The organism is Paramesorhizobium salinisoli (assembly GCF_003335045.1).
Taxonomy (GTDB): domain Bacteria; phylum Pseudomonadota; class Alphaproteobacteria; order Rhizobiales; family Rhizobiaceae; genus Paramesorhizobium; species Paramesorhizobium salinisoli.
This window is the reverse complement of record NZ_QOZG01000013.1, coordinates 1-57159: the sequence shown is the minus strand read 5'-3', so window position 1 is coordinate 57159 and position 57159 is coordinate 1. Positions and strand designations below refer to the sequence as shown.

Genomic DNA, 57159 nt, shown 5'->3' with positions numbered 1-57159 from the left:
ATGCTTCGGGAAACCTGCTTTCGGACCGATGTGCCAATCATTTGTGTGTACAGCCTGAAATCCGCTATGCTTCCCTATCTCTGTCTATTCGAGGAGTAAGCGCGATGGTTGGCGGAACGTCCAAGCCAATGAAACCAGCAGCCGGGCAGGCCTCCGAAGAGCCGGTCCTTCTGTCCGGCGGCAATCCTCAGATCGCGAAGGGATATGGCGACACGCCGGTACAGGCCTATATCGCGGCCATGCCGGGTTGGAAGCGCGACATAGGACGCCGCCTTGACGAGATTATCGTGCGCACCATCCCCGGTGTGCGCAAGGCCGTCAAATGGAACTCGCCCTTCTATGGCATTGAGGACAAGGTCTGGTTCGTCAGCTTTCATTGCTTCACAAAATACGTCAAGGTGGCCTTCTTCCGTGGCGCAGCGCTACGTCCTGTCCCTCCAGGCACGTCGAAGCAGAAGGACGTGCGCTATCTCGACATCTATGAGGAGAACCAGTTGGACGAAGCTCAATTCGCCGATTGGGTTAGGCAGGCGAGTCTTTTGCCCGGCGAGTGCATGTGAGCGGCATGAAGACCGGGCAAATGGCATTGAAGGAAAGGCACATCCATTCATGACGAACGGCGTTTTGGACGAGGGAGAAATTCCTCCCGCTCAACTGATCGATGCGAGGATCAGGGAACTGGGTGATTGGCGTGGCCAGATGCTGGCCCGGCTCAGGACTCTTATCCTGGAAGCGGACTCCGAAGTGGTTGAGGAGGTCAAATGGAAAAAGCCGTCAAACGCGATGCGGGGCGTTCCAGTATGGTCGCACGCGGGAATTATCTGTACCGGTGAAACCTATAAAAATACCGTGAAATTGACTTTCGCCAAAGGCGCCTCACTGGAGGACCCTTCGGGCCTTTTCAATTCCAGCCTCAAGGGCAACACAAGGCGAGCCGTCGATTTCCATGAAGGCGACATGATCGATGAAGAGGCGTTGACGGCGCTTATTCGTGCGGCCGCGGCGTTCAACATTTCAGCGCAAGCCGCCCGTCCTGGCGGTTCGCGAAAAAAACCGGAGAGCATCTGACTCTGGAAGCCGGTGGAGTGGCGGGCTCTGGCGGTGCGATCTGTCATTTGCGATTGCAGCGTCCGCGTGCCGCATGGCCTTGCCGACACATATAAACAGCGCAATACCGAATTGCTGGTTTTCACGAGGTCGTAAAAACCGCCGGATCGGCTTGAGCCCGGTCCAGCAATCCCCGACCTGGTTTCTTATCGCCCCGGCCGGTTGGCCGTGACAGCTTTTTCCCCGAACAGGGACGGATGCTGTTTGACCAACTGATCGATGGAACTGAAGACCTGCCTCAGATGCGTCTTCATGTGGAGGGTGGCCAGATCGGGATTGTTCGCCTGCACCGCCGCAACGATATCGGCATGCTGGACATATAGCTGCTCGATATGGCCAGGCTGAGGCAGGCTCAGGTAACGCACCCGGTCAAGTTGGCCTTTCACTGACTGGATCACCTTCCAGCTTCGCGGCAATGCGGCGATGTCGGAGAAGGCGTGGTGAAACTGGTCGTCGAGTAGCATGAAATCATCGAGGCGCCTCGCGTCGACCGCCTGCTTCTGCATCCGAAGCTGTTCGTCAAGACGGGTGGCGAAGGCCGTGTCGGCGTCGCGCGCGACCCTGCGCACAACGGCGATCTCCAGGGCTTCCCGGATGAACCGGGCTTCCATTACCTCGGCTACACGGATGGGAGCGACATAGGTGCCGCGTTGCGGAAAGATATCGACCAGCCCTTCGTCGGCCAGCTTGATCAGCGCCTCGCGCACCGGGGTACGGCTGACGCCGAGTTTCAGCGATAGTTCCTTTTCGCTCAAGGCTTCATTCGGCGCCAGTTCGAGCGTCAGGATCGCCCGTTTGATCTGGCTGTGAACCTGCGCCCCGATCGGCGATTTCGGATCGATGGGCCCGGTCCAGCCTGCTGCCTGACGAACTGACAAATATTCTGCTCCCTGCCGCTAATCCAGCGCCGAAACGGCTGCCATCACGCCGCGCAGTTCGGCCAGCCCGCGCAGGCGGCCGATGATCGGGTAGCCCGGATGGGTCTTGCGCGTGTGATCGTCGATGAGTTCATGGCCATGGTCGGGGCGCATGGGGATGCGCCAGTCCGCGCGGCCTTCCGCCTTGCGGCGGCGGCATTCGGCAAGAAGAATGCGCACGAGTTTGACCATGTCGGTATCGCCACCGAGGTGATCAGCCTCCATGAACGAGCCGTCCGGGTCCTTCTTCACATTGCGCAGATGCGCAAAATGGATCTTGTCGGCGAAGCGCCCGGCGATGGCCGGAACATCATTCGCAGGGTTTGCGCCAAGCGATCCGGAGCACAGCGTCAGGCCGTTGGACGGCGAGGGGACAGCCGAGAGAATGAAATCGATATCCTCGGCGGAAGAGACGATTCTATCGAGCCCGAACAGCGGGCGCGGCGGATCATCGGGATGTACGCAAAGCCTGATTCCAACTTCTTCCGCGGTAGGCACGACTTCACGCAGGAAACGGGCGAAATTCTCACGCAGCTCATAGCGCGAAACGTCGCTGTAGCGCTCCAGCATGGCACGCAGGCCGGGGACGTCGTAGCGCGCATAGGCGCCGGGCAGACCCGCCATGATATTGCCGAGCAGCCGGTCGCGGTCGCTCTGCGAAGACGCGGCCATCCATGCGCGGGCCTTGTCGAGCGTGGCGCTGTCCTGCTCGTCTTCGGCGCCGGGCCGGTTCAGGATATAGCAGTCGAAGGCGGCATATTCATGCAGATTGAATCGCAGCGCCGTGCCACCTCCGGGCAGGGGCTGGCCAAGCTCCGTGCGGGTCCAGTCGAGGATCGGCATGAAATTATAGCAGATGATTTTCAGGCCGCATGCGGCGAGATTGCGCAATGATTGCCGGTATTGATCGAATAGCGGCGTCAGATTGCCGGCGCCTAGCTTGATATCTTCGTGGATCGGGAGACTCTCGACCACACGCCATTCCAGCCCAAGCGAGGGATCGGCGCCGATGATGGCCTGACGGCGCCTGATCTCGTCCGTTGTCCAGATTTCACCATAGGGAACGTGGTGGAGTGCGGTGACGATGCCGCGCGCGCCGGTCTGCCGGATGTGCTTTAGCTCGCAGGCATCGTCCGGCCCGAACCAGCGCCAGGTTTCTTCCATGGTGATTGCGTCGATCTCGTCTGTCATTTTGCTCTTATTCCGCCGTCTGATTAGTTGCGCTGACCGCCGCGTGGGCTCCGTGGGTCAAGAGCGTGCGATAGGCTGCCTCGACCGTCTTGATGAACCGCTCGTCCCGCCCGAGGTCGGCGCCGAATATGCTTCCGATGGAGATCACGTGGCGTACATGCGTTGCCGGACTGGCCTGTCCGTCCGCTTTCAGCTGGTTCGCGAGCGGATCCTTGACATCGATGGCTTGGCCTTTTTCGTCTGTACCGCCGGCATAGGTGATGAAGGCAGCGATGATCAGCGCAAGCCTTTCCCATGGCTGGCCAGCCTTAAGTCGGTCACGGACGGTGCCAAGGATGCGTTGCGGCAGCTTCTGCGATCCGTCCATGGCAATCTGCGCGGTGCGATGGCTGATGGCGGGATTTGAGTAGCGCTCCAGCAACTGGTCCGCATAAGCGGCAAGATCGGTTCCATCGGGCGCGGGCACGGTCGGGATGATTTCGTTGCGCCACAGGCCGGCAAGGAAATCCCTAAAGACGGGATCGGCCACGGTCTGCGATATGGTCTGAATGCCAGAGAGAAATCCCAGATAGGCAAGTGCAGAATGCGTACCGTTGAGCATGCGCAGCTTCATCAACTCGAACGGTTCGACATCGCCGACGAACTGGGCTCCCGCACGTTCCCAGGCGGGCCGTCCTGCTGCGCCGAAAATATCCTCGATGACCCATTGGCGGAAAGGCTCGTGAATGACCGGCGCGAGGTCTCGAAGACCGGTCAGATCGCGGGCCAGCAGCAGATCATTGTCGGTTGCCGCCGGAACGATGCGATCGACCATGGTGCTTGGAAAAGGGGCATTGCTTTCGATCCATGCGGCGAGGCTATCGTCGCTGAGCGCCGCGAAATCACAAACGAGGCCGCGCAGAAGCTTGCCGTTGGAGGGAAGATTGTCACAGCTTACAATCGTAAACGGCGCAATCCCGCGATCCCGGCGCAACTTCAGCGCTGCGACGAGAAACCCGGGAAGGGAGACAGGCCGTTCGCGATGTTCTACATCATGGACGATATCGGGATGCGCCGGGTTGAGCCGTCCCGTCGCCGGATCATGGCAATAGCCCTTTTCCGTTACCGTGATGGTCACGATGCGGATGCCGGAATCAGCCAGAATGCCGATAAGTCTTTCGGGGACTTCAGGCGCCACGATCGATTGCAGAAGCGAACCCATGATGCGCGGCCGGTCGCCCGAAGCAGAACGCTCGATCGTGGTGTAGAGGCCGTCCTGCGGCTCGAGCCTGTCGCGTTGCGAGGGGCTGCGCAGGCTGACGCCGATAATGCCCCAGCCATCGTGTGTCGCCGGATCAGTCTCGATGGCATCGTCATTATAGATGACGCCATGGGCGCGGAAGAATGCGCCGAGCCCGATATGGACGATGCCCGGCCGCAGTTCTGTCCTGTCGAAGGCGGGCAAGCGCACCTTCGCGTTTTGCAGCGTCTTGCTGTCAAGTCTCTCGCTCATCATCACGCTCAATCAAAGAAAATGGAGGGCAGCCACAGGGACAGCGCCGGGATGAAGGTCACCAGCATCAGCACGATGAGATTGCTGAGGATGAAGGGCAGGACCTCGCGGCTGATGACGCTGAGAGGCACCTTGCCGATATTGCCGGCGACGAACAGACAGATGCCGACGGGTGGTGTCGTCAGGCCGATCATCAGATTGATGATAACAATGATGGCGAATTGCACCGGATCGATGCCGACCTGCAGCGCAACGGCGAGCAACGGCGGAAACAAAATGATGAGCGCGGCGATTGTCTCCATGAACGTGCCGACGAAAAGAAGCAGCACGTTGATCATCAGCAGGATCAGATATTTGTTGTCCGTCACCGACAGCATCGCGCCGGCGATCATCTGGGGGATCTGTTCGCTGGTGAGAATCCAGCCGAACACATTGGCAAGGCCGACCAGAAGGATCAGCGCGCCCGATCCGACAGCGGATTCGAGCATGATGCGGGGCAGGTCGCGGAGCTTGAAACCCTTATAGATGAAAAGACCGACGGCGAAGGCATAAAGCGATGCGACAATGGACGCCTCGGTGGGCGTAAAGATACCGCCGACAATGCCGAACAGGATGATCAGGGTCATTAGCACGGCCCAGAAGGCGGCCTTGCCGGAGATGAAGACCTCGCGGAATCCGACCCATTCGCCCTTGGGATAATTGCGCATCCGCGCAATGATATAGACCGTCAGCATCATGCCGAGTCCCATCATGATACCAGGGATGGCGCCGGCGAGGAACATGCGGCCGACGGACAGGCCGGTCAGCGTGCCGACGATGATCATCGGCACTGAGGGCGGAATGATCGGGCCAACTGTCGAGGCCGCGGCGGTGAGCGCCGAGGCGAAGCCTGCACCATAGCCGGATTTCTTCATGGCCGGGATCATCACCGCGCCGATAGAAGCGGTTTCAGAAACAGCCGTTCCGGAGATGCCGGCGAAGATCATCGATCCGGTGACATTGGCAAGGCCGAGGCCGCCCCTGATATGGCCGACAAGGGCATTGCCGAAGCGGACGATCTGGTCGGTGATGCCGCCATTGTTCATCAGATTGCCGGCCAGCACGAAACCGGGAATGCAGAGCAGCACAAAACTGTCCATGCCCGAATACATGAATTGCGGGACGACCGCCAGATCGATGTCGGCGAGGAACAGATAGACGACGGAGGATATGCCAAGCGTGATGGCGACAGGAACGCCGAGCGCTAGGCAGACGACGAAAGTCCCGAAAAGAGCTGCGACCAGCATTACAGCGTCTCCTGATGTTGCATCGGTTTGCCGAAGCCGAAAAGCCGGGCGAGATAGAAGAAGGCAAGTGAAACGGGGATGATGAGGATGGTGATATAGACGATGACCATAGGCGCGTCGAATGACCGGGCGCGTTCGCCAAAGCTGTTCAGTACATAGGCATAGGCGCCGGGGATAATCGCCAGCGAAAAGACGATGACTGCAAGGTCGACGAGCTTTTCAATTGCCCCTTGTGCTTTGGCGGGCAGCGTCGAGGTGAGCAGATCGACATCGACCAGTTCCCCGTCCAGCGCGGCCAGACCACAGGAGAACGCCACCAGATAGAGCAGGGCGAAGCGCGACACTTCTTCCGTCCAGATCGGCGCCGGAAATCCGGGGATGCGTCCCAGGACCTGCAGGGTGACCATGACGATCAGCACGGCAAAGGCCACGACCGTACCGACCCTGCATAGGACCGTTGCGCCGTCGATGATTTTACCGAACAAGCTTTTCATGGCATCAATCCTTGAAGAATGTGGCCGCCCGATAAGAGGGCGGCCCGCTTTTCGAAACAGCCTGGCGCTTATTTGACGGCCAGTATTTCTTCATAGAGCGGCACGACGCTCGGATCGAGTGACTTGACCACCGCCGCTTTTGCCTTTTCGGCGAAAGCGGCCTTGTCGACTTCGACGAACTCCATGCCCTTGCTCTGCAGTTCGCTTTTGAAGCGTTCTTCATCCGCGAGGAAAAGCTCGCGCTCATAGGCTTGCGCCACCTTGGCGGCTTCTGTCACGGCCTTGCGCTGTTCATCCGTCAGGCGGCCCATCATGCGCTGGCTGGCGACGAGATAGATCCAGCTGCGCACATGATCGGTCATGTTCACATAGCGCTGGACCTCGTAGAAGCTCGCCGAACGGATCAATGCAAGGGGATTTTCCTGGGCATCGATGACGTGGCTCTGCAGGCCGGTGAAGACTTCCGAAAAAGCCATCGGTGTCGGTTTGGCGCCCATCGCCTCCCAGACCGAGACGAACAGCGGAACGTTCGGCACGCGCAGCTTCAGCCCGTTGAGATCATCGGGTGACTTGATCGGCCTGTTGGAAGTCAGTTCGCGCGGGCCACGCTCGAACCAGGTGAGCGGCACCAGCTTGGCCTTGGCTTCGATTTCGGCGGCGATCTTCTCGCCGATCGGCCCCTCGACCACCTTGCGCATATGCTCGCTGTCGCGCAGCGCATAGGGCACGGCGAGCAGTGAGGCGTAGGGCGTCCAGTTCTGCAGGGATTCACCGGTGATGGTGAAATCGACAGTTCCGAGCTGCAGCCCCTTGATCAGATCGGTTTCCTTGCCGAGCTGCTCGTTCGGGAAAACCTGCACCTCGAGTTCGCCATTGGTGCGAGCCTTCACCTCTTCGGCGAATTTCATCGCAGCCTTGTGCCAGGAATTATCTTCGTTGCCGAGATGGCCGAGCTTCAGCGTCTTGGCTTCCGCGAGGCCCGGCGTAAGAGCCGTCAGGGCAACACAGGTGGCGAGCATGGCGGCTAGCACACTGCGTCTTTTCAGGTTCGCCTTGATCATATCATCCTCCCTTGTTAGCGGCGCATGCCGCACTCAAATCAACTAAAATCCAGCTGCACTTTTACCGTTTGCTCAGGAGCCCGCTCGATCAGCACGAAAGCGTCCTTCGCGTCGCTGCCACTGAACGTCTGGGTGATCATCGCTTCCGGCTTCAACTGCCCGCTTTCGAGCCACTCCACCACCTCCGGCAAGAGCCGCCGGCTGAGCCGCGAGCCGACAAGCGTCAGTTCCTTCTTGACGATCTCCTGCTGCGATATGTTGCAGGGTGCGGGCGAAAAACCAAGTACTCCGATCCGCCCGGCCGGGCTTGCGACGCGGCAGGCCTCTTCGAGGAGCGCGGGAACGCCAGCGCCGTCGATCACCAAGGTCGGGCCTAACCCGTCATTTTCTCCGGCGACGCTTGCCGGTATGTTATCCTTGCCTGACTGCAAAAGCCGGTCGGCGCCAAACTGCGCGGCGCGATCGAGACGCCGCCTGTCCGGATCGGCGAGGATGACCCGTGCGCCTTTCAACTTGGCGACCTGCAGAACGGTCAACCCAACTGTGCCGGAACCATAGATGAGAACCGTGTCACGCTCGTTGCATCCGGTGCGAGAAAGGACGTTGGCGGCAATCGAGAACGGTTCGGCAAGTGCAGCCACGGGGATGGGCAGGCTCCTGGAGACTTTCACCGCGTTGGACGCCGGCACGACGACTTCCGAACGGAAACCGCCGTCGCGGTGGACGCCCAGCACCTCGAGATTGGCGCAGACATTGGACCGTCCGACACGGCAGGCATAGCAATGGCCGCAGGATATGACAGGATCGACCACGACATGGTCGCCCACCGAAAGCGCCGTCACGGCAGCACCCGTCGCGGCGATGGTGCCGGCGAACTCATGGCCGATGATGCGCGGATATTTGGCAAAGGGATTGGAGCCGTGCAGGATATGAATGTCGGAACCGCAGATTCCGGCGCTCGCTACCTTGATCCGCACTTCGTCCGGGCCGGGTTCGGCGCGTTCGGCCGCGATGATCTCAAGCGAATGGGGCGCACGCACGCGAACTGCTATCAACTCATCCTCCTCGCATGCATTGCTATTTTTCGGTCAAGTCTCATTTTTGCAATACTTTAATACTACCATGGTAGTATGTCAATACGAGGCGCCTGGCGCGGGGCGAGATACTCAGGCAGCGGAGACAGGAGCGGCGGCGGCTTCAAAAAGATATATATCCGGAGGCTCCAGCGTCAGGGTTGACGCTCTCGATGGAGCGCCTTCTCCACGCTGTTCTGTTGACCGCCATCGTCAGTTCGGTTCAGGGTGACGGTACAGCGGATCAAGGAATTCCAGTCGGGTCCGTGCTCGATGATGAGATGCAGGTCCGATATTTCCTCGAAATAGTGCTCGACACTCTTCGCTCCCTGAACGGAGCTATATTCGATCGTGGCTTTCCAGCGTTTATCGCCGTGCAAAGTAACGACGTTGCTCATCCAGGCATCCCATAGCTTAGGCTGCTCAAAAGGTGATGCTCGTCAAGATGACGTACAACAGCGAGCCGCCCGCGCCGGCAATGATCAAAAAGAGCAGCGAAAGGGCGGGGTCGGCGGTCAGTCGGGCAAAATATCTCAACGGGTGCATCCTTGCCTTGGCGATGAATGATCAACGGGGACCGCTGCGCCGCGGGGCTTGCCAGGCCATGCGCGCGGTCCACATCGGTAGATGTCAGGTGCTTCTGTGAGGTGGAAGACATGACGTCCTCCTTTTTATCGTCGGGCAGGGGTTCCATGGCCCACAGGCGGCGGCATCCCGATGGGTGAAAACTGCCGATGTTTGAACCCTATCAGCATGCGGACCCGGAAGCGAGAATAATCGCCGCGCGGTAGGTTCGGGAACGAATAGTTCCTGACGTGCCTGTTATTTGGCAGCCAAAGAGCCTATATAGGGATATGGCCCCCTATGCCCGGCCGCTGAAAGAACATCCGATGAAAACTCCAGTCTTTTACGACCGCGCCGCTCTTGCGGCCTGACGGGCGTTTGCGCGCGAGGAAAATCGGCGCCGGGGATTCAGGGGACTATCACAACAATGCGCCACGGCCCATACGGCTATAGGTTTTGAGAAGGAAAGATCAGGTGAAGAGTATGACAGCCCACCGTTATGTCCTGGGACAAGTCGTCCGCATGAACAACAAGTTTGGTCTTTCGCCCGAAACGGCGGAAACCTATCGCATTACTGCGATTCTGCCGGCCAGAGAGGACAAACTGCCTCAATATCGCATCCGCAATGACGAGGAACGTTACGAGCGCGTGACGACCGAAGACAGCCTGGAAGCAATTATGGATCAATGATGGCGATGCCATCACACCAGCCGGGATTGCAGCCGCAGCAATGACGAGGCGGCACATCGTGTCCGCTCCCTCGATACCGATGCGCGTCCAGCCATCGCAGTCGACGAGGCCCATAATCTCACCAAATCCATGCAACACGCAAATTGCGGCGGGGCTCGCAGGTCGGGATATGCTGACGGCCGCCGGCCTTCCGCTAGAAGCAAGCCGATACGGGAAAGCCGCTTCACACCTATCCGGGCTTGCTCTAAGGAAATATGATCATGAGATATCTCGGCAGAATTCGCGGCGCGGGTTTTATAAAAAGCAACGGCGACACAATGGCATCCGTGCACTATGATCTTGACGGCTATCTGATGAAGCCGGGACATGTGACCGGCAGCGGCGAAATCCGCATGGCGCCAGAGGCGCTGCGCCAGGCGCTCGGTCGCAACGATCTGTCTCTTTTGACAGAAGACGGACGGCTTCTCAGCCTTCGCTTCTCCGAAAAGCTCCTGCCGGAAGCCAGCGAGACCGCTCATGTGGATGTCTCGGGCGAACTGCCCGCGCAGGCCGAGTGGCGCAACTGACGCATGAAGCAGCGTCCAGTCCTTTGATCCCATAATCGTGTAGTGGTGTTTACTTGATGCCGGAATCCCCACGCGTATATTAATACTTGCCGGACAGAAGGCTACTGCATAGTTCCTTATCTCGGGACAAAATCATGCAGCATTTCTAGGTGTTAGAGCCTCCATGCACGTCCGTTTCGACGAGCGCCGCACTGACTGGCGAGGAGGAGAAAAGCCATGTCGGCATTATCGGATCTGCGATCGCTGACTGCGCAACAACGCAATGTCGTGATCGCCAGTTTCCTCGGTTGGATGCTCGACGCCTTTGATTTCTTCATTCTCGTCTTTGTCATGAAATATGTGGCTGAAGAGTTCGGCACAGACATTGCGAGCGTCACAATCGCCATCACGCTGACCCTCGCCATGCGCCCGGTAGGCGCCGTCATCTTTGGCTATCTGGCGGAGAAATTCGGCCGGCGACCGACTCTCATGATTAACATCATGCTCTATGCAGGGATCGAGTTTGCGTCGGGTTTCGCGCCAACCCTGACGGTGCTGATCATCCTGCGCGCCCTTTACGGGGTCGCGATGGGGGGTGAATGGGGTGTTGGCGCTTCGCTCACCATGGAGAGCATTCCGCCAAAGATGCGCGGGCTCGTCTCGGGTCTGCTGCAGGCTGGCTATCCGGCGGGATATCTTATCGCCTCGCTGGTCTTCTTCCTGTTATTTCCCGTGATCGGCTGGCGCGGCATGTTCATGCTGGGCGCGCTGCCGGCACTTCTCGTACTCTATATCCGCTCGAATGTGGAGGAATCCCCTGTCTTCATGGAACGCAAGAGCAGGACAGAACGTATCAGCACATGGTCCGTTTTGAAGCAGCACGCCAGGCTGTTCGTCTATGCCGTACTCCTGATGACCGCCTTCAATTTCTTCAGCCATGGTACGCAGGATCTCTACCCGACCTTCCTCGAAGTACAGAAGAACCTGTCGACCACCACCGTCGGGACGATCGCGGTTATATACAATATCGGCGCGATCCTGGGCGGCATTACCTTCGGCATGTTCTCCGAAAAAATCGGGCGGCGGCGCGGAATCGTTATTGCCGCATTGCTCGCGCTGCCCGTCATCCCGCTGTGGGTCTATTCGTCGAGCCCTGCGCTGCTGGCAACCGGCGCTTTTTTGATGCAGTTCGCCGTGCAAGGTGCCTGGGGAATTGTCCCCGCCCACCTCAATGAGCTCTCGCCTGATGAATTGCGCAGCACTTTTCCCGGGCTGGTCTATCAACTGGGCAATCTGATCGCCGCCGCCAACGCCACCATGCAGGCCGGGCTCGCCGAACATTATAACAATGACTATGCCTTTTCGCTTGCACTCTTCGTCGCTGTGGTCGCCATCATTGTCGCGCTCCTGGCCGGTTTCGGGACAGAAGCCAAAGGGGTGCTATTCGGGAAAGCCGCGCCGATCCGTCGGTGAGGCTTGGGAAGCATTCTACGCACGTCCGGTTTTTCTGTTGATCGATGGGGGAAGAGTCTGGGCATCGTCCCGGTGCGCTGCCTGATGAGGTCATAGAACCGGCTGATTGAACCAAACCGCATTCATGGGCGATCGCGAGATTGGGTCATCGGCGTCGGCGACGCGCTGCATCGCTTGGCCGACCGGTTTGCCGATGAATTGCATCAGGCGCCCGTCACCTTCCGCGATAGCGCCCCCGCCGACCGGTTAACGCTAAATGCCGAGATCATGCTGAGCGGGTCCACGTAAACACCAGATTGCCAGCTTTTGCATTCTGTTGTACCCGGCAGTACCAGGGAGGGACGGAGATGCCTTTTTCACTTTTCAATTTTGAGAGCAGGCTTGCCGTTGTCACGGGATCAAGCCAGGGGATAGGCTTGGCGCTGAACATCGACATGATGGCAAGCTTATGAGGTCAGTGATGCGGGTTATTGTCATGGGCGTTTCCGGCTCGGGCAAGTCCACGGTCGGCGAAGTGCTTGCAGAAAAGCTCGGTCTGCCGTTTCTGGAAGGCGACACGCTCCATCCGAAAGGCAATGTCGAGAAAATGTCGGCGGGTATCCCGCTGAGTGATGAGGATCGGTGGCCATGGCTCGACCTGATCGGCGCCCGTCTGGCTGAGGCGTCTGACGGCGTCGTCATTTCCTGCTCGGCGCTGAAAAAGACCTATCGTGACCGCTTGCGGCAGAAGGCCGCAGCACCGCTCTTCTTCGTCTTCCTCGACGGAAGCCTTGCCGTCCTGCGTGAACATATGGCGCATAGGACGGGACATTTCATGCCACTTTCCATGCTCGACAGCCAGCTTGCGACGCTTGAACCGCCCATCGGCGAACCCCTCGTGCTGCGACAGGATATCGCCGTGCCTATCGATCATATTGTCGAAACCAGCGCGACCTGGCTACTGGGCAGCGAGGTATGAGCCATCGGTGTCCCGGCTATGCTCCTTTGGTCGCCTTGATGGCATAGCGATGCTGCACAATGCGCGCCATGCCTTTCCAGAGTCCCATATGTCTAGCCTGGGCCCGATGGATCTGGCGCATATCCTTATCGATCGTCACGTTCTGAAATCCTGCTTTTCTCAGGAGATCGGCAACCGCTTCTGCCCGGGCGCCGCCGGAAAAATGAACCCGTGAGAGAATGCTTCGATGGACCTCCGCCATTTGCTGCGAGAATTGTCCAGGTTGAGGGTGGGCAAACCCCAATCGTTGCGAAAGGCTCGCGAGTTTCTGGATAAGCTTTTCGAAGAATGTGACGTTAACGAAATCACCATCGACGATCAGAACAGAGCCGCCGGGCTTGAGAACGCGCAGCCATTCGGCAAATGCGGCTTCCGGGTTCACCAGGGTCCAGACCAGATGGCGGTTTGTGATGACATCATAATGATTGTCCGGCTCCATGGTGTTTTCCGCGTCACCCAGCCGGAACGCAATCTTGCGGTTTTCAGCCTTTGCCTTGGCGCGGGCGCGCTCGAGCATCGGCTCGGCCCAGTCCATTCCAGTGACATCAAAACCGATATCGTCCATCAGCATTGATATGACGCCGGTGCCGCTGGCGAGGTCGAGCGCGGTTCGTCCCTTGCCATCGCCCAGATGCCTGGTGATCAGGCGATACCAGGCAGATCGTTCCTCCTCGGAGAATATTGCGTGACCTGGAGACAGGTCGAATGTCGCCGCACGTTGCGACCAGTACGCCTTGATCTCGTCGCGGAGACCGAAGTTCGATCCGTTTGAGGATCCGTCCATCACCATATCCACCTGCTGCATGTTTGGAAGTCTTCTAAAAAATATATGTTGACGGTGAAAGTCATGAAATAATAGAAGGCACGAGTTTTCCACGGAGTTACGCACGATGCGGTTATTTAGCAAGGCGGCGATTGTCGCCATGGGTTGGCTTGTCACTCTGTCCAGCGGAGCGCTTGCAGACAAGGTCAAGATCAGGGACATAGCCGGTCGCGAGGTCGAGGTAAACGTTCCGGTCAAACATGTCATTCTCGGAGAAGGCCGCCAGGTTTATTTCACCGCCATTCTCGATCGTGACAATCCGTTCAAGCGCGTCGTCGGATGGCGCGACGATCTGCCGAAGGCCGATCCCGAGAGTTATGCCGCATATCTGGACATGTACCCGTCGATTGCTGATCTGCCGACCTTCGGCGGGATGAAAGACGGAACATTCGACATTGAACAGGCGGTGGCTCTCAAGCCCGATGTCATCATCATGAACATCGATGCCAAGATCGCGACAGAAGAGGCTGGGTTCGTCGAAAAGCTCGGCAAGGTCGGGATTCCGGTCGTTTATATAGACTTCCGCGAGAAGCCGATGGAAAACACCGAAGCGAGTATCCGCATCATCGGAGAGCTTTTCAGAAAGCAGGACAAGGCGGAGGAATTCGTCAAGTTCCGCTCTGAGAATATCGCGAAAGTCACCGACGCCCTGGCGAAGTCCAGCGCGCCGAAGCCATTGGTCTTCATGGAGCGCGCCGGCGGCTATTCCGATGATTGCTGCATGTCGTTCGGCGACGAGAATTTCGGCAAGATGGTCGAGATCGCGGGCGGCATAAACCTGGCGAAGGATATCATCCCCGGGACATTCGGCAATGTTAACCCCGAGCAGATCATCGCCTCCAATCCGGACCAGATCATCATTACTGGAGGCAACTGGCAGGGCTATGTGCCGGGTGGCAACTGGGTCGGGGTGGGCTATGGCGCTGATCAAAAGGAAGCACGGCGCAAGCTTGAGGCGCTGACCAAGCGTCCCGCCTTCACGGGGGTGAAAGCCGTCAAGGATAGAAATGTTCACGCCATCTGGCACCAGTTCTACAACAATCCCTATCAATTCGTGGCCATTCAAGAGATCGCGAAATGGCTGCATCCGGATCTGTTCGCAGATCTCGATCCGGTGGCGACTTTCAAGGAACTGCACGAACGGTTTCTGCCCCTTGATTATAAACCGGGCTATTTCGTCTCGCTCAAAGAGGGAGACGGGGAATAATGGCCGTCGTCTCCGAGGATAGCGGATTGCCCGCAGCGCGCGATACATATCGCGCGCTGGTGTTCCGTCGCTCGGTGCTTATTGCGTTGCTTGTTGCGGGGCTGCTTGTAAGCGTATCCGTCGATATGGCGCTCGGACCTGCCAATTATGCGCTTGTCGATGTGCTGGATGCGCTTTTCAACCCCGGTGCGGTGAGCGATCAGCTGCGGGTCGTGATCTGGGATATCCGCATGCCGATCGCGCTGATGGCGGTCACTGTCGGGGCCTCCCTTTCGGTTGCGGGCGCACAGATGCAGACGATCCTCGCCAACCCGCTCGCCAGTCCCTTCACTTTGGGGATTTCAGCCGCCGCAGGTTTTGGCGCAGCGCTCGCTCTCGTGGGCGGCGTTGCGATCTTTCCGTTTGCCATACATTTCATGGTGCCGGCCAATGCCTTCCTGATGGCAATGCTGGCGGCCCTGTTCATCCATTTTGCCTCGACCATGCGTGGCGTGACTGTCGAGACGATCGTGCTTCTCGGAATCGCGCTCGTCTTCACCTTCAACGCGCTCCTGTCACTGCTCCAATATCTCGCTTCGGAGCAGGCCCTGGCAGCCGTTGTTTTCTGGACCATGGGCAGCCTTACTAAGGCGACATGGCCGAAAGTCGCGATAACGGCGGCAACCTTGTTCCTTACCCTTCCGCTTTTCGCGCGGCGCGCATGGGCGCTGACCGCCTTGCGGCTGGGCGAGGACAAGGCGGCCAGCCTCGGCGTCAAGGTGCGTTACCTCCGTTTAGAGACGATGCTGGTCGTCAGCCTTCTGGCAGCCATTCCGGTGTCGTTTGTCGGCACGATCGGGTTTGTCGGCCTCGTGGGACCCCACATCGCGCGCATGCTGGTCGGCGAGGATCAACGATTCTTCCTGCCGGCGTCGGTCCTTTGCGGCGCGCTGCTCCTGTCCGCTACTTCGGTTGCAAGCAAGACGCTCATACCGGGCGCGGTGCTTCCCATAGGCGTGATGACGGCGCTTGTCGGTGTGCCCTTCTTCTTCGTGCTCATTTTCACCCATCGGAAACGCTCATGGTAAGCATAGCGGTTGAACAGCTTGGCGCGAAATATGGCAAGCAGACCGTGCTTGCCAATGTCACCACCGGTATGTTGAAGGGCGGGAGCATGACCGCGGTCATCGGCCCGAACGCGGCGGGCAAGTCCACCTTGTTCAAGCGCATCGCCGGTCTCATATCCGGACCCGGTCTGGTCCATCTGTCGGACACGGTGAAAGGCTCTGAAACCATCTGCTACATGCCGCAGGACACAGGAGCAAACGCAGTTCTGACTGTTTATGAATCCGTGCTGCTCGCGGCCAAGCAGGGGTCGAGCCTGAAGGTTCACGACAGCGAGCTGCGCGAGATCGACCGTATCCTCGCAGCGCTCAGGATCCAGGCGCTTGCCTTCAAGAGCCTCGGCGAACTGTCGGGAGGTCAACGGCAGCTCGTGTCAATCGCTCAGGCGCTGGTCCGCAATCCGGAAGTCCTGCTAATGGACGAGCCGACATCTGCCCTGGACTTGTTCAGGCAGGTCGAGGTTCTCGGCTTCATGAAGGAACTATCCTCGCGATCGGGCATGGCAGTTCTGATAGCGCTGCACGACCTCAATCACGCCTTGCGCTATTGCGAGCAGACAATCGTCATTGCGGATGGCGCCATGATCGTCAGCGGGCCGACTGAAGACGTGATATCGGAGGATCTTCTGCGCGATGTCTACCGCGTCAATGCGCGCATCGAGGCCTGCTCGAAAGGACGCCCGATCGTCATCATCGACGATTCGATTCTTTAATCAGGCTATCCATCGCGAGGCCGCTGCTCCGGCAGATTTGCCAATTATCTGACCCTGGCCGGGGTTGATAAGTTTCATTGCAGACGAAGGGCAATACAGATAATCAGCGGTCGTGCAAAGGAGCACTCCCCCCCAGTTTCAAAATAACCAGCCCCGATCTGTAAATGGCATCAAGCCGTCTTTCAACGAGATTGTACAGCCCTCCGGTTGCTGCTTCAATTTCATTTTTGGTGAAGCCAAGTGTCGTTAACGCGGTCAAAAATTGAAGATATGTGTTCTGCACAATATCTCGACGGTGCTTTTGAAACCCCGTCGGGAAAGGTAGATTATCACTCCATTGATCGACGATATTGCTGATCTGCTTGTATGATACTGTCATGTGCCGCCCCCTTTGCAGGAAAGTACAAATTGAGACCGGGTTTGGCTAGTTAAAATTTTACACTTTTACCACAATTTCAAGCATATCCGCCGTCAGATTGTACGTATAGGTGGAAAGGCTTATAGTATTGTGCCCTTGAACCGCAAGGTTCTGGGTGGCTGGCTCCATGCCCGTCCCGCGAAGTCGTGCGTGGGGCCAGTTCATGTGTTGACGATGCGTTTGCAGCGTCGGCAATGATGATGCCTACCAAATTTCAAATTGACCGGAACATTTTTTATGCCGGTTTGTTTCGATGTCGAGGACATGTCAGGCACGCATATCGCAAAAGCCTCTTGAATGAGACCGTCCCGCCATCTGTTTGCTGTCCCAAATTATATCAGCCCGTGAATAACAAACCACACCAGCTTTGTGCGTGAATATAACTCAACAACAACGAAACAAATAGTAGCGCTTTTAAGTTTTCCTCATAGGAAGAGAAATGATGAAAAACACTGAGACAAAATCCGAGCATGGAGCGAATACCGACTGGATGAATTCTAACGAGCCGATTGACAATACGATCCGATATCTCGCTGAGCATACGGATCTTTCGCCCAACCAGGCAAGAGAACTTATCGAAAAACACGGCACCGATCGGGAGAAGCTCCTGAAAATCGCCAGTACAATGAAAGCGGAGGGTTAACAGGAGACTGGCAAGCGTTTTATCATCGTCGAATTCATGGGATCGACGTCGGCAAATGGCGGTTCTATCTCACCCTGGAGCCACCCACGTCGAAAATACGATGGTCGGCTGCGGCACATTGAATCCAGATTTTGCTCCCGGTTTCGACAGCATGATCGGCCCGGTATTCTGCCACGAGCGGCTGACCGTCGTCGAGTTGGCAATAGAGATATTGGGTGCCGCCCAGATATTCGGCGAAATCGACTTTCGCCGGGATTGCCTCTCCGGCATTTTCCATAACGCTCAGGTTTTCAGGGCGGATACCGAAGGTGATCTTCTCGCCTTCCTGAAGTGTTTGCGCCGCAATCGGCGATCTGATCTTTTGTCCTGCCAATTCGACATAATCGTCGCCGCTCCATGTCGCATCGAGCAGGTTCATCCGTGGTGAACCGATGAATCCGGCGACGAAGGTATTGTCGGGATTTTCATAAACCTCGCGCGGGCTTCCCTGCTGTTCGATACGGCCATTGCGCAGCACGACGATATTGTCGGCGAGTGTCATCGCTTCCGTCTGGTCGTGGGTCACGTAGATCATGGTGTTGCCGAGCTCGCGGTGCAGCCGGGCAATCTCGATGCGCATGGAGACACGAAGCTCCGCATCGAGATTGGACAAGGGCTCATCGAAGAGGAAGACGTCGGGCTTCCTCACGATGGCGCGTCCGATGGCGACACGCTGTCGCTGGCCGCCTGACAGCTGTCCCGGCCGGCGGTCGAGCAGATGGTCGATCTTCAGGATGGAGGCCGCTGAATTGACGCGCGCGTCGATTTCCTCAGCCTTCGTGCGCATCATCTTCAGGCCAAAGCCGAGATTGTCCCGCACACTCATATGCGGATAAAGCGCATAGGACTGGAAGACCATCGCGATGCCACGCTCGGATGGATCCAGATCGGTGACATCACGTCCATTGATCGCGATTTCGCCGTCGGTGACTTCCTCAAGTCCCGCGATCATACGCAGCAGCGTCGATTTTCCGCAGCCCGATGGGCCGACGAACACCACGAAAGAGCCTTCGGCAATCGTAAGGTTGACGCCGTGGATGACATCCACATTGCCGAAGCTCTTGCGGATGTCGGCGAGCACAACACCGGTTCCGGCCATCTTATTCATGGTTCAACTTCCCCGCTCGCATCCAGACGAGCATTTCTCCGGGCGCCCGGTTGTCCCAGAAGGGATAGGGGACGAAACGCGCCGTTGCCTTCCGCTTTTCAGGCGGTGAGGTGCGGTAGAGTACATCGCCCCAATTGGCCTCCTCGCGGGTGGCGGGAAGTTCGAGCGCGACCGCGCCGCGCAATTCGGCGATCTCCGTGGTCTTTGCTTGCGCAACATCACCTTCCAACTCAAGGGCGTTGAGGCCTTCGCCATTATCCACCGCCTCGGCGCAATAGACGAGGGGACCGCGCATCAGCGCGACGCGGCCCGCATCCTGGCGCACCAGCGGATTAGCCCAAAGTGCGCGCGGGATCAGCGGAATATCGAGATCGACATGATCGCCGGTTTTCCATTCGCGTTCAATGCGGGCATAGCCCTCGACCGTAATCCTGGTTAAATCGAGCGCCTCGCCGTTGACCCTGATGGAAGCACCGCTCGCCCATTCGGGGATGCGAAGCGACAGAGCGAAGCGGGCAGGCTGGCCCGTCGAGATATCGAACCGTATTGCGCCATCCCAGGGATAGCGCGTCTTCTGCGCGAGTTCGATCCTGGCGCCGTCCATTTCAAAACTGGCCTTGCTTTCCCCATAGAGATGCACGGCAATCTCGTCATCGGCGACGGCATACATATAGGAGCCGATCGAGGCGAGCAGGCGCGCGATGTTCGGCGGGCAGCAAGGGCAATGGTGCCAGGTCCAGCGGTGGTGCTTGCCAGCGCTTTCCAGCGGATTTTCGTAAGTGAAGGTCTTGCCGTCGAGTGAGAGGCCGGCCATTGCGCCATTATAGAGCGCCTGCTCCATAATATCGCCATAGCGCCGATTCGGCCCGCGCCCAAGCATGCGATTGGCCCAGAAGACCAGGCCGACGGAGGCGCAGGTCTCCGCATAGGCGCTTTCGTTCGGCAGATCGTAATAGTCGGTGAAGCCTTCGTTCGAAGCCGCGGGGCCGATGCCGCCGGTCACATACATCTGCTTGGTGGTCAGGTCGTCCCATAGCGTTTCAAGCGCGGAGGTCAGCGTGTCGTCCTTATATTCAGTGGCGATATCGGCCATACCGGAATAAAGATACATGGCGCGAACGGCATGGCCTACGACTTGTCTCTGCTCCCGCACCGGTAGATGGGCCTGGCCATATTCATAGGTTTTCTGAATGAAGTCCGCGGGGTCGCGACCGTCGCGAATGGCTTCCTGGTCAAAAAAATGCGGCTCGGTTCCGCGTTCGTCGATGAAGAACTTGCAAAGGTCGAGATATTTCTTCTCACCGGTCACGCGGGCTAGCTTGACCAGCGCCAGCTCGATTTCCTCGTGACCGCAATAGCCGCGAAGCTGGCCCTCACCATGGCCGAAGACGGTGATCAGATAGTCGGTGTAGCGGCACATGATATCGAGCAGCTTGCGTTTGCCGGTCGCCTGAAAGTAAGCAACCGCGCCCTCGATCAGATGGCCGCCGCAATATAGCTCGTGATGATCGCGCAGATTGGTCCAGCGGCGGTCGGGTTGTACGCGCTGGAACCATGCGTTGAGGTAGCCGTCCTCGTCCTGCAGTTTCTCGTAGAGATCGATGATGGCATCGACGCGAGCCTCGAGTTGTGGATTCGGCCGGCGATAGAGCGAATATGCAACGGTTTCGATCGACTTCCCGAGATCGCTGTCCCAGAACATCTGCGTCGTGCCGCCCCAGGGCTGGATGGGGATGACGATGCCGGGGCTGGGCTCGTTCATATCGATTGCCTGCACCATGCCCGCTTCGACGCAGCGGTTGAGAAGCGTTTCGGCGGTGGAATTGCAGATCGCATCCTGGCGGTCGCCGAACAGGCCCGCAATCTCGACACTCGGGACGGGAAGGGGGCGGAACTGGCGGTCTCTTTTCAACTGGGTCATGGCTTGTCCGTTTTATTAGAGAGTTATTTGACAGCGCCGGCCATGAGCCCGCGCATGTAATAGCGTTGCAGGAGCAGGAAGACGATGAGGCAGGGGATCGTCATGACGGCGACGCCCGCCTGTACCGCCCCCCAGTTGATGGCGCCGAGGCGTCCCGCGCGCACCGCCATCATCAATACCGGCAGTGTATATTTCTCATTGCTCGAAAGCAGCACGAGAGCGGCGAGGAACTCGTTCCAGGCATTGAGGAAGGCGAAGATCGCCACCGTTGCGACGCCCGGCAGGACCAGCGGCAGCAGGACGCAGACGAGCAGCCGAAGATCGCGCGCGCCGTCGATGCGCGCCGCTTCCTCGATCTCCTTCGGCACGGCGTCAAAGGCATTGCGCATCATGAACACCGAGAAGGGGAGTTGCAGTGTGACATAGACGAGCGTCAGCCCGATCAGCGAATTGCTGAGGCCCAGCTTGGCGAGAATGATGAAAAGCGGCGTCAGGATCGACTGGAAGGGGATCATCAGCGTCGCGATGATGAGCACGAACAGAACATTCTTCAGCGGGAAGCGATAGCGCGAAAAGCCATAGCCCGCGAGCAGGCTGACGACGACCGTCAGCACCACGGTTGCGAGCGATACGGCCAGCGAATTGACCGTGTGCTGCCAGACGCCTGCGCCAAACGTATCCAGCGAGCGATAAGAATCGAGGCTGAAGCCGTCTGTCGGCCAGGGCGGGATTGCCGGCTGACGGGCCTGCGTGCCGTGCCTGAACGAAGCAAGGAATGTTATAAACAGTGGCGCGAGGAAGAAGAGCGCAATGGCAATGCCTGCGCCATGATAGGCTATCTGCCCGCGAAACGCCTTTCGTGCGCGGCGTGTCCTGGAAGCGATCATGGCCGCTCCTCCCCGATCCGCAGCAACCGAAGCTGGACGATGCTTATCAGCACCAGAATGACCAGAAGAGCAATCGAAAGCGCTGCCCCATAACCCAGATTGAACGACACAAAGGACTGGTTGAAAATGTAGTAGACGACCGAGATCATCCGGTTCTGCGGTCCGCCCGATGTCATGATGTAGAACTGGTCGAAGGCGAGGATCGAGCCTGTGACCGAAATGATCAGCGCCAGCGCGATCGTCCGGCGCATCAGCGGCAAAGTGAGGTGCCGGAAGCGCTGCCAGCGCCCCGCGCCATCGATGCGCGCCGCTTCGGTCAGTTCCGCCGGTATCGCCTGCAGCCCCGTCAAAAGGATGATCATGGTGAAGCCCGCGATCTTCCACACCACCATGATGATGATCGTTAAAAACGCGCTGTCAAAGCTCGCTAGCAGGTTCGGGCTTCGCTCAACCAGCCCCAGCGCCTTGAGCGCGGGGCCGATAAAGCCACTATCGACATTGGCCAGCCACACCCAGAGCAGTGAGGCCGTTGCGAGGCCAATGACGACGGGAAGGAAGATGACGGTACGATAGGCGCCGACGAACCGGCGTTGCTTTTCCACGAAAATGGCAAGCGGAAAGGCAACTGCGAAGATCGCGATCGTAACAATCACAGTGTAATAGGCGGTAAAGCGCAACGCTGACATGAAGCGGACATCATTGAACATCCTGGTATAATTGCTGATGCCGATCCAGCGCGAGGTTCCCATCAGCGGCCAGTTGTGCAGGCTCATCCATCCGGTGAATATGACCGGCACGACGAAGAAGACGATGACGAGGAGCATCGCCGGAGCGATATAGAGAAGTCCCCGCCATTGCGTGTTCTCCCGCCGTCTGCGCGAGGACAATGGCTGCTTTTGACCAGAACCGGTCATCGAATGCTCCGCATTTACTCTTGAAATCGGCCGGAAGGCTGTCGCGCCTTCCGGCCAGCCGACTGGCGAGGCCTATTGGGCGTTATCGATGATCGACTGCATCTCGCTCTGCGCGTTCTGGAATGCGGCATCGACATCGTCACCGTAAATCGCGGCATTGGTGAAGGTGGCCCATGGCCCGTTGGCGCTGTTGATCAGATCGTTGAACTGCAGCGTATAGGGTGTCTTGGCGACGCCGATCGCCTGGAGACCAACCTGCATGCGCGGATCTAGACCTTCCAGCACCTTATCGGCAATATCGCCGCGTGTCGGCAGGCTGCCATATTGGGCCATGACCTTCTGGCCTTCCATCGAGTAAACAAATTCGAGGAATTCCTTCACCGCATCGAGCTTTTTGGTTCCCTTGGTGACGACGAAATTGTCACCGCCGGCGAAGGATGACGTGCCTCCGTCGATGCCCGGAATGAGCGTGACGCCGAAGTTGATCTCGGGGTGTTCCGTCACAAGCGTGCCGATGGCGAAGGCGCCAAGGCTTTGCTGGCCGATCTTGCCACTGGTGAAGCTCAGGAAGTTCACACCATTATCGCTCGCAGCGCTAGCCGGAACGAGGTCCTTCTTGACCATGCTGCGATAGGCATCCACCGCCTTGCGCATGTGCGGCGTGTCGAGTGTTGCCGTCTTGCCGTCGGCGGAAAGAATGTCCGCGCCCGAACCCCAGACCAGCGGCGTGAAGGTGAAGATCATGCAGCCGCCACAGCTGCCGCCCGAGAAATAGAAACCATAGGTATCATCGCCGATTTTGCGGATCTTTTCCGCGTTGGCTTCGATTTCTCCCCAGCTCGCTGGCGCTTTCTCGGGGTCGAGGCCAGCCTTCTTGTAAAGGTCCTTGTTCCAGGCGAAGACCGACGTCTCGACCGAAAGCGGCAGGCCGTAGACACGGTCCTGATAGGTGCCCAGCCGGACATGGGATGGCGAAAGCGAATTGAAATAGGGGAGTTGCTTGGCCCAATCGGTCAAATCTTCCAGTTGGCCCGCGGCGGCGAAGGCCGGCGTATAGATCAGATCCATCGAAAGCGCGTCGGGCGCCTGTCCGCCGGCTATAGCGGTCGCATATTTCTGCACCAGTTCGGAGAAGGGCACCTCGGTCGCCGCAACCTTGTTTTCATGGCTGGCGTTATAGGCTTCCACGACTTTTTTGAAGGAGTCGCCGACGCCAGTGCGAACCCACATATTGATTGTCTCAGTAGCCGATGCCCCGGACATGAGGCAGAGTGTGGCGACGATTGTTGCCGCCAATAAACGCTTGATCATGATTTTCCCTCCCAAAATGGCGCGCCTCCCGCGCCGGCTGCATTCAAACTTTCTTGCCAGCTCCGGCCCTCTTATGCAGGAATCTTGCCGCCGCCGCACGAGGCCCGCACGATCAGGCGGCATGGCAATTTCCTCACACCGGTCACCACCGGCTGGCCTTCCGCCATTGCCAGAACGGTCAATCCCGCCTCGCGGCCAAGTGCCTTCAATCCCATATCCACCGAGGTCAGCGGCGGCCGTGTTTGGTCGGCCATGATCTCCCAATTGTCAAAGCCGACGACCGACACATCCTCAGGCACGCGGGTGCCCCGCTCGCGCAGGGCATCAATGACGCCACGGGCAATCTGGTCATTGCCGCAGAACACCGCGTCCGGCTTTTCACCGGCTCTGCTCCAAATCCTTGCAACGGCTTCACGGCCCCAGCTTTCCGCCCAGATACCGTACATCACCGGCTCCATATCGCCCGCGACCTCTTGGTATGCACCGGCGCGCTCGCGCACCGAAAAGAAACTCTCCGGCCCGGTAATGTGGGCGATCCGGCGGCGCCCCAATTCCATGAGCCATTCGACCGCGAGCCGCGCACCCTGCGCGTCGTCCGACCGGAAGGTCACGCTGCCAGGAGGGCCTTCCGTGTAAGCGTAAACCACCGGCACCGGCAGGTCTGAAAGGTCGACAGGCAGAGACCGGTCAAGCCGCTTGCCCGACGCGATGATGCCATCCACCTGTTTGTCGAGCATGGCATCGACATGGATCTGCCCCAGTGCCGGATCGTCCTCGATCGCACACAGGAAGACCGAAACGCCGTGATCGACAAGGGCTTCCGAAATGCCTGACATGACAGGCAGGGTGAAGCGTCCATAGGTATCGTTGGTCAACAGGCCGATGGTGAAGCTTCGCTTGCTCAACAGGCCCCGCGCCAGCGCATTTGGCCTGAAGCCGATCTCTGCGGCGACGCGCTTGACCCGTTCCCGCGTTTCCTCGCCCACGCGGCCGGTATTGTTCAGAGCCTTTGACGCCGTGGAAATGCTTACGCCCGCAGCAGCGGCAACGTCATGGATGGTTATCCGTCCTTTTTTTGCCCCCTCCAGATCCAGTTCAGCCTCCATCCTTTTGCATGAGAAAACCTTTTCTCACCAAAGTTGTCAAGAGGGAAAAGGTTTTCCCTTAAAGCGCTGAGGATAAGGGAGGAGGGCGGATCTGTGGCGCTCAAGATGCGGTGACTAAAGTGTACCGGGGCACAATTGGTAGGTGCCCCGCTCACGAAGAGCAGGGCAGGTCTCAGAGGGCCGACGATGAACCGAATTGCCGGTGAAGGGTTTCCAGCACCCGTGCGTCAGCGCGCCGCCCAGTTGGCACCGCGGCGGAAAATCGTCCGCATTTGCGGGACGTCGAACTCGCTGGCGACATGGCCCAGGGAAGAATAAAAGACGCGGCCCTTGCCGTGCTTGCGTTTCCAGACGACCGGCATCACCACGCCATCGATCCACGAGGCGTGATCACCATTGAAGCGTGTCGTCGCCAGTACTTCATTCGATGGATCAACATGCAGGTAATACTGTTCTGATTTATAAGGAAAATCGCTGATACCTTCCATCAGCGGATCGTCCGGCCGTGCGATATTGACGGTATAATCGATAATATTGCCGGGGTGCGCCACCCATTGGCCGCCGATGATGAACTGGTATTCCACGCTTTCGCGGAAGGCATCGCCCGCGCCCCCGTGATAACCGGCAATGCCGACGCCGTTTTCGACGGCAGCCGAAAGGTTCTTCACCTCCTCCTTCTCGATCTTCGACATGGTCATGATCGGCACGATCAGCGAGAGGTCATGAATCGAGGGATCGGCAAAAGCCTCTGTGCTGTGCTCGAGATAGACCTTGAAGCCGTCTTCCTGCAGCATGTCACGGATGATATGCGCACATTCCTGCGGTTCGTGGCCACTCCAGCCGCCCCAGACGATGAGTGCTTCACGCATGATATTTTCCTCCAGATTTTTAGCGTCCGATATGGCCGCCGATGAGTGACTGGGATAGCGGCGCGGGTCGTTCCGTTTGGGTCGTGATCGCGATTGTGGTGCCGGTTTCGGCGGCGGTGTGGAAGGCTTCCATCACCTCCAGTACATGCAAGGCGAGGCTGCCGCTTGCCCGGTGCGGCCGGTTCGACCGGATGGCATGGGCCATGTCGGCGACGCCGATTGAGCGGTAATTGCCATCGGCATAAGGTTCGCTCGTATCGCAAGGCTCGAACGTACCGCCCTTCTTGAGCAACTCGACCTGGCCGCCGAAATGGTTCGGATCCGGCACGATCAGCGTGCCCTCGGTTCCGTAGATTTCCAGCGGCACATGCTTGTGCCCGGCGACATCGAAGCTCATGCCGATCTGCACCACCGCGCCATTCTCGAACGCCATTACGCCGGCGACATGCGTCGGCACATGCACCGGTATATGCTCGCCATGGCGCGGCTGGCTGGTGATCACGCGCTCATTGCGCGGGGCCATGGCAAAACCGGCAACCCTGGCGACCGGCCCAAGCAGATTGACCAGATCGGTGATATAGTAGGGGCCCATGTCGAGCATAGGTCCGCCGCCGATCTCGTAGTAGAAATCAGGGTTTGGGTGCCAGCGCTCGTGGCCAGGGCACATGAAGTTCGCGGTGCCGCCGACGGGCTGTCCAAGCGCGCCGGAATCGACGATGGCGCGCGCCGTCTGATGCGCTCCGCCGAGAAACGTATCGGGCGCGGCGCCGATGCGCAGATCGCGGGTGGCGGCGAATGCGGCGAGCTTCTTGCCCTCAGTGAAATTGATGCCGAGCGGCTTTTCCGAATAGGTGTGCTTGCCGGCTTCCAGTGCCTGCATCGCCACCGCCACATGCGCCTTGGGAACAGTGAGATTGACGATCAGTTCGATCGACGGATCGGCGAGGAGTTCGCCGATATCGCGGGCGGGTACGTTGAACTCCGCCGCGCGCTGATCGGCAAGGCTGCGGTTGAGATCGGCGATGCCGCGAATGTCGAGAATGGGGAAGGAGGTCATTGCCTTCAGATAGGCCGACGAGATATTGCCGCAGCCGATGATGCCAAGCCCAAGTGTTTCCATCAGTCTCCTCCAAACCGAAATGTAAAGTGCGGGGCAGATGCCCGAAGCATTAAAGGGCTGGTGCCGGCCCCGTCGTTCCCCAAGGGGATTCGTAGAGTTCGCACAGCGCGACCACTGCCGCCCCTTGCGCCCAGGTCTCGTCGGCGGATTCGTCAAAGATGAGTTCCGCGACGGCCTGGATCGAGGGCGGAATGGCGCGCCTGTAAGCGTCACGCAGGCTGTCGAGAAAAACGGATCCAAGCGATAGGGTCGATCCGACGATGATGACGCGCGGCGGGCCGAAAAGGGTGACGATATTGGCGACCGCAAGCCCTACAGCTTCTCCAGCATGGGTCGCGGCTGCAATCAGCCTATCGTCCTCGGCGGCAATCAGTGTCTGCGCAAGCGCCATGCCGCGTCCGAGCCGCATGGCCTCGGCCAAGCGCCCGCCACCATCGGGCTGATCGCCAAGGACGGCGTTCTCGCCGGCAAGCGCTGAAAGCCGCACGATGTCCTGCGGCCCGATACCCAGCACAAGGTCGCCGAGATTGTGGCTGAGGCCGCCGGCACCGCGAAAGAGCTGACCGTGATGCAGCACGCCGAGGCCGAGCGTCTGCTCCAGCGAGACGAGCACCATATCGTCGAGATCGCGTGCCTTGCCAAACCAATGATGTGCCAGCGCAATCGCGTGCGCGTCGCTCTCGACGATAGTCGGCACGTTTAGCCGGTTCGTCATCTCGCTGGCGAAATCGACATTTGCCTCCCGGAAGATCGGGCTCGAGCGGACATGGCCGGTGCGGTGCTCAATGACGCCGGGCAGGCCGATGCAGATGGAATCGACATCACCGAGCGACAGCCCGGCATCGACCACGCATCGCCGCACCCCATCTTCGATAAGGTCTGCGATGACGGCGATCGACTGGCGGTTGACGCGGATCGGCAGGGTCAGGTGCGACAGCACCTCGCCGCAGAAATTGGTGACGACGAAGACAATGCAATGCGCCGCGATCTTGGCGCCGACGACGCGTGCTGCATCGGGATTGAGCTCCAGCATGACGCGCGGCCGGCCGCGCGCGGCGGCATTGCGGAGATCGCCTTCGTGGCGCGTCAGGATCAGCCCGTCATCGAGCAGCGCGCCCGTGATCGCCGAGACGGTGGTGGTGGAAAGCTCGGAGCGCTCGCTGATTTCCACCCGCGAAATGGGCCCATGCCGGCGGATGGTGTCCAGCACGTTGAAGCGATTGATCGCTCGCATAAGTTCGGGATCGGCTGTCTTCATGATCTGGCAGGTTACTCTTTTGGTCCGATACAGCTGCGGGAATGATTTGGCCGGAATGCGAATTAAATAACCGAGAATGCCCATAGCCTGTCAAGCAAATTGGCACAAAATCCGGAATCCTCGTTGACTTTCGCGCTAACGTCAGTTGAATTAATCCGTATTGGGGACAAATTGGTGAGGAATGTTCCCCGGGAGGAGACTGCGATGATCCATCTCTATGGGAAGGCGCCCCTTCGCGCCAGAAATCTATCAGCCCTTGTAGCCGCGACCGGACTGGCATTTCTCTCGGGTACGGGCGCAAGTGCGGCCCAGACCGTGGTCAAATGGCTGCATTTGGAAACAGTACCGTCCTATGTGAAAGTCTGGGAAGACATTGCCGCGAAATACGAAGCCGCGCATCCTGATGTGGATATTCAGCTGCAATTCCTGGACAACGAGGCATTCAAGGCCAAGCTTCCGACGCTTCTCCAGTCTGAGGACGCACCGGATTTCTTCTATTCCTGGGGCGGCGGCGTGCTGAAGCAGCAGTCCGAAACCGGGACGCTGATGGACCTGAGCGACGCGATGAACGCCGATGGTGGCGCCTGGGTGAAGACGTATAATCCAGCCGCCGTAAAGGGCTTCACCTTCAATGAGAAAATTTTTGCGGTCCCCTACAAAATGGGAACTGTGAGCTTTTTCTATAACAAGGCGCTTTTCGATAAAGCTGGTGTGAAGGCCGAGGGCATCAAGACCTGGGATAATTTCATCGAAGCCGTCAAGACGCTGAAAGCGGCTGGAATTACCCCGATCGCCGGCGGCGGCGGCGACAAGTGGCCTTTGCATTTCTACTGGAGCTATCTCGTCATGCGCAATGGCGGACAGGAGGTCTTCTCGGCCGCCAAGAACAAGGAGGGCGAAGGCTTTCTGGACCCGGCGATCATCAAGGCCGGCGAGCAGCTTGCGGAACTGGGCAAGCTTGAACCCTTCCAGGGCGGCTATCTCGGCGCCACATGGCCCCAAACCCTCGGCGTCTTCGGTGACGGCAAGGCGGCGATAATCCTCAGCTTTGAGAACACCGAGGCGAACCAGCGTACCCAATCCGGCGACGGCAAGGGGCTTGCGTCCGATAATATCGGCCGTTTTGCCTTTCCCGTGGTCGAAGGCGGCGCGGGTGCCGCAACCGATACGCTGGGCGGTCTCAATGGCTGGGCCGTCACCAGGAAAGCGCCGCCGCAAGCGCTCGATTTCCTGCGTTATCTGACCGATAAGGACAATGAGCGCATCCAGGCAGCGGCCGGGATGATCATTCCCGCGGCCCTAGGCGCGGAAGACGGTATTGCTGATCCGCTGATGCGCGCTTCGGCGGACCAACTCGCTGCCTCTACCTGGCATCAGAACTATTTCGACCAGGATCTCGGACCGGCGGTCGGCCGGGTGGTCAACGACGTCACCATCGAAATCCTCACTGGCCAGATGTCGCCGGAGGAGGGCGCCCAGATGATCCAGGATGCGCTCGAACTCGAGTAGCGCGGATCGGTTCGCCGGCAACCGACATGGTTGCTGGCCTCCCGTTCCAGGATCAGCTCCCGCGTGAAGGAGATTATGGGCATGACCGACGCAACCGCCACGATGAGGGCGCCATCAGCCACAGTTGCGGCCAGGAAGACACGCTACAGGAGCCCCGCGGTGCGTGGACGCCTGCCGGTGCTCCTGTTCTTCCTGCCGCCGGCGCTCTTGCTCTTCACGCTCTTCGTCATCCTGCCGATGGGCGAGGCCGCCTGGTACAGCCTTTACCGGTGGAACGGCTATGGGGCGCCTGAGCATTTCATTGGCCTGCGCAATTTCGAGGTGCTGTTCAACAACGCCGCATTCTCGCGCGCGCTGATCAACAACGGCCTCATCATCCTCACGTCGCTCCTGCTGCAGATCCCCCTGGCGATCTGGCTCGCAACGATGCTCGCACACCGGATCAAAGGCGCGGTGACCTTCCGCCTGATTTTCTTCCTGCCCTATGTGCTTGCGGATGTCGCCGCCGGGCTCATCTGGCGGTTCGTCTATGATGGCGATTACGGGCTTTTTGCCGCCATCTCGGGTTTCTTCGGCGTCGTTACGCCCTATGTGCTGGCGGACAAGAATCTCGCGATCTACGCGGTTCTCGCGGTGGTCATCTGGAAATATTTCGGCTTCCACATGATGCTTTTCATCGCCGGCCTGCAGGCGGTGGACAAGAACGTGCTGGAAGCGGCCGAGATCGACGGGGCGACCGGCTGGCAGAAATTCCGCTATGTCACGCTACCACTGCTCGGTTCCACCGTGCGAATATCGGTCTTCTTTGCGATCATCGGCTCGTTGCAACTCTTCGACCTGATCATGCCGCTTACGGGCGGCGGCCCGTTAAACGCCACGCAGACCATGGTGACCTTCCTCTACACCTATGGCGTAACGCGCATGCAGGTGGGCTTGGGCAGCGCTGTCGGCGTCATCCTCTTCGTCATCTGCGTTACGCTCGCCTTCGGCTACAAACGGATATTCATGCGCCATGACTGACACAAGTATTTCAGGCACATCCGTCCGCATGAATGCGGGCACCCGCATCTATCTCTATGTTTCGCTGTCGCTGGTGGCGGCGCTGGTTCTGGTGCCGCTGCTTGCCACTGCCCTCGGCGGCTTCAAGTCTCTCGGCGAATTGCGCGTCAACCCCTTCGGCCTGCCGGCGCAATGGCACTGGTCGAACTATCTCGATATCCTGTTCGGCGACCGCTACTGGCGGCAGATGATCAACTCGCTGTTCATCGCCATCATGACGGTGTTCCTGACCGTGGTGGCATCCGCGATGGCGGCCTTCACTCTCGCCCACGTAAAGTTCTTCGGCGCTGGTCAGTTACTGAATTACTTTCTCATCGGGTTGATGTTTCCGGCGGCGACCGCCATTCTGCCGTTGTTCATCCGCATCCGCGATCTCGGCCTGCTCGATACCTATTGGGGAGTGATCCTGCCTCAGGTCGCCTTTGGTCTAGGCATGAGCATCCTGCTCTTTCGCAACTATTTTCGGAACCTGCCCGACGAGCTGTTTCAGGCGGCCTTCGTCGATGGCTGCGGCTACATCCGCTTTTTCTGGCATATCTCGCTGCCGCTCTCGCGGCCGATCATCGCCACCGTCGGCATCATCTCCTTCGTCAATAGCTGGAACAGCTACATCCTGCCGTTGATCATGCTGAACACGGAAACGAAGTATCCCTGGCCGCTCGGCATCATGGTCTATCGCGGTGAATTCGGCACGCAGTGGCAACTCGTGCTCGCCTTCATCACGCTGACGATCCTGCCCACCGTCATCGTCTTTTTTCTAGCCCAGAAGCACATTATTGCGGGCCTGACGGCCGGCGCGGTAAAGGGTTGAGGAGTTATCATCATGGCATCCGTAGAACTCAACGACATCCGCAAGTCTTATGGCACGCTGGAGGTAATCCACGGCGTCTCGCTGTCGATCGATGACGGCGAATTCATCGCACTCGTCGGCCCCTCGGGCTGTGGAAAATCCACTCTTCTGCGCATGATCGCCGGTCTTGAGGAAATCACCAATGGGGAGGTGATGATCGCGGGCAGGATCGTCAATCCGCTCACCCCGCGCGAGCGCAACATTGCCATGGTCTTCCAGTCCTATGCGCTTTATCCGCATATGAGTGTTGCCGGGAACATGGGTTTCAACCTCAAGCTCTCCGGCGTCCCCAAGCCGGAGATCGAGAAGCGGGTGAGCGAGGCCGCGCGTATGCTGGCGCTCACCGATCTGCTCGACCGCAAGCCTAGCCAACTTTCCGGTGGCCAGCGCCAGCGCGTCGCCATGGGACGCGCCATCGTCCGCGATCCTGCGGTATTTCTCTTCGACGAGCCGCTTTCCAATCTCGATGCGAAGCTCAGGGTGCAGATGCGCACCGAAATCAAGTCGCTGCACCAGAAGGTGGGCACGACCTCGATCTATGTCACCCATGACCAGATAGAGGCGATGACGCTCGCCGACCGCATCGTGGTGCTTCATCAAGGTAATATCGAACAGGTCGGTACGCCGCTCGAACTCTATCGCCAGCCTGCCAATCTATTTGTGGCAGGCTTCATTGGCTCACCGGCTATGAATATTCTCGATGGCGTCGTTGATGCAGAAAATGGCGAACCCGCCGTCCGGCTCGGTGACGGCTCGGCGGTCAGGATTGCGCCACAACGAAACGTCCGGCGCGGCCAGTCCGTGAAAATTGGCCTGAGGCCCGAGCATTTCGTCTCGGTCGGCTCGGGCAGCATCATCTCGGGCCGAACGCTGCTGGTGGAGCCCACAGGCGCCCAGACCCATGTCCTCTTCGAATTTGCCGGCAGCCAGATAACCGCAATTGTCGATGGCGATCATCCGGCTCGCTACGGCGCGTATTTCGAATCCGTCGCCGATGGTGAGAAGGTTTATGTGTTCGATGGTGCGAGCGGGGTAGCGCTGTAGCTCCCTGGTCGATCACAGGGCGCGTATAACGGTCTTTGGCACGATAGCCCAATGGCTGCCGGTTCGATGGTGCCGGCCCTCAAATACTTCGCGATCGTATTGCGCACGCCAGTCGCCCGCGTTGGGAAAAGGGTCGCGTATACCCGGCCGCAAATCATCGTCGGCTTGCTGGTGCTGGGGCTGCGGGGCATCTTGGGCGGTGCCATGATCGCGCGGTTGCCGATCGACCCTATCACCGTCTGCGCCTGCGGATCGCAACCTCGGTTTTGATCGCGAAAGCCATGTCACTGTTCTTCTTGTTTCCAATGAACACAAAGTGGCATGATCGACTGGATTCCGTCCATCTGCTCATTTTCCAGCAAAAACGGCATAATTCATGTTCTGATGCTTGGTCAAATGGGAAGGCGCCTGCTATGCGGAACGCAGCAATACAGGGAGGACTTCCAGCAATGTTTCGTTCAGCCATCAAAGCCACGCTCGCCTCGGCCTTGGCCGTTGGCGTCGCCGCCACCGCCGCCACCGCCGCAAGCGCCGAAACCCGGGTGACCTACAAATCCGCCAAGGCCGGCTCGTCATATTACCAGATGGGCGTCGAGATTGCCGAGGCGATAAAGAAGGGCACCCACGGCAAGATCATCATGACCATCGAGGAAAGCCAGGGCTCGGTGCAAAATGTGATGGAAGTGCGCGCGCGGGGCGGGGACTATGTCTTCACGACGCCGCCCGCACTGGTCGGCGCGGCGCAAATGGGGACCGGGGCCTTCAAGGGCAAGGGCGATCCGAAATTTGCCGATATCCGCGGCCTGTTCCCGATCCCGTCGCTCACCATGCACTTCGTCATGTCGAAGGCGTCAGGAGCGCAGGATTTCGCCGGCATGGAGGGCAAGACCATTTTGCTCGGCAAGGGATCCTTCGGCGCGACGGAGGGCGAGAAATATCTCGGCCTGTTCAGCCTCGATGGCAAGGTGAAGATCGCCGATGCGGAACTTTCGAACGCCGTCGCCGCGCTGAAGAACGGCCAGATCGACGGGTTCGTCACCGCCGGCTCCTGGCCTGCGCCGAACGTTTTGGAGGCCGCGGCAAGTGTCGATGTCAACATCCTGTCGTTGACACCGGAGCAAATCGCTGAAACGAAGCGCGCGCCATTGACGATCCCTGCCGGTGTCTACGCCGGCCAGGACAAGGACATCCTGACGACGTCTCTGCCTGTCGTCGCCTATACCACGACGGCGATGGACGAAGAGGCCGCCTACCAACTCACCAAAACCTTTTGGCAACAGAAAGAGGCGATGAGCGGTTCGGCACCTTGGTGGAAGGGCGTCGACAAGAGCTTGATGGCCAATATAGCCGGCAAGCTGCATCCCGGCGCCATCCGCTACTACAAGGAAGCGGGTTTTGAACTGGCTGAAGGTCAGATGTAAACCTCGTGCTCGCGAAGCGTGCGGCGGATGCCGCGCTCTTCACTTTGCCTTCCGCTTTTTCGTTCCACTGTGATCGTCCCCAACCTGATCGTCCCATGACCAAACGCATTCTTCCTGCGGCTCTTGCCGGGCTGCTCGTCGCCTTTCATCTGGGGCTGATCTTTTCCGGCCTCGTGCCGAACCTCGTCAGCCGACCGTTGCACATGGCGCTGATCCTGCCATGGCTCTTGATCTTCGCGCCTTCGACCGGCCTGAAGCGCCTTTCCGGCTGGGTGCTGGCGATTGCGGGGATCGCGGCGTGTGTGTGGCTGGCGTTAAACGAGCAGAACCTTGCCGACCAGTATGGCTTTCTGGAAGGTCCCATGCAGATCGGGATCGCCGTCACGCTGCTCATCGTGGTTCTGGAGACAGCGCGCCGGGCCATCGGCTGGGCGCTGCCCGGCGTCGCCGCGCTGGCGCTGCTCTACGGCCTGTTCGGCCAATATATTCCAGGCGAGTTCGGCCATGCGGGAACGCCGCTGGCAAGCTTCCTCGGCACGCTGACAATCGCCGAGGGCGGGCTGTGGGGCAGCCTGACCGGGGTCTCGGTCGGCACGGTCGCGATCTTCGTCATCTTCGGCGCGGTGCTGAATGCGGGCGAGGCGGGGCGCGGCTTCATGAATGTGGCGGCGGCCGCCGCTGGCCGGCTGAACGGCGGCGCGGGCAAGGTGTCGGTCATCTCGTCTGCATTGTTCGGCTCGATCTCCGGGTCGGCCTCGGCGAATGTGGCCTCTACCGGGGCCATCACGATTCCGGCGATGGTCGGACTTGGATATCCCAAGCGGTTGGCCGGCGCGATCGAGGCGGTGGCCTCCTCCGGCGGGCAGATCATGCCGCCACTGATGGGGGCAGGGGCCTTCGTCATGGTGGAACTGACGGGCACGCCCTACACCGGCATCATGGCGGCGGCGGCCCTGCCTGCCATCCTCTATTTCCTCGCCGTATGGGTGGGCATCAACGCCTTCACCACACGCTATCCCTTAAAGGGCCTGCCGGACGATCAGAAGCCTGCGCCACGCGACCTGCTCGTCACCTCGGCTTTCTTCCTGGTGCCGTTTTCGGTCCTTTTGTGGGGCATGTTTTGGGCGCGCTACACGCCGCAATATGCCGCCGCTTTCGCCATCCTTGCTGGAACCGTCCTGCTGTTGGTCGACGGCAGGCTCCATTTCAGCGGGCGCGCGGCTCTGGCCCGGTTCGAGGATGCCCTGATCGCCGCGGCGCGGCAGGTATCGATGATCGCTGCTATCATCCTTTGCGCCTCGCTCATCGTCGGCGTGTTGTCGATCACCGGACTTGGCGTAAAGATCACATCGCTGATCCTATCGGGTTCCGGCGGCATGTTATGGCCGTCCCTGTTCCTGACCGCGGCGGCCTGCCTCATCCTGGGCATGGAGGTGCCGACGACAGCTGCGTACGTCATCTGCGTTTCGGTCGCCGGACCAGCGCTCACACAACTCGGTCTCGCGCCGCTTCAGGCCCATCTCTTCGTGTTCTGGTTCGCGCTTTTGTCGACCATCACGCCACCTGTCTGCGGCGCTGTCTTCATCGCTGCCGGCATGGTGCGCGAAGACTGGCTGAAGGTGGCCTTCACCGCAATGGCTTTGGGCGTCGGCCTTTATCTGATCCCGCTGGCGATGATCGCCAATCCGAACCTGCTTGCCACAGCGCAGGCGCCGGTTGCAGCACTGTTTTCCGGCGTCAAGGTGGCCATCGGCCTGACCTGCGTTTCCTACGGGCTGATCGCCGCTTATCGGTTCCCGGTCCGCGCGGCGCTCGTGGCGGCCGGGCTCGGCGTTCTGTTCGTGCCGTTCAGTCCGCTGTAGGGCAAGGTTGGTTAGGAATAGCGTTCAGTCTGGAAGGGCAGGATCATAGACACCGAGTTGTCACCGCAAGCACTGTAATTCATCAAAGCAAACCTTCGTATCCAGCAATAGCGAGCCGTCATCTCATGATCGAGCGACTGTAGCTTGCGCCTGCACGTGCTCCGAGGCGCTGGAAGGCCGACGCTGCGGGGTGTCCTTCGGCAGAACGATTGAAATTCGGTCTGATCTCGGTCTAGCTCCCATCCGACAGGATTTTTCCCCGCCGCACGATCTCAGCGACCAGCAAATCTATATCCTCGCATCGCGTCCGGTGATTGCCGATTGCCGCGCGCAGACAATGCCGGCCACGCAAAGTGGTGTCTGACAGGACGGCCAGGCCGTCTTCCTGAAGTTGCAGCATGATTTCCGTGTTGAGCGCCTTGAGAGCGGGTTCATCCAGCCCGCCCGGATCATAGCGGAAGCATACGATGTTGATTGTCGTCGTCGCCATCAGAGAAAGGTTTGGCTCCGCCTCGATGAGGCGAGCGAGATAGTGCGCCTGATCGATGTTTTGGTCGATCAAGCGGCCGAACTTGTTGACGCCATGCTCTTTCAAAGCCATCCAGACCTTGAGCGCGCGGAAACCACGGGACGTCTGAAGACAGTATTCGTGCAACCATTCGCCTGAAGCAAGACCGCGCGATGCCGATTCCAGATATTCCGGCGTGGTGGCGAACGTGCCACGATGCGCGGCCGCATTCTTAACCAGGCAGCAACCGACATCGAACGGCGCGTGCAGCCACTTGTGTGGATCAAGCGCCAATGAGTCCGCGCGATGCAGCCCGGCCACCAGGGATCGATGGCGCGGCGCAATCGCGATCAGTGCGCCGATGCAGCCGTCGACATGGAACCAGAGATTCTGCTCGTCTGCCAAGTCGGCCAACGCCTCCAGATCGTCAAGCGCACCCGTATTGACGGAGCGGGCATTGGCGATGATGCATGCCGGGCGAAACCCGCTGGCCCGATCCTCTTCTATCGCATGCGTCAGCGCGGAAATGTCGATACGGAAGTCGGGGCCAGTTGCGATCCGCCGTAGCGCCCGGTTTCCGAGGCCCAGCGCTTCGACAGTCTTGCGATGGCAGCTATGGATCTGATCGGACCCGTAGAAGCGGAGCGGCTGCGCGGCGGCTGCGACACCGAGTTCGCGGATGTCGATGTCAGCCATGGCGTTGCGCGCGACCGTCAGGCCGATGAGGTTGGCGACCGAGCCGCCGCTGGTCAGTGTGCCGCTCGCCGTTGCGGGAAACCCGACCATCTGTTTGCACCAGTCGACCACCTGCAGGTCGACGAGGGCGGCGGCATGATTGCCGCCACCCAGATTGGACCCCTGGATCGCGGCCAGAAAGTCCGCGAAAGCTCCCGTCAGGTTGCCGGATCCCATGTACCAGGCCCAGAAGCGCGGATGCACATTGCCCATGGGATAGGGCATGACGTCATCCGTAACCGCGGCCAGTACCGCTTCGAGCGGCAGAGAATCTTCCGGCAGGGGCTCCCGGAAACGAGACTGAACGTCCCTTGGCATTTCCCGCCAGGCGGGTCGCTGGCGCACGTCACGCAGATGGACGATGGCGTCGCCCACGAGGCGACGGGCAATCCGTTCAACGCCCGACCAATCGGCAGGATCGAGCGTTTCTTCGGTGGCCGTATCCGCGGGCTGCAGTTTGGCGTCCATGGGTTTCCTCGCTATAGCTGCTTCAGGCGGCGAACTGGAAGCCTGGCGTCGAACGGGAAAGAGCGAGTTCTTCCTCGTTCATTTCGGTCTCGATGCCTTCGAAAAGCGGTGTAGAAAGATAGCGCTCGCCAGTGTCGGGCAGCATACACAAGATGACCGATCCGGCCGGCGCCTTCTCCGCGACCTGACGCGCGACGGCAAATGTCGCCCCGCCTGAAATGCCCGCGAAGATGCCTTCTCGGCGCGCCAATTCACGTGTCCACTTGATTGCCTCGGGTCCGGCAATCGGCACCACCTCGTCATAAAGCCGACCGTCAATCGCCTCTTGGAGTACATTGGGGATGAAATCGGGTGTCCAACCCTGGATGGGATGCGGTTCGAAGGCGGGGTGCGTGGCCGCCGGCGCCCCGCCCGGGCCGCGCTGCTGCATCTCCCCACTGCCTAGAAGCTGCGCATTCGCCGGTTCGCTCAAAATGATCCGGACCCGCGGAAGTTCTTGCCTCAGCACGCGCCCGACACCGGTGATGGTACCTCCGGTTCCGTAGCCGGTGACGAAGTAGTCGAGGCGGGAACCGGCGAAGTCGCCCAGGATTTCGCGCGCCGTCGTCATCTCGTGAATGGCGGCATTGGCTTCGGTTTCGAACTGGCGCGCGAGGAACCAGCCATTGGCCTCGGCTAGTTCGACTGCCTTTTGGTACATGCCGAAGCCCTTCAGCGCGCGCGGGGTCAGCACGACTTTGGCACCCAGCATACGCATCAGCCTGCGCCGTTCGATCGAAAAACTGTCCGCCATCGTCACGACAAGCGGATAACCTTTCTGTGCACAGACGATCGCAAGCCCGATACCGGTGTTGCCGCTGGTCGCCTCCACCACAGTCTGGCCCGGTTTCAGTAGACCGCGCCGCTCTGCGTCCTCAATGATGTTGAGCGCGAGGCGATCCTTGACCGAGCCGGCCGGGTTGAAGAACTCGGCCTTCACATAGATGCTGGCGTGCCCGACACCGAGATTGTTGATCCTGATAGTCGGCGTGTCACCGACAGTGTCGAGAATGTTGTCGTAGAGCCCGCCCCTGCCGGCGGTTACACGAATGCTCTTGTTGTGTTCCATGTCTAATCTCCGCTAGCTATATGGCTGACGAATGGTTCCGGAAGGCGGGACGTTCGTCGCCAATCGTTCAGTGCGTCCTCGGGTCGTCAGCGGGGTTCAAAAACTCAACCCCGAATGGTCCCATCGCATTGATCTGGACAACCGTTTCCTCCTCGGTCCAGGCGAAATGCGCCTCACCGGTCGGGATCTGGATGAAGCTGGCCGAACCCATGATGGGGGCGGCACGGCGGTCATGCTTCTCACCCATTGCCATGCCGAAACCACCAGTCAAAACGGTGACATGCTCTTCTTTGGGGTGCCGATGCGGGGGGATTTCGTAGCCTGCCGGAAACTTCAGCCGCATGACGAAGGGGCCTTCTTCGGCAGGATTACCTACCAACACGGCGAATTGAGCGCCGGCCGGCAGAGTCGGCGGGCCCGGCTTGTACGCCACCTCGGCGGCGTCGAAGACGTGATGCTTGCCGTCGTGGGAAATGCCCGGCGTGGCGGAAAGCAAGAGTGCGCCGCTGATTACGGCTGCGCCGACAACCGCCGAAAATGCCCGATAGTGATCCAATGTCGCTTTCATTACATCCTCCTGATCCATGATGTGCCGGTGCACGGCTGAGCGTCATCCGACGAGCCAACGGCGATGATGCTATTGACTGTGCGTAGTGGTAATATCGGTGCGAGGGTGCGGGCGTTGTTGGAAACGTGGAAACGCGCATGAGAATCTCGAATCCCCTGGAACAGGTTGCTCCTGCGCCCCTCTGCGTGCGAATGTTCGGTACGCTTTCGGTCACCCGGAATGGCAGTGCGGTGGAACTGCCGCCTTCGCGAAAGGTGCGGGCCCTTCTCGCCTATCTCGCGCTAGCCGCGCATCCGGTCTCTCGCAGCCGCCTGTGTGAAGTGCTTGGCGATGTGCCGAACGATCCCAGGGGAGAGCTGCGCTGGTGCCTCAGCAAGCTGCGCGCTGTGCTCGACGAGCCCGGCCACAACCGCCTCTCGGCGAGAAACGAATTGATCTCTCTCGATCTTGAAGACTGTATGGTTGACGCGCTGCAGGTCGAGGCCGCGATACGCAACGGCCTCACCGTGTGTTGGAACGTGCGGAAGTCGATGCGCTGTGCTCGCTCATCGTCGGCGATTTCCTAGAAGGGCTGGATCTCAACAGGAGCCGGCAGCTCGATCACTGGATCGCCACCCAGCGCCGCCGGTATCGAAGCTTTCACGCCACCCTGCTGCAGCGGATGGTCGAGCTCCTGCCGAATGATCCGCGCGACCTCAGACTGCACGCGGAACGATGGGTCGAACTTTCCCCATTCGATATGCGCGCGCAGGTTCTGCTACTGAAGTCGCTGATAGATAGCGGCATGCCGGACCAGGCGGAGCATCATTTTGCGGCGGTGGCTCGCCTGTTCGAGGCGGAGGGAATCGATTTGGGCGAGATCCGGCTTGCCTGGCGAAAGCTTCGCAAGGAAGCGTCGGCGATGTCGTCGGTCAGCGCCTGTCCAGCGCAACCGGTCATGTCTGCGGACGAAGACCGCATGACATTGACTGACCGAGCCTCGCTGGCGGTCATGCCGTTTTCCCAAGTCGGCGTTCACAACGGAAGGCTTACCCGTGGGCTCACCCACGACATCATCACGCGGCTCGCCAAGCTGCTCAATCTGTTCATCATCGCCAGCGGCTCGGTGTTCGCTCTCGCAGACCAGGGCGTTACACCAGAAGACGCCGCGAGACGTCTCAATGTCGATTACTATGCCAGCGGCGTCCTCCTGCATGTCGAGCGCAGGTCGCAGGTGTCTGTCGAACTTGTGGAGACCCGTACGGCCCGTATCGTCTGGTCCGGGGAATTCGAGAGCGAGCAGGATGAAGCTTTCCTTATCACCGACGAAATCGGCGACAGGATCGTGGCCTCGATCGCCAGCGAGATTGAGATGGCCGAGCGTAACCGCGCCATTCTCCGTCCGCCCAGCTCGCTTAGCGCATGGGAAGCCTATCACCGCGGCCTCTGGCATATGTACCGCTTCACCAAGACAGATAACGATCTCGCCCAGCAATTCTTCAAGCAAGCGAGCGAAACGGATCCCACGTTTGCCAGGGCCTATAGCGGTCTCTCCTTCACGCATTGGCAGAACGCTTTTCAGCAGTGGGAGGACCGAGAGCGTGAGACCGCTCTGGCTTTCGACGCGGCGGGGCGCAGCCTGATGGTTGATGACCAAGATCCGGCCGCCCACTGGGCGATGGGACGTGCGTTATGGTTGCGCTCCAGGCCGGAGCAAGCCGTGGCGGAGCTTGAACGCGCCGTCATCTCAGCCCGAATTTCGCGCTCAGCACTACGCCTTGTCCTTTGGCCAGTCGCAGTCGGGGGACCCATCTGCGGCCATCGCCGCATCCGACCATTCGCGGAGCCTCAGTCCGTTCGATCCGCTGCTGTTTGGAATGCTCGGCGCACGCGCCATGGCACATGTGCGACTGGGGCAATTCGAGGAAGCAGCGGACTGGGCAGTCCAAGGCCGCCGCTCGCCCCAACGCGCATATCATCATTCTGGCCATCACGGCACACTGTCTGGCGCTGGTCGGACGGATCGACGAGGGCAAAATGTTTGCAGCGATGATCCGCCAAACGATACCGGGCTACCGGATCGATGATTTTCTAGCGACATTTCGGTTCGAGACTGATGCGGAGACGCTGTTCCGTCTGGCGGCGAGGCATCTTGGACTGGATGACTGACCCGACGGATAGTGTTGAAGAAGTCGGGGCTCAGCTGCCCTGAAGCCCTGATTCAGTCTTCTCTGTAAGAGGAGATTGAGTCGATGATGGGCGATCAAAGGGAGATGCGGGATAAGCTGTTCTACGGCATTCAAGCCTGAGGCCAAGCGGGTTGTGGCCGATATCTGGCGACCTTGGACAACGCAGTCTTTGGAGCCATTACGCCTGTAGGCTCCAAGTTCAGCTCGCCTGTCCATCCTGCGGCACGCTGGACTGCCTCGTGGGCAAGCAAGTACTCGGCCGCTGTGGAACCGTACAGGCCTCATCTCGTTCTCAGAGGGTCCCGTCGGAGCACTCCCACGGTTCTTGACAATGGCCGGAGCCGCAATGCCGCTAATCGGATTTCACGCCTCGCACGAACAGGTCGACCCAGTATCGCTGCTGAAGGCGGTGCAGGCGGCGGAGAAGGCCGGCTTCGAAGCCGCCATGTGCTCCGACCATTTCTCTCCCTGGAGCGAAAGACAGGGGCAATCGGGCTTTGCATGGTCGTGGCTAGGTGCTGCGCTACAGGCGACCTCCTTGACAATTGGGGTGGTCAATGCACCTGGACAACGCTACCACCCTGCGATCATAGCGCAGGCCGCCGCAACGCTCGGCCTGATGTTTCCGGGCCGCTTCTGGGTGGCGCTTGGCTCTGGAGAAGCATCGAACGAGCATATCACCGGTGAAAGCTGGCCACCGAAAGCTGTCCGCAACGCCCGGCTGGGCGAGTGCGTGAAGGTGATGCGCGCCCTGTTTGCCGGCGAAACGGTGTGCCATGACGGTCTCGTCAGGGTCGATCGGGCGAGGCTGTGGACGCTCCCAGACGAGCCACCGAAGCTCATCGGCGCGGCAGTCAGCGTGGAGACCGCTGGCTGGGTGGGCCAGTGGGCCGACGGCCTGATTACGGTAAATCAATCGCGCGAGCATCTCAGGCGCATGATCGATGCATTCCGCGGCGGCGGCGAAACCAAGCGGCTCTACCTCCAGGTCCATCTGTCCTACGCGCGGGACGAAAGCGCTGCGCTCGAGATCGCCCACGACCAATGGCGATCGAACATGTTTGCGCCGCCCGTCTGTTGGGATTTGGAGCTGCCGGCGCATTTCGACGAAGCGTCCCGTTTCGTGCGCAAGGAAGACATGCGCGAAGCCGTCCTGATCTCGTCGGAGCCCGCCCGCTTTGTCGATTGGCTGGGTGAACTCGCGGAGCTGGGCTTCGACGGCCTCTATCTTCACCATGTGGGAGCTGAGCAGCAGGAGTTTATCGAGACCTTTGGCGAGCGCGTGCTCCCGCAGCTGGCACGGAGTTAACTGCCATGGATATTAGCAGGACCAGCGATGTCTGGTGGAAGAACGCCGTCTTCTACTGTCTCGACGTGGAGACGTTTCGCGACGGCAATGGCGATGGCATCGGCGATTTCATCGGTCTCGCGCAGCAGATCGATTATCTGGCTGGGCTAGGTGTAACCTGCATATGGCTGATGCCATTCCACCCTAGCACGAACCGCGACGACGGCTATGACATCTCCGACTATTATGCCGTCGATCCGCGCTTGGGGACGCTGGGCGATTTCGTAGAGTTCGTACGTACGGCGCGCGACCGCGGCATCCGGGTGATATCCGACCTGGTGGTCAACCACACCTCACGCGAGCATCCCTGGTTCCAGGCTGCGCGCTCCGACCGTAAGTCGCCCTACCGCGACTGGTATGTCTGGCGTGACGAGGTGCCGAAGGGTGGCTCTGAAAGTCTGGTCTTTCCGGGCGAGGAGGAGAGCAACTGGGAGTGGGATGAGAAGGCCGGGCAGTTCTACCTGCACCGCTTTTACAAGCATCAGCCCGACCTCAACATAGCGCATCCGAAAGTACGCGAGGAGATCCGCAGGATCGTCGGCTTCTGGCTGGAAATCGGACTTTCGGGCTTCCGGGTTGATGCCGTGCCGTTCCTGCTGGAGACTGAAGGCATCACGCAGCAGATGAAGATCGCTCCGCATGATTGGCTGCGCGACCTGCGCAGCTTTCTCGGGCGCCGGTGCGGCGATGCGATGCTGCTGGGCGAGGTCAACCTCGAATATGAGGAGGTGCGCCGCTTCTACGGTGACGAGGGTGGCGACGAGTTGCACATGTGTCTCAATTTCAACCTCAACCAAGCCCTCGCCCTGGCGTTGGTGCGCCAGGACGCAGGGGCGCTCGTCCATAGCTTACGCGCAATGCCCACCTTGCCGCGCGACGCCGCCTGGGCGAACTTCGCGCGCAATCACGACGAGTGGTCGCTCGACAAGCTGACCGAGGCGGAGCGGCAGGAAGTGTTCCGCGCTTTCGGGCCAAAGCCTGAAATGCAGCTCTTCGGCCGGGGTCTGCGCCGACGTCTGCCGACAATGCTCAGCGGCGACCAGACCCGCATTCGGCTCGCCTACAGCCTGATCTTCTCATTGCCTGGAGCACCGGTCCTCTTCTATGGCGAGGAGATCGGACTGGCGGAGAATCTCGATATTCCCGGCCGCCTCAGCGTGCGTGCGCCTATGCAATGGTCGAACGAGCCCAATGGCGGCTTCTCCGCAGCTGCGCCCGACAAGCTCAGCCGCCCCGTCGTCGAAGGAAGGAAATGGGGACCGGCTGCAGTCAACGTGGCAGACCAGGAGCGCAATCCACAATCGCTGCTGAGCTGGATGGAACGCCTCATCCGCCGCCGGCGCGAGACGCCCGAAATCGTATTCGGCGATTGGAGCCTCCTGTCTGTGGCTGAACCCGCAATCCTCGCTTTGCGCTACGACTGGGATGGCCAGACTTCGATCATCATCCACAATCTGGCTGCCAAAGATCAGAAAATCTCATTTAAGCTGAATCGGCCCCTTGGGCAGGATGGTTTAATTGACCTGTTCGGCGAGGGGGATGTTTCCGCAGGCCGGGACGGATCCGTTTCCCTTGCTCTCGCCGGCTACGGATATCGCTGGTTTCGACTTCGACGGCTCGCCGAAAACATCGCCGTCTAGCCGATATGCGATTAAGCAGCCGATCCAGCCCCGCATTTCGGACGTGTTAGAAGTGGGTACTCGGTCGCGCATCAGACAATTTCGGCACCGCCTAATTCAGAACGCCAGTCCGACCGTACTGAGCGCTTCACGCTGACGGTAGCTATCCACCGTCAGTGGCACGGAGGCGCTCGGATCCATGAAGCCCAGTTGGAAACGCAGGCTCATCAAATGGCTGGAGCAGGTGCCAATGCAATCCTCACGCAAACCCTGCGTACGCTACGCGAACTATACGAGGAATAGGCAGGAGACGGGAGATGGCTGAGGAGACACACATTGCCGGCACTGTCGATACGTGTTGTCGAAATCCCTCAGCCTCCTTACCGCCTCGCAAGCTTCACCGCCGCGTTCTCTTTCAACGTCCTCGCGTTTATGGGACGGCGGCTAACCGAATTGTGCCATATAATATCGGTTTTCGTCCACAAGGCACTGCCCGAGGCGCCATTCCACGGGCACGCCTTGCAAAGTGTAAATCACCCGATCCAGCCGCATGACAGTTGTTCCTGAGGCAACTTGCAGCGCGGCGGCTACCTCTGGATCTGCATCGCCGACGGTAATGCGCTCATCGCCACGGCCTAGCAGGACGCCGAATTGCTGCGACAGCACAGTGAGGTGTTTCGATGCCTCGTTATGACCGATGACTCCGGGAAACAATTTCGCGGATAGCACGACATCCTCGAGCATATAGGGCTCGCCATTCTCCGACCAGACGCGCCGGATATGATGCACCCGGTCACGGGCGCGCAGGCGCAGGCGCATGCCATCGCGTTCGCTCACTATCGTTTCATGAACGCTCAATACCTCCACGTCGCCGACCTTCTGCTTGCCATCCCGGCTTCTGATATTGCTGTAGCGCGCAGTAGATTCCTCGGAGGACTGGTCGTTCACAAAGGTGCCGCGGCCTTGAAGTCGCGTGAGCAGCCGCTGGGATTCCGCCAAGTCGAGCGCCTTGCGCATTGTGCCCGGGCTAACCCCGAACTCGCGAGCCAGCTCGGTCTCGTTAGGAATGGCGACGCCGGGCTTCCACTCGTGGGAGGCAATCCGCAGGGCGATTGCGTCGCGCACCTGCAGGTAGAGTGGGTGATTTGTAAAACGATTGGTTGGAAGCTCATTCTTCACCGCGTAAACTTCGGATGTTTCTCTCATAGATGGCTCCTCATGCCTTCAACCACGAGCCGGTAGGGGAGATCCGGCTTCCTTATTATGTTCACGAGTAAGAATACATGTTTATGGTGTATGCGTGCCGATAGTGTCTGACCATGCAGGAGGACGCCAGCCTATTGCGAGAAGAACGTTATCTCTTCGTTAGTCCGATAGCGGTCAAATGACAGCAGATATGCCATAAAGAAACCTGTAAATTTTTACTCACTCAATCCGGAGCGGTGGTAGTTAAATCACTTAAGTGTTTGATAGAAATGCACTTCTGGAAATTTATTATATTAGATACTATTTTCTTAGGGGCATACCATTAGATATATAACGGGAGAAAATCCGCCTCGCAAGAGTGGCGGAGGAAGAAACCTCCCATCGCTTTATCGTTAATGAATTCTTTATCAGCCGCCTAATGGATTCTGGATCGATACGGGACAGCGCACAGCCTCACGTTGAACCATGGGCAGTGTCTGGACCTGCGCTGCATCCGATATCTGCGGGGCAGGTGCCCGGCGTCAAAGGGCTGACCGAGCGCTAGAGCGCTCTCAAGAACGAGGAGCATCTTGTTCAAATGCCATCGTCCTGTGACTTCTGACGGTAGGTTGCCTGCCAGTCGAGCTCACTTAGTTGATCAACTGGTTTAGCATCTATGGCTTCAGCATCTCTCCGGCATGCAGAACGGCAATATTTGACAGATAAACAGGCTTAAGAATAACACGAAGGAATATGCTTTAACTTGAACTGAAAATAAATAAATTTGAACTTATTAAATAATACAGGAGTATTGCATTAAGTATTTCTTCACGAGCTGGATTTAGCTTTCAGGTAGATGCTGGGCAGGCAAGATTCTCAGCCAAGATATGGAGTGATGATAATGAGTCGGGCAACAAGCGCTGGCGTGATCGCCCTAGGGGCGGCGGCCGGCCTGATCATATCACTTATTGCTTATACTACGCGTTCCAGCGGGATTAACGGCACAGGGGGCGCGCTTTTGGTCATCGCGTCCAGCACCGCGATCCTGCTTGCAGCCCTGGCGCTCGTCATATGGACGTCGATGCGGGGTTGGCTGCCGGGAACACTTATCTTTCTACTGATACTGGGGATCCTGGGCACCGCATTTGCCGCCTATCTCCTCGACAGTGCTTGGCTTCTGGTCGCAATGGCGGTCTGCCTTGTGGGCTGGTTTCTCACTGTCGGCGCCCGACGCGCTCCCGTCGTTCGCAGCGTACGCTCGGTGAAAGGAAAGGCATCGTCATGAACAGCATTCTGAAGAAGCGAACTGTTGCCCTGTGCTCCGGCCTTGCGCTCGCGACCATTCTCGGCCTGGCTCCCGCAGGAGCAGCCGACAATACCTGGGCAACATTCAACGGAGATCTGAAGGCGCAGAAATATTCCCCGGCTGACCAGATCACGCCCGGCAATATCGGCCAGCTCAAAAAAGCTTGGGAAGTGCACACCGGCGACGTCTCGGATGGCAGTGGCAACATTCCCATGAGTGTATGGTCGGCGACCCCACTCTTCGTCAACGACACGGTTTATGTTGGCACGCCTTTCTACAATATCGTGGCCATCGAGCCCGATACGGGCAAGGTAAAATGGACCTACAAGAGCAATGCGGTCTTGAAAGCTCTGACCCAGCCGGACATGAAGAACCGCGGCGTTGCTTATTGGCAGGCAGAAAACCCCGCTGAGGGACAGCCCTGCCAAAAACGTATCTATATCGGCACGATGGACGCGAAGCTCCACGCCGTCGATGCCGATACGGGCAAGCCGTGCGCGGATTTCGGCGTGAACGGTATTCTCGACATCAATGCCTGGAACACCCAAAACGCCAAATGGCCGCTCTCCATTCTCCAGCCGCCGACCGTCTATAAGGACAAGCTCTATATCGGCTGGGCCGGCAAGGACTGGGTGGAAAGCATCGCGCCTCCCGGAACGGTTTTTGCCGTGGATGCAAGGACTGGCAAGCTTGAATGGACCTTTGAATCCATTCCTGAGAGCGTCCGGGCCAAGACGGGCACGGCCAATGTCTGGTCCAGCATGTCCATCGATACCGATCGCAACATTCTCTACCTCCCGGTGAGTTCGCCGAGCCCGAATTTTTATGGCGGGAACCGGACCGAACCTATTCCGCTCGCGACATCTGTAACTGCCGTTGACACGGAGACGGGCAAAATCATCTGGAGCCGACAGCTGGTGCACCATGACATATGGGATTACGACACCAATTCTGCTCCCACGCTGGTCGACATAGAGAAGAATGGCCAGACTATCCCCGCTCTCGTTCAGGCGTCGAAGCAGGGCTTCCTTTATATCCTCAACCGCTATACGGGCGAGCCGATCTACCCGATCGAGGAGCGTCCGGTTCCTGCTTCCGACGTGGAAGGCGAGGTGGCCGCAAAGACGCAGCCTTTCGTCGATCATCCGGAGCCGATGGTTCATGCGGAATGGCCCGGCATATTCTGGCTCGCCGATACGCTGAGCTTCGGCTATTGCAGCCGAAAGCTGAAAGAGCTCCGCAATGAGGGCCGCTTCACGCCGCCGAGCCGCCAGGGAACGCTCGCTTACCCTGCCACGATCAGTGGCGTCGAATGGGGCGGTGGTGCGGTGGATCCGGTGAGCCAGACCTACGTCGCCAATCACTCCCATGTGGTGCAGATATATCAGATTCTGCCCCGGGAGATATATAACGAAGACACGGACAACGATGTCCGTGAAACCGGCGGCTTTGCGCCCATGAAGGACAGTCCCTACGGATTCAACCTGACGACCTTTCTCAATCCGTTCGGTATGCCGTGCTGGAATCCGCCCTATGGTGAACTTTCCGCCTATGATCTGAAGACCGGCAATCTTCTCTGGCGCAAGCCGATGGGCGCGGTCCAGCAGTGGGGCTTCTATATGCCTGATGCCTGGGGTTCTGTCACCATCGGGGCGCCGGCGATCACCAAGAGCGGCCTTATTTTCATCGGCGCCTCCATGGACTCCAAGGTTCGCGCCTTTGATCAGAAGACAGGGGATGTTCTGTGGAAAGCAGACGTTGATGCGCCGGCCGTTGCCATGCCTGCTATCTATACCTACAAGGGCAAGCAATATGTGGTGTTCGTAGCGGGTGGCAATTCCATCCTGACGCCACGCGTGAGCGATCAGGTCGTCGCCTTCACCTTGCCCGATGCGAACTGACCGCAATGAGAGCCACGCGGGATGTGCAAAACAGCGCGCGCTCCTGGAAAGGCGCGCGCGCTGGGCGATTATTCATTTTCCTTGATTGAAAAGGGCAGGGGGCGCTCACCTGTCCAGGCAACAGACCTGCCGCTGTATGCGATGCGTGCGGCGGGATGTCGAGATTCTAGGGAGTAGCGTGGCTTTCCAGCGCCCTCAATATTCGATAGCCGGCCTTCACCCGCTCCGCGTTGGGATAGGCTCTGTTCGCCAGCATCACGACGCCGATGTTCCTGGCGGGGATGAAGGCGGCATAGGCGCCGAAGCCATTGGTCGAACCGGTTTTATTGATCAGCACGTTTTCCCGAGGCGGCAGTGGTGGAGAAAGTCTCGTCACCTTGTTGGCGTTGCGGCTCATCTCGAAGGAATTGCCTGCAAGCAGGCGGTCGATATCCGTCGGGTAGGCATACACTTCCCATCCAAGTCCCTGCGTCATGTCGCCCACCCGGTAATATCCCGTGTGCGTGGCAGCGATCGCGCCTTGGAGCGTTGCATCCAACTTCAAGCCGTTCATGTTAGCTTCGACAAACCGGATGAGATCCGCCGCCGTCGTCTTCACACCATAAGCCTCGGAACCCAAAATACCCGGCGTCACCCGGATGGGCTTGTTGTTCTTCGAATAGCCAAAGGCATAGTCCTCCATCCGACCCTGCGGAACCCGGATATAGGTGTGGTTCAAGCCGAGTTTCGCAAAAATCTTTTCTTCGATCAGGTCATCGAATGGCTCGTTCATGCTTCTGGCCGCGAGATAGCCGAACAGGCCAATGCTTGGATTGGAATATTGCCGATGCGTGCCGGCAGGGTATGCGGGACGCCAATTCCTATAATAACCGGCCATCTTAGTCTGATTGGTGACACTGGATGGAAACTGCAGTGGGAGACCGCCAGCCGTATAGGTGCCGAGATCGAGAAGGCTGATCCTGTCGAAACTGCTGCCGGTAAGCGCAGGCAGGTATTTGCTTGCATTGTCGGAAAGGGACAGCCTTCCAAGCGCCTCGGCGTAGGAGGCGAGGGTGGCCGTAAAGGTTTTGCTGATCGAACCGATTTCGAAAATCGTGTTTTCGCTGACCTTCCGACCGCTTTCCTTCGAGGCGACACCATGGTTGAAGAAATATCGCTTTCCTCCCACTGTGACCGCGACGGCCATTCCCGGCACCTTGTTTTCTTCCATGATGGGGCGGATCGCCCCGTTCACGGCGCGCTCGATCTGGCTCTGCACATCGTTGCCGGCGGCATGAGCGCTTGCACTGAAGTAGAGGCAAGCCGCCGCAACAATTCCAACCTTGGGAAGGGAAATTTTTCTCATCCTGGATACCGTCCTGATGTTCTTCTGATCGACAGTTCTTGCTGCAGCAGGGCGTATATAAAGGGTCAACGGAACCTGGACAAACGACGATATCTTGCAGGAGCCATGAGAATAACTGGGGGCTCCGAAGTGGCCAGATTTTATGATGCAAGGGGCCGATCACGACGCGCGGCCCTGCTGAATTGGCGGAACGGAGAGAGACACCATGCCCACCAGCGATGACCTCAAGGGATTGATGAAGTTTTTGACGCGCGACGAATGGCACACGTGCTTCGACGAAGTGCTTGAAGACCACATCGGAGGGGTCCTCGACGCCGACCAGGGCATGGAACTCGCAGATCTCGCTGAAATTCTGGGCGACCACTGGGCGAGCACGCTTTGGGGCTGCGCCTTTGAGGATTTCCTGACCCAGCAGTTCGAGGTCGAAGGCGGCAATATCGTCGATGAATATCTCAAGCGCCGGGGCTGGAAGGAAGGGCCCCAATCCAAAGCCTATATGGAAGCCCTGCGCACCTCCGTCATGAGCCTGTATGAAGTCAGCGATGTCGTTTTCGGGCAATCGCTCATCGCGCGCGATCTCATTCGGGGGGGTGAACCGATCCTAGTCAGCGACGGGACGGCTACAAAGATCTTGAAACAAGGGGACAAGATTGCCGCGCGGATCGTTTCCGTCATGGGGAAGAATGTCCTTGCGGGCGGTCTTTTGCCGTTCACTCCCGAGGCAACCGAGGCGCTGTTCGATACTTTGCGGCATGTGTTCGCAGAAGAAAACACGAAAACGCTGCCCGCGATCGGGGATGAGGATTTGCAGGCGGTTGCGCCTGTATTCACGTTATCCTGGCTGTCCGATATGCTCAGCCGGACAATGAACATGGATATGCCTTCCCGCGAGAATGCGGACGGCGACGAAGTCGTGTTTCACGATATTCGTTTCCCATTGTCATCAGGTGTGACGCAGAAGGACGTCGCACCGCGATTGGATGCACATCAGGAAATGTCGCGGGCGGACGCGAAGTTCTGGAACTGGTTGGACGCAACATCGAATGACAAGAACAATACAGTAGAGGGCAGCAGCGAATTTTCTTTTGACGCCACGATGGACAATGGCCAACGTGTTTTGGGTAGCGTCGAGTTGCATGGCCGCTCCCTTTACCTGTCGGTTAATTCATCAGCCCGAGCAGAGAGGGGGATAGCCCTTATACAACAGGTTCTAGGAGATCTCGTCCGCTCGCCGCTTGCTGAAATCCGCACCCTCGAACAGATAGTGGACGAACGGCCGGGCGAAAACGCCAATGCGGCTTCATCGAAAATTCCACCTGATATCGCCGAGCAGTCGGTTCATCAGATCCTGGATCGGCAATATCACGAACCCCTCGATCAATCGGCGCCGATGTTGGGGAGCAAGACGCCGCGCGAAACTGCCAAAACTCCGGCAGGCCGGAAATAGGTCGCAGAATAGCTCCAATATCTCGAAAGCCGGCTCCTGATGACCCATGACGACCTGCAGCGTCCAGTGAATGTGGAGCGAAGTCGGGGTGGCGAATCTGCGCCGCTAACACGTTGCGCATTTCCTGCACGAGGCAGGTTTCGAACCCTTCGGTTCGCTGGATAGTTTATTTGTTCATGAGGTTTTTTACGAGACTCTGGAGATTGTAGTCGATCACCGCGATCGCGACCGCCATGCTCTCTAGAGTATCGATCGCTTTCTGATCAAGCTGAAGGGTATTCTTGCCATCAGCAGCAGCATCGATCCTCTGCCCACGCCTAGCTTTCCGCCGCTCTTCTCCAGACATCGCGTTCCCCGATCCCATATTGATACAATTTTAATTAATCACACATGTAATTTTCTTACAAGAATTAAAGATTCGCCACCCACAGTCTATGTATTAGGGCATCCATGATAGATGAATCTCTATTGAGATGGTGCGCGACAAGTCATCCGCGATGTTGATCGGATTTCGACGATATCAACGCCGGCCACCCCAGCCATCCAGCCATATTGGGAGCCTGGTCCAGATCAATCTGCGCCAGGTCGAAGGCCGTCATCCTTGCTCCCGACGTTGGCCGCCAGCGGCAGGGATGGGCCGGTCGGGCTGGCAGCTACGGTTCAGTTGCTTAATATTTAGGCGCAATTGGCGTTTTCGCATCATAATGATGCAAGCCAGCCCGAAATCACGACTGTTCATTGGCAAATCCCGGCGTCCTGGTGGTTTGGCATGGGTGTTGCTTTGCCAGGGAATTGAAAAAACATATGGGAACATAAAATGATGCGCAGACAGTTACTTGCGATTTTCGGGGCAGCAACGCTGGCAATCACACCGCTTTTGACGGCAAAGGCAGCTTTGGCCGACACGCTGGCCGATATTGCGGCGCGCGGCGTGCTGCGTGTAGCGGTGCCGCAGGATTTTCCGCCATTCGGCAGCGTGGGCACCGACATGGCGCCCATGGGCTACGATATCGATGTGGCCAAACTCATTGGTGAGAAGCTGGGCGTGAAGACCGAGCTTGTGCCGGTGACGAGCGCCAATAGGATACCTTATCTCCAGACCAATAAGGTCGATCTGGTCATTTCCAGTCTGGGGAAAAATGCCGAGCGTGAAGCGGTGATCGATTTCTCCACTGCCTATGCGCCGTTCTTCAATGGCGTCTTCGCGCCGGATGCGGTGAGCGTTTCAAAAGCGGAGGATCTGGCGGACAAGACGATTGGCGTCACTCGGGGCGCGGTCGAAGACCTCGAACTGACAAAGATCGCGCCGCAGGATGCAGTGATCAAACGCTATGAAGACAATAACGGCACCATTTCCGCGTTTCTCTCGGGGCAGGTCGAGGTTGTGGCGACCGGAAATGTCGTTGCTGCTGCGATCCTTGCCAAGAACCCGCCGAAGCGGCCGGAATTGAAATTCCTGATCAAGAATTCGCCTTGCTATATCGGCTTCAACAAGAACGAACCTGCGCTTCAGGAAAAGGTCGACGCCATTATTGCTGCCGCCAAGGCCGATGGCTCCCTAAACGCCATTTCGCAGAAATGGCTGGGCGCTGACCTTCCCGCCGACCTCTAAAAAAAGCCGCACCGATCGCTGTCCCCGCTATCGGCGGGGCGGCATTCACTTTCCCGAACAGACGGGTATTTTCCTTGAAATATGTCTTCGACTTCGCGTGGCTGGGTCAATATTGGCCCGTGCTCCTGAAAGGTGTCGCCGTCACCATCGGATTGATAACGGTCGGTGCCGTTCTTGGTATCGCGCTCGGCATCTTTTGTGCCTGGGCGAGGGCGCTTGGACCCAAATGGCTGCGGCCGGTCATCACCGCCTATGTGGAACTGATCCGCAACACGCCTTTCCTGATCCAGCTTTTCTTCATCTTCTTCGGTCTGCCGTCGCTCGGTCTGCAAATGAGCGAATTGCAGGCCGCCAATCTGGCGATGGTCGTCAATCTGGGTGCCTATAGCTGCGAGATCATCCGGGCCGGCATTCAGGCCGCGCCGCGCGGCCAGTCCGAAGCAGGAGCAAGTCTTGCGATGTCCCCCATCCAGACGTTCCGCCATGTCATCCTCGTGCCGTCGCTGCAGCGTATATGGCCGGCGCTTTCGTCGCAGGTCGTCATCGTCATGCTGGGCTCGGCCGTGGTTTCGCAGATCGCGGCGGAAGATTTGACTTATGCGGCAAACTTCATCCAGTCCCGCACCTTCCGGGCCTTCGAAGCCTATTTCGTATCAACGGCAATCTATCTTCTTCTTGCAATCGCGCTACGGCAGGTGCTTGCCGCTGTTGGCACGATGATTTTCCCAAGGAGGTCGCGCCAGTGATCGAATTTTCGCTCTGGGACATCTTGCGCAATCTGCTCCTTGCCACGCGCTGGACTGTCCTTCTGTCGCTCGTCGCTTTCATCGGGGGCGCCTTGGCCGGAATCCTGCTTCTGTTCATGCGGATCGGCAAGCGCCGCGCACTGCGTCTCTTTGCAAAATGCTATGTCGAGCTGTTTCAGGGCACGCCGCTTCTGATGCAGCTTTTCCTGGCGTTCTTCGGCCTGGGGCTGTTGGGCATCGATGTTCCCGCCTGGCTGGCTGCGGCGGTTGCGCTCATTCTCTGGACGGCCGCCTTCCTCGCGGAAATCTGGCGCGGCTGCGTAGAGGCCATCGCCAAGGGGCAGTGGGAGGCTTCCTCCAGCCTCGGCATGGGCTATCTCCAGCAAATGCGCTACGTGATCCTTCCGCAAGCGCTCAGGATCGCCATTCCGCCGACGGTTGGATTCTCGGTTCAAGTGGTCAAGGGGACGGCGCTGACCTCGATCATCGGCTTCGTGGAATTGTCCAAAGCCGGCACCATGGTGACGAACGCAACCTTCCAGCCCTTCACCGTCTACGGGCTGGTCGCGCTTATCTATTTCGCTCTTTGCTGGCCCCTGTCGAAGAGCAGCCAGATTCTGGAAAGGAAGCTCAATGTCGCTCATCGAAATCACTGAGGTCCGCAAGAGCTTCGGGGCCAATGAGGTGCTCAAAGGCATCAGTCTCGATGTCGATCCGGGCGAGGTCGTCGCCATCATTGGAAAGAGCGGCTCGGGCAAGTCGACGCTTCTGCGGTGTATCAACGGTTTGGAAAATATCGACAGCGGCACCATTTCCGTCGCCGGCGCGCAACTGCAGCCGGACGAACTGCATCTCAAGGCGCTGCGGCTGAAGGTCGGCATGATCTTCCAGCAGTTCAATCTTTTTCCGCATCTGACGGCGGGCGGCAACGTCATGCTATCGCAAATGGTGGTGAAGAAGGCTTCGAAGCCCGAGGCAGAGGCGATGGCGCGAAAGATGCTGGAGCGAGTAGGGCTGGCGCACAAGTTCGATGCTTATCCGGACGAGCTCTCCGGCGGCCAGCAGCAACGCGTGGCGATTGCGCGGGCGCTGGCCATGCAGCCGATCTCATTGCTCTGTGACGAGATCACTTCCGCGCTTGATCCGGAATTGGTTTCGGAGGTTCTGGCAGTGGTGCGCGAACTTGCCGCTGAGGGCATGACGCTCATGATGGTGACGCATGAGATGAAATTCGCACGTGACGTCTGCAGCCGGGTGGTATTCATGCATCACGGTCGGGTCCATGAGATCGGTCCCCCGGCCGAGGTATTCTCAAATCCGAAAACACCAGAGTTGAAGCAGTTCCTCGGCATGCTTTAGCACTAAGTCTGACGAAGATGCGGTCGAACACGCCCATCCTGCTTCAACGCGCGCCAGCCGATTAAGCGCGTGCTGCGGTATGACCGCGAGGTTTGTATCGCCTGGCATGAAACGGCGGATAGGCGTCGATCATTGATCTGAGAGCGGCGGTGCAAAAGTCGGCCACGGTAGCGGCGGAATAATCCTGCTTCGGGCGGAGTAAAATCCGGCCACCTATTTCTCTTCTGCAATGAACGCAGGAGGGACAGGGGATCTACACCGTGGAACTTTATCTGAAGGTGCGGCTGGCTGTTTCGGAAGGGATGAGCCGGCGTCAGGCCGCGAAGCATTTCAACATATCGCGCGACAGCGTTGCCAAGATGGTGTCGTATTCGACGCCACCCGGCTATCAGCGGCGATCACCGATCCGGCGGCCGAAGCTGGATGCTTTCGTTTCGACGATCGAGCATTGGCTGGAAGAAGACTTGAAGGTTCCGCGCAAGCAGCGCCATACGGCCAAGCGGGTGTTCGACCGTCTTCGTGACGAGTGCGGTTTCACCGGCGGCTACACGATCATCAAGGATTAGATACGCGAGCGGGATCAGCGCCGCCAGGAAGTGTTCGTGCCGCTGTCGCATCCTCCCGGCCATGCGCAGGCCGATTTTGGTGAAGCGATGGTGGTCATCGGCGGTGTCGAGCAGAAGGCGCGGTTCTTCGTGCTCGATCTTCCGCATAGCGACGGCTGCTATGTTCGGGCCTATCCAGCGGCGGTGTCGGAGGCCTGGGTGGATGGTCACATCCATGCGTTTTCCTTCTTCGGAGCGGTGCCACAGTCGATCGTCTATGACAACGATCGTTGCCTTGTCGCCAAGATCCTGCCCGACGGCACCCGCAAGCGGGCGGTGCTGTTCAGCGGGTTTCTGTCCCACTACCTGATCCGGGATCGCTATGGCCGGCCGGGGAAAGGCAACGACAAGGGGAACGTCGAGGGTCTCGTTGGCTACGCCCGGCGCAACTTCATGGTTCCGATCCCGCAGTTTGCGACATGGGAGGCGTTCAACGCCTGGCTGGAAGAGCAATGCCGCAAACGCCAGCGCGACAGGCTGCGCGGCGAGAGCGAGACGATCGGCGAGCGGCTTCAACGGGATCTGGACGCCATGCGCCCATTGCCCGCGTCGCCATTCGATGCCTGCGACCAGGCCAGCGCCAAGGTGACGGCCCAGTCGCTGGTGCGCTACAAGACCAATGATTATTCCGTCCCGGTCGCTTATGGCCATCAGGATGTGTGGGTGCGCGGCTATGTCGATGACGTGGTGATCGGCTGCCGTGGCGAGATCATCGCCCGCCATTCCCGGAGCTGGGACCGGGAAGACGTCGTCTTCGATCCTGTGCACTACCTGCCGCTGATCGAGCAGAAGATCAATGCGCTGGATCAGGCCGCTCCACTGCAGGGCTGGGATCTGCCGCAAGAGTTCGCCACGCTGCGCCGTCTGATGGAAGGCAGAATGGCCAAGCATGGGCGGCGGGAATACGTGCAGGTTCTCCGCCTGCTGGAGAGCTTCGACCTTGCGGATCTGCATGCGGCTGTGAAGCAGGCCCTCCAGCTCGGAGCGATCGGTTTTGACGCCGTCAAGCATCTGATCCTGTGCCGGGTAGAGCGCCGCCCGCCGCGATTGGACCTG

The 57159-nt window shown here is 59.0% G+C and carries 53 protein-coding genes and 1 pseudogene; 29 read left to right on the top strand and 25 right to left on the bottom strand.

Translation table 11 applies throughout. From position 1 onward, the window contains the following. The first annotated feature begins 104 nt into the window (after positions 1-104). On the top strand, positions 105-560 hold the full coding sequence (locus DUT91_RS21570) for a DUF1801 domain-containing protein (protein WP_114442543.1): 456 nt from the start codon (positions 105-107) through the stop codon (positions 558-560). Positions 561-609: 49 nt separating this feature from the next. Continuing rightward, complete coding sequence (locus DUT91_RS21565) at positions 610-1068, top strand: DUF1801 domain-containing protein (protein ID WP_114442542.1); 459 nt, start codon at positions 610-612, stop codon at positions 1066-1068. A 185-nt stretch (positions 1069-1253) separates the two neighbouring features. On the opposite strand, the gene DUT91_RS21560 is transcribed toward DUT91_RS21565, so the two are convergent. The 8 genes from DUT91_RS21560 to DUT91_RS21525 form a co-directional block, all read right to left on the bottom strand. Further along, positions 1254-1985 carry a GntR family transcriptional regulator gene (locus DUT91_RS21560; RefSeq protein ID WP_114442541.1) on the bottom strand — a complete coding sequence of 244 codons (732 nt, stop codon included), beginning with the start codon at positions 1983-1985 and terminating at the stop codon, positions 1254-1256. 18 nt (positions 1986-2003) lie between these two features. Next, on the bottom strand, positions 2004-3188 hold the full coding sequence (uxuA, locus tag DUT91_RS21555) for a mannonate dehydratase (RefSeq protein ID WP_114442551.1): 1185 nt from the start codon (positions 3186-3188) through the stop codon (positions 2004-2006). A gap of 34 nt (positions 3189-3222) precedes the next feature. Continuing rightward, positions 3223-4707 (bottom strand): mannitol dehydrogenase family protein, encoded by a 1485-nt coding sequence (locus tag DUT91_RS21550; protein WP_245419869.1) that lies wholly within the window; start codon positions 4705-4707, stop codon positions 3223-3225. A gap of 8 nt (positions 4708-4715) precedes the next feature. Next, on the bottom strand, positions 4716-5993 hold the full coding sequence (locus DUT91_RS21545; protein WP_114442539.1) for a TRAP transporter large permease: 1278 nt from the start codon (positions 5991-5993) through the stop codon (positions 4716-4718). After that, the gene (locus DUT91_RS21540; RefSeq protein WP_114442538.1) at positions 5993-6487 is read right to left on the bottom strand and encodes a TRAP transporter small permease; all 495 of its coding nucleotides are present in this window, start codon (positions 6485-6487) and stop codon (positions 5993-5995) included. Before DUT91_RS21540 ends, DUT91_RS21545 begins: the two co-directional genes overlap by 1 nt. A gap of 68 nt (positions 6488-6555) precedes the next feature. Further along, positions 6556-7548 (bottom strand): TRAP transporter substrate-binding protein, encoded by a 993-nt coding sequence (locus DUT91_RS21535; protein WP_114442537.1) that lies wholly within the window; start codon positions 7546-7548, stop codon positions 6556-6558. Positions 7549-7586: 38 nt separating this feature from the next. After that, a complete protein-coding gene (locus DUT91_RS21530; RefSeq protein ID WP_114442536.1) occupies positions 7587-8603 on the bottom strand; it encodes a Zn-dependent oxidoreductase in 1017 nt (338 codons plus the stop codon). Positions 8604-8776: 173 nt separating this feature from the next. Next, on the bottom strand, positions 8777-9019 hold the full coding sequence (locus DUT91_RS21525; RefSeq protein WP_114442535.1) for a hypothetical protein: 243 nt from the start codon (positions 9017-9019) through the stop codon (positions 8777-8779). 649 nt (positions 9020-9668) lie between these two features. Between DUT91_RS21525 and DUT91_RS21515 the strand changes: the two genes are divergently transcribed. The 4 genes from DUT91_RS21515 to DUT91_RS21500 all read left to right on the top strand — a co-directional run bounded on the left by DUT91_RS21515 (position 9669) and on the right by DUT91_RS21500 (position 12851). After that, positions 9669-9875: a hypothetical protein gene (locus DUT91_RS21515; RefSeq protein WP_114442533.1), complete on the top strand. Its 207-nt coding sequence runs from the start codon at positions 9669-9671 to the stop codon at positions 9873-9875. Between the two features lie 260 nt (positions 9876-10135). Further along, positions 10136-10441: a hypothetical protein gene (locus tag DUT91_RS21510; RefSeq protein WP_114442550.1), complete on the top strand. Its 306-nt coding sequence runs from the start codon at positions 10136-10138 to the stop codon at positions 10439-10441. A gap of 216 nt (positions 10442-10657) precedes the next feature. Then, positions 10658-11893 carry an MFS transporter gene (locus DUT91_RS21505; RefSeq protein WP_114442532.1) on the top strand — a complete coding sequence of 412 codons (1236 nt, stop codon included), beginning with the start codon at positions 10658-10660 and terminating at the stop codon, positions 11891-11893. A 457-nt stretch (positions 11894-12350) separates the two neighbouring features. After that, entirely contained in the window at positions 12351-12851 is a 501-nt protein-coding gene (locus tag DUT91_RS21500; protein ID WP_425373833.1) for a gluconokinase, read from the top strand. A 16-nt stretch (positions 12852-12867) separates the two neighbouring features. Here DUT91_RS21500 and DUT91_RS21495 read toward each other — a convergent pair whose 3' ends face one another. After that, positions 12868-13674, bottom strand: a complete 807-nt coding sequence (locus DUT91_RS21495) for a class I SAM-dependent methyltransferase (protein WP_114442548.1) — start codon at positions 13672-13674, stop codon at positions 12868-12870. A gap of 106 nt (positions 13675-13780) precedes the next feature. Here DUT91_RS21495 and DUT91_RS21490 point away from each other — a divergent pair, with 106 nt between their 5' ends. The 3 genes from DUT91_RS21490 to DUT91_RS21480 are packed head-to-tail and all read left to right on the top strand — an operon-like array spanning position 13781 to position 16736. Beyond that, complete coding sequence (locus tag DUT91_RS21490; RefSeq protein ID WP_114442531.1) at positions 13781-14920, top strand: ABC transporter substrate-binding protein; 1140 nt, start codon at positions 13781-13783, stop codon at positions 14918-14920. Further along, positions 14920-15987, top strand: coding sequence for a FecCD family ABC transporter permease (locus DUT91_RS21485; protein ID WP_114442530.1), 1068 nt, complete (start codon positions 14920-14922; stop codon positions 15985-15987). Before DUT91_RS21490 ends, DUT91_RS21485 begins: the two co-directional genes overlap by 1 nt. Continuing rightward, the gene (locus DUT91_RS21480) at positions 15981-16736 is read left to right on the top strand and encodes an ABC transporter ATP-binding protein (protein WP_114442529.1); all 756 of its coding nucleotides are present in this window, start codon (positions 15981-15983) and stop codon (positions 16734-16736) included. The genes DUT91_RS21485 and DUT91_RS21480 overlap by 7 nt, the downstream gene beginning before the upstream one ends. 103 nt (positions 16737-16839) lie before the next feature. On the opposite strand, the gene DUT91_RS21475 is transcribed toward DUT91_RS21480, so the two are convergent. Continuing rightward, positions 16840-17115, bottom strand: coding sequence for a hypothetical protein (locus DUT91_RS21475; protein WP_114442528.1), 276 nt, complete (start codon positions 17113-17115; stop codon positions 16840-16842). A 478-nt stretch (positions 17116-17593) separates the two neighbouring features. Between DUT91_RS21475 and DUT91_RS21470 the strand changes: the two genes are divergently transcribed. After that, positions 17594-17797 (top strand): hypothetical protein, encoded by a 204-nt coding sequence (locus tag DUT91_RS21470; protein WP_114442527.1) that lies wholly within the window; start codon positions 17594-17596, stop codon positions 17795-17797. A 64-nt stretch (positions 17798-17861) separates the two neighbouring features. Here the strand turns inward: DUT91_RS21470 and DUT91_RS21465 are convergent, their stop codons facing one another. The 9 genes from DUT91_RS21465 to DUT91_RS21425 all read right to left on the bottom strand — a co-directional run bounded on the left by DUT91_RS21465 (position 17862) and on the right by DUT91_RS21425 (position 28330). After that, positions 17862-18935, bottom strand: a complete 1074-nt coding sequence (locus DUT91_RS21465; protein WP_425373832.1) for an ABC transporter ATP-binding protein — start codon at positions 18933-18935, stop codon at positions 17862-17864. Between the two features lies 1 nt (position 18936). Continuing rightward, positions 18937-20865 carry a glycoside hydrolase family 127 protein gene (locus DUT91_RS21460; protein ID WP_114442525.1) on the bottom strand — a complete coding sequence of 643 codons (1929 nt, stop codon included), beginning with the start codon at positions 20863-20865 and terminating at the stop codon, positions 18937-18939. A gap of 23 nt (positions 20866-20888) precedes the next feature. Further along, positions 20889-21752 (bottom strand): carbohydrate ABC transporter permease, encoded by an 864-nt coding sequence (locus DUT91_RS21455; RefSeq protein WP_114442524.1) that lies wholly within the window; start codon positions 21750-21752, stop codon positions 20889-20891. Then, complete coding sequence (locus DUT91_RS21450) at positions 21749-22666, bottom strand: carbohydrate ABC transporter permease (protein WP_114442523.1); 918 nt, start codon at positions 22664-22666, stop codon at positions 21749-21751. Before DUT91_RS21450 ends, DUT91_RS21455 begins: the two co-directional genes overlap by 4 nt. A gap of 72 nt (positions 22667-22738) precedes the next feature. Then, on the bottom strand, positions 22739-23977 hold the full coding sequence (locus DUT91_RS21445; protein WP_114442522.1) for an ABC transporter substrate-binding protein: 1239 nt from the start codon (positions 23975-23977) through the stop codon (positions 22739-22741). 71 nt (positions 23978-24048) lie between these two features. Next, a complete protein-coding gene (locus DUT91_RS21440) occupies positions 24049-25083 on the bottom strand; it encodes a LacI family DNA-binding transcriptional regulator (RefSeq protein WP_114442521.1) in 1035 nt (344 codons plus the stop codon). A 227-nt stretch (positions 25084-25310) separates the two neighbouring features. After that, positions 25311-25952: a ThuA domain-containing protein gene (locus DUT91_RS21435; protein WP_114442520.1), complete on the bottom strand. Its 642-nt coding sequence runs from the start codon at positions 25950-25952 to the stop codon at positions 25311-25313. A gap of 19 nt (positions 25953-25971) precedes the next feature. After that, entirely contained in the window at positions 25972-27072 is a 1101-nt protein-coding gene (locus DUT91_RS21430; protein WP_114442519.1) for a Gfo/Idh/MocA family protein, read from the bottom strand. Between the two features lie 49 nt (positions 27073-27121). Beyond that, complete coding sequence (locus tag DUT91_RS21425; RefSeq protein WP_114442547.1) at positions 27122-28330, bottom strand: ROK family transcriptional regulator; 1209 nt, start codon at positions 28328-28330, stop codon at positions 27122-27124. Between the two features lie 204 nt (positions 28331-28534). On the opposite strand from DUT91_RS21425, the gene DUT91_RS21420 reads away from it, so the two are divergent. The 7 genes from DUT91_RS21420 (at position 28535) to DUT91_RS21390 (ending at position 36075) form a co-directional block, all read left to right on the top strand. Further along, positions 28535-29839, top strand: a complete 1305-nt coding sequence (locus DUT91_RS21420; protein ID WP_114442518.1) for an ABC transporter substrate-binding protein — start codon at positions 28535-28537, stop codon at positions 29837-29839. 81 nt (positions 29840-29920) lie between these two features. Further along, positions 29921-30859, top strand: a complete 939-nt coding sequence (locus DUT91_RS21415; RefSeq protein ID WP_114442546.1) for a carbohydrate ABC transporter permease — start codon at positions 29921-29923, stop codon at positions 30857-30859. Continuing rightward, positions 30852-31709 (top strand): carbohydrate ABC transporter permease, encoded by an 858-nt coding sequence (locus DUT91_RS21410; protein ID WP_114442517.1) that lies wholly within the window; start codon positions 30852-30854, stop codon positions 31707-31709. Before DUT91_RS21415 ends, DUT91_RS21410 begins: the two co-directional genes overlap by 8 nt. Positions 31710-31721: 12 nt before the next feature. After that, a complete protein-coding gene (locus tag DUT91_RS21405; protein ID WP_114442516.1) occupies positions 31722-32792 on the top strand; it encodes an ABC transporter ATP-binding protein in 1071 nt (356 codons plus the stop codon). Positions 32793-32843: 51 nt separating this feature from the next. Next, positions 32844-33062 (top strand): hypothetical protein, encoded by a 219-nt coding sequence (locus DUT91_RS21400; RefSeq protein ID WP_114442515.1) that lies wholly within the window; start codon positions 32844-32846, stop codon positions 33060-33062. A 179-nt stretch (positions 33063-33241) separates the two neighbouring features. Then, positions 33242-34213, top strand: a complete 972-nt coding sequence (locus DUT91_RS21395; protein ID WP_114442514.1) for a TAXI family TRAP transporter solute-binding subunit — start codon at positions 33242-33244, stop codon at positions 34211-34213. 95 nt (positions 34214-34308) lie between these two features. Beyond that, on the top strand, positions 34309-36075 hold the full coding sequence (locus DUT91_RS21390; RefSeq protein WP_114442513.1) for a TRAP transporter permease: 1767 nt from the start codon (positions 34309-34311) through the stop codon (positions 36073-36075). A gap of 232 nt (positions 36076-36307) precedes the next feature. Here DUT91_RS21390 and DUT91_RS21385 read toward each other — a convergent pair whose 3' ends face one another. From DUT91_RS21385 to DUT91_RS21375, 3 genes are all read right to left on the bottom strand, one after another. Beyond that, positions 36308-37786 (bottom strand): pyridoxal phosphate-dependent decarboxylase family protein, encoded by a 1479-nt coding sequence (locus DUT91_RS21385; RefSeq protein ID WP_114442512.1) that lies wholly within the window; start codon positions 37784-37786, stop codon positions 36308-36310. Between the two features lie 22 nt (positions 37787-37808). After that, positions 37809-38894 (bottom strand): cysteine synthase A, encoded by a 1086-nt coding sequence (gene cysK / locus DUT91_RS21380; RefSeq protein WP_114442511.1) that lies wholly within the window; start codon positions 38892-38894, stop codon positions 37809-37811. Positions 38895-38961: 67 nt separating this feature from the next. After that, positions 38962-39462: a cupin domain-containing protein gene (locus DUT91_RS21375; protein ID WP_114442510.1), complete on the bottom strand. Its 501-nt coding sequence runs from the start codon at positions 39460-39462 to the stop codon at positions 38962-38964. Positions 39463-39599: 137 nt separating this feature from the next. Here DUT91_RS21375 and DUT91_RS27300 point away from each other — a divergent pair, with 137 nt between their 5' ends. The 4 genes from DUT91_RS27300 (at position 39600) to DUT91_RS21360 (ending at position 44618) form a co-directional block, all read left to right on the top strand. Continuing rightward, on the top strand, positions 39600-40028 hold the full coding sequence (locus DUT91_RS27300; protein WP_342634468.1) for an AfsR/SARP family transcriptional regulator: 429 nt from the start codon (positions 39600-39602) through the stop codon (positions 40026-40028). Next, complete coding sequence (locus DUT91_RS21370; RefSeq protein WP_342634467.1) at positions 39974-41494, top strand: hypothetical protein; 1521 nt, start codon at positions 39974-39976, stop codon at positions 41492-41494. The genes DUT91_RS27300 and DUT91_RS21370 overlap by 55 nt, the downstream gene beginning before the upstream one ends. Before the next feature lie 482 nt (positions 41495-41976). After that, a complete protein-coding gene (locus DUT91_RS21365) occupies positions 41977-42939 on the top strand; it encodes a TIGR03885 family FMN-dependent LLM class oxidoreductase (RefSeq protein ID WP_114442545.1) in 963 nt (320 codons plus the stop codon). A gap of 5 nt (positions 42940-42944) precedes the next feature. After that, positions 42945-44618, top strand: coding sequence for an alpha-amylase family protein (locus DUT91_RS21360; protein WP_114442509.1), 1674 nt, complete (start codon positions 42945-42947; stop codon positions 44616-44618). A gap of 423 nt (positions 44619-45041) precedes the next feature. Here DUT91_RS21360 and DUT91_RS21355 read toward each other — a convergent pair whose 3' ends face one another. Continuing rightward, entirely contained in the window at positions 45042-45803 is a 762-nt protein-coding gene (locus DUT91_RS21355; protein ID WP_114442508.1) for a GntR family transcriptional regulator, read from the bottom strand. A gap of 880 nt (positions 45804-46683) precedes the next feature. Between DUT91_RS21355 and DUT91_RS21350 the strand changes: the two genes are divergently transcribed. Continuing rightward, entirely contained in the window at positions 46684-47067 is a 384-nt protein-coding gene (locus DUT91_RS21350) for a hypothetical protein (RefSeq protein ID WP_147272234.1), read from the top strand. Beyond that, positions 47064-48989, top strand: a complete 1926-nt coding sequence (locus tag DUT91_RS21345) for a pyrroloquinoline quinone-dependent dehydrogenase (RefSeq protein WP_114442506.1) — start codon at positions 47064-47066, stop codon at positions 48987-48989. The genes DUT91_RS21350 and DUT91_RS21345 overlap by 4 nt, the downstream gene beginning before the upstream one ends. A gap of 166 nt (positions 48990-49155) precedes the next feature. Here DUT91_RS21345 and ampC read toward each other — a convergent pair whose 3' ends face one another. Then, positions 49156-50334: a class C beta-lactamase gene (gene ampC, locus DUT91_RS21340; protein WP_114442505.1), complete on the bottom strand. Its 1179-nt coding sequence runs from the start codon at positions 50332-50334 to the stop codon at positions 49156-49158. A 205-nt stretch (positions 50335-50539) separates the two neighbouring features. Here ampC and DUT91_RS21335 point away from each other — a divergent pair, with 205 nt between their 5' ends. Beyond that, positions 50540-51781 (top strand): DUF7986 domain-containing protein, encoded by a 1242-nt coding sequence (locus tag DUT91_RS21335; RefSeq protein ID WP_245419865.1) that lies wholly within the window; start codon positions 50540-50542, stop codon positions 51779-51781. A gap of 166 nt (positions 51782-51947) precedes the next feature. On the opposite strand, the gene DUT91_RS21330 is transcribed toward DUT91_RS21335, so the two are convergent. Then, positions 51948-52127 carry a hypothetical protein gene (locus tag DUT91_RS21330; RefSeq protein WP_147272233.1) on the bottom strand — a complete coding sequence of 60 codons (180 nt, stop codon included), beginning with the start codon at positions 52125-52127 and terminating at the stop codon, positions 51948-51950. A 471-nt stretch (positions 52128-52598) separates the two neighbouring features. Between DUT91_RS21330 and DUT91_RS21325 the strand changes: the two genes are divergently transcribed. The 5 genes and pseudogenes from DUT91_RS21325 to istA form a co-directional block, all read left to right on the top strand. Continuing rightward, on the top strand, positions 52599-53393 hold the full coding sequence (locus DUT91_RS21325) for a transporter substrate-binding domain-containing protein (RefSeq protein ID WP_114442503.1): 795 nt from the start codon (positions 52599-52601) through the stop codon (positions 53391-53393). A 74-nt stretch (positions 53394-53467) separates the two neighbouring features. Beyond that, the gene (locus tag DUT91_RS21320; protein ID WP_114442502.1) at positions 53468-54139 is read left to right on the top strand and encodes an amino acid ABC transporter permease; all 672 of its coding nucleotides are present in this window, start codon (positions 53468-53470) and stop codon (positions 54137-54139) included. Then, a complete protein-coding gene (locus tag DUT91_RS21315) occupies positions 54136-54795 on the top strand; it encodes an amino acid ABC transporter permease (protein ID WP_114442501.1) in 660 nt (219 codons plus the stop codon). The genes DUT91_RS21320 and DUT91_RS21315 overlap by 4 nt, the downstream gene beginning before the upstream one ends. After that, positions 54773-55498 carry an amino acid ABC transporter ATP-binding protein gene (locus DUT91_RS21310; RefSeq protein ID WP_114442500.1) on the top strand — a complete coding sequence of 242 codons (726 nt, stop codon included), beginning with the start codon at positions 54773-54775 and terminating at the stop codon, positions 55496-55498. Before DUT91_RS21315 ends, DUT91_RS21310 begins: the two co-directional genes overlap by 23 nt. A 260-nt stretch (positions 55499-55758) precedes the next feature. Beyond that, positions 55759-57159, top strand: a pseudogene (gene istA / locus DUT91_RS21305) (IS21 family transposase); the annotation flags it as partial.

Bases quoted from the DNA above. Each gene is read 5' to 3' on its own strand.
- DUT91_RS21570 (WP_114442543.1), top strand. From the start codon at position 105: ATGGTTGGCGGAACGTCCAAGCCAATGAAACCAGCAGCCGGGCAGGCC.
- DUT91_RS21565 (WP_114442542.1), top strand. From the start codon at position 610: ATGACGAACGGCGTTTTGGACGAGGGAGAAATTCCTCCCGCTCAACTG.
- uxuA (WP_114442551.1), bottom strand. From the start codon at position 3,188: ATGGAAGAAACCTGGCGCTGGTTCGGGCCGGACGATGCCTGCGAGCTA.
- DUT91_RS21550 (WP_245419869.1), bottom strand. From the start codon at position 4,707: ATGAGCGAGAGACTTGACAGCAAGACGCTGCAAAACGCGAAGGTGCGC.
- DUT91_RS21545 (WP_114442539.1), bottom strand. From the start codon at position 5,993: ATGCTGGTCGCAGCTCTTTTCGGGACTTTCGTCGTCTGCCTAGCGCTC.
- DUT91_RS21540 (WP_114442538.1), bottom strand. From the start codon at position 6,487: ATGAAAAGCTTGTTCGGTAAAATCATCGACGGCGCAACGGTCCTATGC.
- DUT91_RS21535 (WP_114442537.1), bottom strand. From the start codon at position 7,548: ATGATCAAGGCGAACCTGAAAAGACGCAGTGTGCTAGCCGCCATGCTC.
- DUT91_RS21525 (WP_114442535.1), bottom strand. From the start codon at position 9,019: ATGAGCAACGTCGTTACTTTGCACGGCGATAAACGCTGGAAAGCCACG.
- DUT91_RS21515 (WP_114442533.1), top strand. From the start codon at position 9,669: ATGACAGCCCACCGTTATGTCCTGGGACAAGTCGTCCGCATGAACAAC.
- DUT91_RS21510 (WP_114442550.1), top strand. From the start codon at position 10,136: ATGAGATATCTCGGCAGAATTCGCGGCGCGGGTTTTATAAAAAGCAAC.
- DUT91_RS21505 (WP_114442532.1), top strand. From the start codon at position 10,658: ATGTCGGCATTATCGGATCTGCGATCGCTGACTGCGCAACAACGCAAT.
- DUT91_RS21495 (WP_114442548.1), bottom strand. From the start codon at position 13,674: ATGGACGGATCCTCAAACGGATCGAACTTCGGTCTCCGCGACGAGATC.
- DUT91_RS21490 (WP_114442531.1), top strand. From the start codon at position 13,781: ATGCGGTTATTTAGCAAGGCGGCGATTGTCGCCATGGGTTGGCTTGTC.
- DUT91_RS21485 (WP_114442530.1), top strand. From the start codon at position 14,920: ATGGCCGTCGTCTCCGAGGATAGCGGATTGCCCGCAGCGCGCGATACA.
- DUT91_RS21480 (WP_114442529.1), top strand. From the start codon at position 15,981: ATGGTAAGCATAGCGGTTGAACAGCTTGGCGCGAAATATGGCAAGCAG.
- DUT91_RS21475 (WP_114442528.1), bottom strand. From the start codon at position 17,115: ATGACAGTATCATACAAGCAGATCAGCAATATCGTCGATCAATGGAGT.
- DUT91_RS21470 (WP_114442527.1), top strand. From the start codon at position 17,594: ATGATGAAAAACACTGAGACAAAATCCGAGCATGGAGCGAATACCGAC.
- DUT91_RS21465 (WP_425373832.1), bottom strand. From the start codon at position 18,935: ATGGCCGGAACCGGTGTTGTGCTCGCCGACATCCGCAAGAGCTTCGGC.
- DUT91_RS21460 (WP_114442525.1), bottom strand. From the start codon at position 20,865: ATGACCCAGTTGAAAAGAGACCGCCAGTTCCGCCCCCTTCCCGTCCCG.
- DUT91_RS21455 (WP_114442524.1), bottom strand. From the start codon at position 21,752: ATGATCGCTTCCAGGACACGCCGCGCACGAAAGGCGTTTCGCGGGCAG.
- DUT91_RS21450 (WP_114442523.1), bottom strand. From the start codon at position 22,666: ATGACCGGTTCTGGTCAAAAGCAGCCATTGTCCTCGCGCAGACGGCGG.
- DUT91_RS21445 (WP_114442522.1), bottom strand. From the start codon at position 23,977: ATGATCAAGCGTTTATTGGCGGCAACAATCGTCGCCACACTCTGCCTC.
- DUT91_RS21440 (WP_114442521.1), bottom strand. From the start codon at position 25,083: ATGGAGGCTGAACTGGATCTGGAGGGGGCAAAAAAAGGACGGATAACC.
- DUT91_RS21435 (WP_114442520.1), bottom strand. From the start codon at position 25,952: ATGCGTGAAGCACTCATCGTCTGGGGCGGCTGGAGTGGCCACGAACCG.
- DUT91_RS21430 (WP_114442519.1), bottom strand. From the start codon at position 27,072: ATGGAAACACTTGGGCTTGGCATCATCGGCTGCGGCAATATCTCGTCG.
- DUT91_RS21425 (WP_114442547.1), bottom strand. From the start codon at position 28,330: ATGAAGACAGCCGATCCCGAACTTATGCGAGCGATCAATCGCTTCAAC.
- DUT91_RS21420 (WP_114442518.1), top strand. From the start codon at position 28,535: ATGATCCATCTCTATGGGAAGGCGCCCCTTCGCGCCAGAAATCTATCA.
- DUT91_RS21415 (WP_114442546.1), top strand. From the start codon at position 29,921: ATGACCGACGCAACCGCCACGATGAGGGCGCCATCAGCCACAGTTGCG.
- DUT91_RS21410 (WP_114442517.1), top strand. From the start codon at position 30,852: ATGACTGACACAAGTATTTCAGGCACATCCGTCCGCATGAATGCGGGC.
- DUT91_RS21405 (WP_114442516.1), top strand. From the start codon at position 31,722: ATGGCATCCGTAGAACTCAACGACATCCGCAAGTCTTATGGCACGCTG.
- DUT91_RS21400 (WP_114442515.1), top strand. From the start codon at position 32,844: ATGGCTGCCGGTTCGATGGTGCCGGCCCTCAAATACTTCGCGATCGTA.
- DUT91_RS21395 (WP_114442514.1), top strand. From the start codon at position 33,242: ATGTTTCGTTCAGCCATCAAAGCCACGCTCGCCTCGGCCTTGGCCGTT.
- DUT91_RS21390 (WP_114442513.1), top strand. From the start codon at position 34,309: ATGACCAAACGCATTCTTCCTGCGGCTCTTGCCGGGCTGCTCGTCGCC.
- DUT91_RS21385 (WP_114442512.1), bottom strand. From the start codon at position 37,786: ATGGACGCCAAACTGCAGCCCGCGGATACGGCCACCGAAGAAACGCTC.
- cysK (WP_114442511.1), bottom strand. From the start codon at position 38,894: ATGGAACACAACAAGAGCATTCGTGTAACCGCCGGCAGGGGCGGGCTC.
- DUT91_RS21375 (WP_114442510.1), bottom strand. From the start codon at position 39,462: ATGAAAGCGACATTGGATCACTATCGGGCATTTTCGGCGGTTGTCGGC.
- DUT91_RS27300 (WP_342634468.1), top strand. From the start codon at position 39,600: ATGAGAATCTCGAATCCCCTGGAACAGGTTGCTCCTGCGCCCCTCTGC.
- DUT91_RS21365 (WP_114442545.1), top strand. From the start codon at position 41,977: ATGCCGCTAATCGGATTTCACGCCTCGCACGAACAGGTCGACCCAGTA.
- DUT91_RS21360 (WP_114442509.1), top strand. From the start codon at position 42,945: ATGGATATTAGCAGGACCAGCGATGTCTGGTGGAAGAACGCCGTCTTC.
- DUT91_RS21355 (WP_114442508.1), bottom strand. From the start codon at position 45,803: ATGAGAGAAACATCCGAAGTTTACGCGGTGAAGAATGAGCTTCCAACC.
- DUT91_RS21350 (WP_147272234.1), top strand. From the start codon at position 46,684: ATGAGTCGGGCAACAAGCGCTGGCGTGATCGCCCTAGGGGCGGCGGCC.
- DUT91_RS21345 (WP_114442506.1), top strand. From the start codon at position 47,064: ATGAACAGCATTCTGAAGAAGCGAACTGTTGCCCTGTGCTCCGGCCTT.
- ampC (WP_114442505.1), bottom strand. From the start codon at position 50,334: ATGAGAAAAATTTCCCTTCCCAAGGTTGGAATTGTTGCGGCGGCTTGC.
- DUT91_RS21335 (WP_245419865.1), top strand. From the start codon at position 50,540: ATGCCCACCAGCGATGACCTCAAGGGATTGATGAAGTTTTTGACGCGC.
- DUT91_RS21330 (WP_147272233.1), bottom strand. From the start codon at position 52,127: ATGTCTGGAGAAGAGCGGCGGAAAGCTAGGCGTGGGCAGAGGATCGAT.
- DUT91_RS21325 (WP_114442503.1), top strand. From the start codon at position 52,599: ATGATGCGCAGACAGTTACTTGCGATTTTCGGGGCAGCAACGCTGGCA.
- DUT91_RS21310 (WP_114442500.1), top strand. From the start codon at position 54,773: ATGTCGCTCATCGAAATCACTGAGGTCCGCAAGAGCTTCGGGGCCAAT.